This window comes from Streptomyces liliiviolaceus (genome assembly GCF_018070025.1).
GTDB lineage: Bacteria > Actinomycetota > Actinomycetes > Streptomycetales > Streptomycetaceae > Streptomyces > Streptomyces liliiviolaceus.
The window spans coordinates 1,885,674-1,942,484 of sequence record NZ_JAGPYQ010000001.1; the positions used below are offsets into that span (position 1 = coordinate 1,885,674).

52 protein-coding genes (2 of these 52 running past the window's edge) are annotated in these 56,811 nt (G+C 71.2%); 33 read left to right on the forward strand and 19 right to left on the reverse strand.

Going from position 1 to position 56,811, the window contains the following annotated elements; translation table 11 throughout:
• Positions 1-161, forward strand: partial view of a 30S ribosomal protein S18 gene (gene rpsR, locus J8N05_RS08285; RefSeq protein ID WP_210881793.1) — the 3' portion only. It extends 91 nt beyond the left edge of the window; the window shows 161 of its 252 coding nt (coding positions 92-252); its start codon lies beyond the left edge, outside the window; it ends in the stop codon at positions 159-161.
• Positions 162-550: 389 nt separating this feature from the next.
• Positions 551-793 carry a DUF397 domain-containing protein gene (locus J8N05_RS08290; RefSeq protein WP_079103477.1) on the forward strand — a complete coding sequence of 81 codons (243 nt, stop codon included), beginning with the start codon at positions 551-553 and terminating at the stop codon, positions 791-793.
• A gap of 147 nt (positions 794-940) precedes the next feature.
• Here the strand turns inward: J8N05_RS08290 and J8N05_RS08295 are convergent, their stop codons facing one another.
• Positions 941-1,438 (reverse strand): ATP-binding protein, encoded by a 498-nt coding sequence (locus J8N05_RS08295; protein WP_210881794.1) that lies wholly within the window; start codon positions 1,436-1,438, stop codon positions 941-943.
• A 344-nt stretch (positions 1,439-1,782) separates the two neighbouring features.
• Between J8N05_RS08295 and J8N05_RS08300 the strand changes: the two genes are divergently transcribed.
• The 5 genes from J8N05_RS08300 (at position 1,783) to J8N05_RS08320 (ending at position 6,740) form a co-directional block, all read left to right on the forward strand.
• Entirely contained in the window at positions 1,783-2,607 is an 825-nt protein-coding gene (locus tag J8N05_RS08300) for a helix-turn-helix domain-containing protein (protein WP_210890075.1), read from the forward strand.
• 80 nt (positions 2,608-2,687) lie between these two features.
• Entirely contained in the window at positions 2,688-4,151 is a 1,464-nt protein-coding gene (locus J8N05_RS08305; RefSeq protein ID WP_210881795.1) for an aldehyde dehydrogenase family protein, read from the forward strand.
• Between the two features lie 103 nt (positions 4,152-4,254).
• A complete protein-coding gene (locus J8N05_RS08310; RefSeq protein WP_210881796.1) occupies positions 4,255-4,896 on the forward strand; it encodes a PadR family transcriptional regulator in 642 nt (213 codons plus the stop codon).
• Between the two features lie 114 nt (positions 4,897-5,010).
• On the forward strand, positions 5,011-5,982 hold the full coding sequence (locus J8N05_RS08315) for an ATP-binding cassette domain-containing protein (RefSeq protein ID WP_210881797.1): 972 nt from the start codon (positions 5,011-5,013) through the stop codon (positions 5,980-5,982).
• On the forward strand, positions 5,979-6,740 hold the full coding sequence (locus J8N05_RS08320) for an ABC transporter permease (RefSeq protein ID WP_247706200.1): 762 nt from the start codon (positions 5,979-5,981) through the stop codon (positions 6,738-6,740). Before J8N05_RS08315 ends, J8N05_RS08320 begins: the two co-directional genes overlap by 4 nt.
• Before the next feature lie 117 nt (positions 6,741-6,857).
• On the opposite strand, the gene J8N05_RS08325 is transcribed toward J8N05_RS08320, so the two are convergent.
• Positions 6,858-8,264, reverse strand: a complete 1,407-nt coding sequence (locus J8N05_RS08325; RefSeq protein WP_210890077.1) for a glutamate decarboxylase — start codon at positions 8,262-8,264, stop codon at positions 6,858-6,860.
• A gap of 238 nt (positions 8,265-8,502) precedes the next feature.
• On the opposite strand from J8N05_RS08325, the gene J8N05_RS08330 reads away from it, so the two are divergent.
• On the forward strand, positions 8,503-9,261 hold the full coding sequence (locus J8N05_RS08330; RefSeq protein WP_210881798.1) for a MerR family transcriptional regulator: 759 nt from the start codon (positions 8,503-8,505) through the stop codon (positions 9,259-9,261).
• Between the two features lie 56 nt (positions 9,262-9,317).
• On the opposite strand, the gene J8N05_RS08335 is transcribed toward J8N05_RS08330, so the two are convergent.
• Complete coding sequence (locus tag J8N05_RS08335; protein WP_210881799.1) at positions 9,318-9,683, reverse strand: YbjQ family protein; 366 nt, start codon at positions 9,681-9,683, stop codon at positions 9,318-9,320.
• 140 nt (positions 9,684-9,823) lie between these two features.
• Here J8N05_RS08335 and J8N05_RS08340 point away from each other — a divergent pair, with 140 nt between their 5' ends.
• Positions 9,824-10,843 (forward strand): DedA family protein, encoded by a 1,020-nt coding sequence (locus J8N05_RS08340; protein ID WP_210881800.1) that lies wholly within the window; start codon positions 9,824-9,826, stop codon positions 10,841-10,843.
• A 99-nt stretch (positions 10,844-10,942) separates the two neighbouring features.
• On the opposite strand, the gene J8N05_RS08345 is transcribed toward J8N05_RS08340, so the two are convergent.
• Together J8N05_RS08345 and J8N05_RS08350 are read right to left on the reverse strand one after the other, a co-directional pair.
• A complete protein-coding gene (locus tag J8N05_RS08345) occupies positions 10,943-12,601 on the reverse strand; it encodes a threonine/serine exporter family protein (RefSeq protein ID WP_210881801.1) in 1,659 nt (552 codons plus the stop codon).
• A 106-nt stretch (positions 12,602-12,707) separates the two neighbouring features.
• Complete coding sequence (locus J8N05_RS08350) at positions 12,708-13,199, reverse strand: inorganic diphosphatase (RefSeq protein WP_210881802.1); 492 nt, start codon at positions 13,197-13,199, stop codon at positions 12,708-12,710.
• 79 nt (positions 13,200-13,278) lie between these two features.
• Here J8N05_RS08350 and dacB point away from each other — a divergent pair, with 79 nt between their 5' ends.
• The 6 genes from dacB to folE all read left to right on the forward strand — a co-directional run bounded on the left by dacB (position 13,279) and on the right by folE (position 21,244).
• Positions 13,279-14,943: a D-alanyl-D-alanine carboxypeptidase/D-alanyl-D-alanine endopeptidase gene (gene dacB / locus J8N05_RS08355; protein WP_210881803.1), complete on the forward strand. Its 1,665-nt coding sequence runs from the start codon at positions 13,279-13,281 to the stop codon at positions 14,941-14,943.
• Positions 14,944-15,231: 288 nt separating this feature from the next.
• Positions 15,232-16,356, forward strand: a complete 1,125-nt coding sequence (locus tag J8N05_RS08360) for a zinc-dependent metalloprotease (protein ID WP_210881804.1) — start codon at positions 15,232-15,234, stop codon at positions 16,354-16,356.
• A 172-nt stretch (positions 16,357-16,528) separates the two neighbouring features.
• Positions 16,529-17,569 (forward strand): tRNA lysidine(34) synthetase TilS, encoded by a 1,041-nt coding sequence (gene tilS, locus J8N05_RS08365; RefSeq protein ID WP_210881805.1) that lies wholly within the window; start codon positions 16,529-16,531, stop codon positions 17,567-17,569.
• 107 nt (positions 17,570-17,676) lie between these two features.
• The gene (hpt, locus tag J8N05_RS08370) at positions 17,677-18,237 is read left to right on the forward strand and encodes a hypoxanthine phosphoribosyltransferase (protein ID WP_107022326.1); all 561 of its coding nucleotides are present in this window, start codon (positions 17,677-17,679) and stop codon (positions 18,235-18,237) included.
• Positions 18,238-18,449: 212 nt separating this feature from the next.
• Positions 18,450-20,492, forward strand: a complete 2,043-nt coding sequence (gene ftsH, locus J8N05_RS08375; protein WP_210890078.1) for an ATP-dependent zinc metalloprotease FtsH — start codon at positions 18,450-18,452, stop codon at positions 20,490-20,492.
• A 146-nt stretch (positions 20,493-20,638) separates the two neighbouring features.
• Entirely contained in the window at positions 20,639-21,244 is a 606-nt protein-coding gene (gene folE, locus J8N05_RS08380) for a GTP cyclohydrolase I FolE (protein WP_210881806.1), read from the forward strand.
• Between the two features lie 252 nt (positions 21,245-21,496).
• Here the strand turns inward: folE and J8N05_RS08385 are convergent, their stop codons facing one another.
• The 6 genes from J8N05_RS08385 to J8N05_RS08410 all read right to left on the reverse strand — a co-directional run bounded on the left by J8N05_RS08385 (position 21,497) and on the right by J8N05_RS08410 (position 26,659).
• A complete protein-coding gene (locus J8N05_RS08385; RefSeq protein WP_210881807.1) occupies positions 21,497-21,979 on the reverse strand; it encodes a DUF3180 domain-containing protein in 483 nt (160 codons plus the stop codon).
• Between the two features lie 48 nt (positions 21,980-22,027).
• Positions 22,028-22,636 (reverse strand): 2-amino-4-hydroxy-6-hydroxymethyldihydropteridine diphosphokinase, encoded by a 609-nt coding sequence (gene folK / locus J8N05_RS08390; RefSeq protein WP_210881808.1) that lies wholly within the window; start codon positions 22,634-22,636, stop codon positions 22,028-22,030.
• On the reverse strand, positions 22,633-22,992 hold the full coding sequence (gene folB, locus J8N05_RS08395; RefSeq protein ID WP_107022331.1) for a dihydroneopterin aldolase: 360 nt from the start codon (positions 22,990-22,992) through the stop codon (positions 22,633-22,635). The genes folK and folB overlap by 4 nt, the downstream gene beginning before the upstream one ends.
• Positions 22,993-23,239: 247 nt before the next feature.
• The gene (locus J8N05_RS08400) at positions 23,240-23,743 is read right to left on the reverse strand and encodes a nuclear transport factor 2 family protein (protein ID WP_107022332.1); all 504 of its coding nucleotides are present in this window, start codon (positions 23,741-23,743) and stop codon (positions 23,240-23,242) included.
• Positions 23,740-24,636, reverse strand: coding sequence for a dihydropteroate synthase (folP, locus tag J8N05_RS08405; RefSeq protein WP_210881809.1), 897 nt, complete (start codon positions 24,634-24,636; stop codon positions 23,740-23,742). The genes J8N05_RS08400 and folP overlap by 4 nt, the downstream gene beginning before the upstream one ends.
• Before the next feature lie 151 nt (positions 24,637-24,787).
• Positions 24,788-26,659, reverse strand: a complete 1,872-nt coding sequence (locus J8N05_RS08410) for a phosphatidylglycerol lysyltransferase domain-containing protein (protein WP_247706201.1) — start codon at positions 26,657-26,659, stop codon at positions 24,788-24,790.
• A gap of 202 nt (positions 26,660-26,861) precedes the next feature.
• Here J8N05_RS08410 and J8N05_RS08415 point away from each other — a divergent pair, with 202 nt between their 5' ends.
• On the forward strand, positions 26,862-27,986 hold the full coding sequence (locus tag J8N05_RS08415) for an alpha/beta hydrolase (RefSeq protein WP_210881810.1): 1,125 nt from the start codon (positions 26,862-26,864) through the stop codon (positions 27,984-27,986).
• Between the two features lie 535 nt (positions 27,987-28,521).
• Positions 28,522-30,342: a hypothetical protein gene (locus tag J8N05_RS08420; RefSeq protein ID WP_210890080.1), complete on the forward strand. Its 1,821-nt coding sequence runs from the start codon at positions 28,522-28,524 to the stop codon at positions 30,340-30,342.
• A gap of 106 nt (positions 30,343-30,448) precedes the next feature.
• On the opposite strand, the gene J8N05_RS08425 is transcribed toward J8N05_RS08420, so the two are convergent.
• Together J8N05_RS08425 and J8N05_RS08430 are read right to left on the reverse strand one after the other, a co-directional pair.
• Complete coding sequence (locus J8N05_RS08425; RefSeq protein ID WP_210890081.1) at positions 30,449-31,765, reverse strand: PH domain-containing protein; 1,317 nt, start codon at positions 31,763-31,765, stop codon at positions 30,449-30,451.
• 80 nt (positions 31,766-31,845) lie between these two features.
• Positions 31,846-32,385, reverse strand: coding sequence for a PH domain-containing protein (locus J8N05_RS08430; RefSeq protein WP_383948170.1), 540 nt, complete (start codon positions 32,383-32,385; stop codon positions 31,846-31,848).
• Positions 32,386-32,416: 31 nt separating this feature from the next.
• Here J8N05_RS08430 and J8N05_RS08435 point away from each other — a divergent pair, with 31 nt between their 5' ends.
• Positions 32,417-33,568 carry an NADH-quinone oxidoreductase subunit D gene (locus tag J8N05_RS08435; protein ID WP_210881812.1) on the forward strand — a complete coding sequence of 384 codons (1,152 nt, stop codon included), beginning with the start codon at positions 32,417-32,419 and terminating at the stop codon, positions 33,566-33,568.
• A 35-nt stretch (positions 33,569-33,603) separates the two neighbouring features.
• Here J8N05_RS08435 and J8N05_RS08440 read toward each other — a convergent pair whose 3' ends face one another.
• Positions 33,604-34,635, reverse strand: a complete 1,032-nt coding sequence (locus J8N05_RS08440; protein WP_210890082.1) for an SAM-dependent methyltransferase — start codon at positions 34,633-34,635, stop codon at positions 33,604-33,606.
• Between the two features lie 172 nt (positions 34,636-34,807).
• On the opposite strand from J8N05_RS08440, the gene J8N05_RS08445 reads away from it, so the two are divergent.
• Positions 34,808-36,016: a sensor histidine kinase gene (locus J8N05_RS08445; RefSeq protein WP_210881813.1), complete on the forward strand. Its 1,209-nt coding sequence runs from the start codon at positions 34,808-34,810 to the stop codon at positions 36,014-36,016.
• A 57-nt stretch (positions 36,017-36,073) separates the two neighbouring features.
• Positions 36,074-36,745 (forward strand): response regulator transcription factor, encoded by a 672-nt coding sequence (locus J8N05_RS08450; protein WP_189773250.1) that lies wholly within the window; start codon positions 36,074-36,076, stop codon positions 36,743-36,745.
• A 337-nt stretch (positions 36,746-37,082) separates the two neighbouring features.
• Here J8N05_RS08450 and J8N05_RS08455 read toward each other — a convergent pair whose 3' ends face one another.
• Entirely contained in the window at positions 37,083-38,189 is a 1,107-nt protein-coding gene (locus J8N05_RS08455; protein WP_210881814.1) for a DUF5937 family protein, read from the reverse strand.
• Positions 38,190-38,423: 234 nt separating this feature from the next.
• On the opposite strand from J8N05_RS08455, the gene J8N05_RS08460 reads away from it, so the two are divergent.
• Positions 38,424-38,711 (forward strand): hypothetical protein, encoded by a 288-nt coding sequence (locus J8N05_RS08460; RefSeq protein WP_210881815.1) that lies wholly within the window; start codon positions 38,424-38,426, stop codon positions 38,709-38,711.
• On the opposite strand, the gene J8N05_RS08465 is transcribed toward J8N05_RS08460, so the two are convergent.
• On the reverse strand, positions 38,680-39,849 hold the full coding sequence (locus J8N05_RS08465; RefSeq protein WP_210881816.1) for a threonine aldolase family protein: 1,170 nt from the start codon (positions 39,847-39,849) through the stop codon (positions 38,680-38,682). The two genes, J8N05_RS08460 and J8N05_RS08465, sit on opposite strands and share 32 nt — an antisense overlap.
• 193 nt (positions 39,850-40,042) lie before the next feature.
• Between J8N05_RS08465 and J8N05_RS08470 the strand changes: the two genes are divergently transcribed.
• From J8N05_RS08470 to J8N05_RS08515, 10 genes are all read left to right on the forward strand, one after another.
• Positions 40,043-40,981 (forward strand): Rossmann-like and DUF2520 domain-containing protein, encoded by a 939-nt coding sequence (locus J8N05_RS08470; RefSeq protein WP_210881817.1) that lies wholly within the window; start codon positions 40,043-40,045, stop codon positions 40,979-40,981.
• Positions 40,982-41,054: 73 nt separating this feature from the next.
• A complete protein-coding gene (gene panC / locus J8N05_RS08475; RefSeq protein ID WP_210881818.1) occupies positions 41,055-42,047 on the forward strand; it encodes a pantoate--beta-alanine ligase in 993 nt (330 codons plus the stop codon).
• Entirely contained in the window at positions 42,044-43,840 is a 1,797-nt protein-coding gene (locus J8N05_RS08480; protein WP_210881819.1) for an L-aspartate oxidase, read from the forward strand. Before panC ends, J8N05_RS08480 begins: the two co-directional genes overlap by 4 nt.
• Positions 43,841-43,845: 5 nt before the next feature.
• Entirely contained in the window at positions 43,846-44,853 is a 1,008-nt protein-coding gene (nadC, locus tag J8N05_RS08485; protein ID WP_210881820.1) for a carboxylating nicotinate-nucleotide diphosphorylase, read from the forward strand.
• 2 nt (positions 44,854-44,855) lie between these two features.
• Positions 44,856-45,653 carry a type III pantothenate kinase gene (locus J8N05_RS08490; RefSeq protein WP_210881821.1) on the forward strand — a complete coding sequence of 266 codons (798 nt, stop codon included), beginning with the start codon at positions 44,856-44,858 and terminating at the stop codon, positions 45,651-45,653.
• Between the two features lie 596 nt (positions 45,654-46,249).
• Positions 46,250-46,846 (forward strand): hypothetical protein, encoded by a 597-nt coding sequence (locus tag J8N05_RS08495; RefSeq protein ID WP_210890083.1) that lies wholly within the window; start codon positions 46,250-46,252, stop codon positions 46,844-46,846.
• A 219-nt stretch (positions 46,847-47,065) separates the two neighbouring features.
• Entirely contained in the window at positions 47,066-47,248 is a 183-nt protein-coding gene (locus J8N05_RS08500) for a hypothetical protein (protein WP_210881822.1), read from the forward strand.
• A 141-nt stretch (positions 47,249-47,389) separates the two neighbouring features.
• Complete coding sequence (locus J8N05_RS08505) at positions 47,390-47,833, forward strand: BlaI/MecI/CopY family transcriptional regulator (RefSeq protein WP_210881823.1); 444 nt, start codon at positions 47,390-47,392, stop codon at positions 47,831-47,833.
• A 10-nt stretch (positions 47,834-47,843) separates the two neighbouring features.
• The gene (locus tag J8N05_RS08510; protein WP_189773262.1) at positions 47,844-48,383 is read left to right on the forward strand and encodes an amino-acid N-acetyltransferase; all 540 of its coding nucleotides are present in this window, start codon (positions 47,844-47,846) and stop codon (positions 48,381-48,383) included.
• 250 nt (positions 48,384-48,633) lie between these two features.
• Positions 48,634-48,969, forward strand: coding sequence for a histone-like nucleoid-structuring protein Lsr2 (locus J8N05_RS08515; protein ID WP_030573823.1), 336 nt, complete (start codon positions 48,634-48,636; stop codon positions 48,967-48,969).
• Here the strand turns inward: J8N05_RS08515 and J8N05_RS08520 are convergent.
• Complete coding sequence (locus J8N05_RS08520; protein WP_210881824.1) at positions 48,948-49,541, reverse strand: SCO3374 family protein; 594 nt, start codon at positions 49,539-49,541, stop codon at positions 48,948-48,950. The genes J8N05_RS08515 and J8N05_RS08520 overlap by 22 nt on opposite strands.
• Positions 49,542-49,970: 429 nt before the next feature.
• Here J8N05_RS08520 and J8N05_RS08525 point away from each other — a divergent pair, with 429 nt between their 5' ends.
• Positions 49,971-52,499: an ATP-dependent Clp protease ATP-binding subunit gene (locus tag J8N05_RS08525; RefSeq protein WP_107022352.1), complete on the forward strand. Its 2,529-nt coding sequence runs from the start codon at positions 49,971-49,973 to the stop codon at positions 52,497-52,499.
• A 106-nt stretch (positions 52,500-52,605) separates the two neighbouring features.
• Here J8N05_RS08525 and J8N05_RS08530 read toward each other — a convergent pair whose 3' ends face one another.
• Together J8N05_RS08530 and J8N05_RS08535 are read right to left on the reverse strand one after the other, a co-directional pair.
• On the reverse strand, positions 52,606-53,229 hold the full coding sequence (locus J8N05_RS08530) for an HAD family acid phosphatase (protein ID WP_210881825.1): 624 nt from the start codon (positions 53,227-53,229) through the stop codon (positions 52,606-52,608).
• A 144-nt stretch (positions 53,230-53,373) separates the two neighbouring features.
• Positions 53,374-56,496 (reverse strand): NACHT domain-containing protein, encoded by a 3,123-nt coding sequence (locus J8N05_RS08535; protein WP_210881826.1) that lies wholly within the window; start codon positions 56,494-56,496, stop codon positions 53,374-53,376.
• Between the two features lie 173 nt (positions 56,497-56,669).
• On the opposite strand from J8N05_RS08535, the gene J8N05_RS08540 reads away from it, so the two are divergent.
• Positions 56,670-56,811 carry the 5' end (the start) of a carboxylesterase/lipase family protein gene (locus J8N05_RS08540; protein WP_247706203.1) on the forward strand. Its footprint extends 1,442 nt past the window's final position, so 142 of the gene's 1,584 nt are visible here — the first part of the coding sequence; the start codon lies at positions 56,670-56,672; its stop codon lies off the right edge, out of view.

Consider the following 56,811-nt stretch of genomic DNA (forward strand, 5'->3'; position numbering starts at 1 on the left):
TCGACTACAAGGACACGGACCTTCTGCGGAGGTTCCTCTCCGACCGCGGAAAGATTCGCAGTCGCAGGGTCACCCGGGTCTCGGCCCGGCAGCAGCGACGGCTGGCCCGCGCGATCAAGAACGCCCGCGAGATGGCTCTGCTGCCCTACGCGTCGCGCTAGTCCCGGCAGCCCCGGGGGTGTCGGCAGTTTCCGGGAAGCCCTCGCAGCCCCGCTGTTCTCCAGGTTCCTCCAGGTCTCCCCAGGTCCCCGTGGCCTCCAGGGCCCCTACCGCCCCGGCTTTCCCGCCGGCCCCGCCCCGCCCGTTCATTCTTCGGGCGGGGCGGGCCCGTTTCGGAACAGGAACGGCCCGGTGTGCGTCTCCTCCATTGACCGGGCGCGGAGTTGGAACGATTCGGGCTTCGCGACCGTCAAACCTGTAACCAGGAGAACACCCCCCGTGCACGTGCATCTGCCCATGCATCTGCATGTGAAGACAGCTATGATCCGGGGCAGTTGACCATTGCATCTATGGCAACAGAAGAAGCCAATGCACCATCGGGGAGCGACCTGTGGACCACGACGTGTACAACGGCATGGCTGCCACGGAGCTGCACGAGGCGGCCTGGCAGAAGAGCCGGCACAGCAACTCGCAGGGCTCCTGCGTGGAGTTCGCCCGGCTGCCCGGCGGCGAGGTGGCCGTGCGCAACTCGCGCTTCCCCGACGGCCCGGCCCTCGTCTACACCCGTGCGGAGATCGAGGCCATGCTCCTGGGCATCAAGGACGGCGAGTTCGACCACCTGATAGCGGGCTGACGCCGACGGCTGCCAGAGGCGCGTCGGGATGTACAGGGGTGTATACGGCCTTCTTGCCGTGCGCCCCGCGGCGCGCCACGGTCCCCGAAGGCCCCGGGGGCCCGTAACGCGCGTAGAACCGCGGCGCGAAAAAAGCGCCGCGGTTCGTCACGCCGAGGGCCCCAGGCGGAACAGCGCCCACACGACCTTGCCGTTGAGCGTGTTGGCCAGCGGATGCCATCCCCAGCCGTCGGCGAAGGACTCGACCAGGAACAGGCCGCGTCCCGACTCCGCCGAGAAGTCGTCGGAGTCGCCCGCGACCGGGCTGTCGTGGCTGGGGTCGCGCACCGCGCACACCAGTCTCTCGGTCCACCGCATCAGGTGCAGCCGCACGGGCGGGTCCTGGTCGGCGGAGCGGGGGGTGTCCGCGGGCAGCGCGTGCCGCAGCGCGTTGGTGACGAGTTCCGAGACCACCAGACAGATGTCGTCGAAGCGGTTGCCCACGTCCCACTGGTCGAGCGTGCGGCGGGTGAACTGCCGTGCGTCGCGCACCGCTTCGTAACGGGGCGGGAGGGCGCAGGAGGCGGCGTTGGAGACGGCCGCCGGGTCCAGTGGCGGAAGCCCCTGCCTTAAAGGCTCCAGCATGGTCGATCCATTCGTCCCCATGCGAGGCACTCCCGGGGTTCGCGGTCGTTGCGATGCAGCGGTGGCGCGAGACCATCGTTCCGTCTGCGTTCGGCAGATGCAAGGGCAGATGCACGTGCACGCGCCCGAATTGGACCTTCCCGTGCCGCTTCTTGGTGCTTTTTTCCGCCAACTCTGCGCCAGATTTCTCGGTCTGGCTGGTCTTCTCCTTGTCGTTTTCTGTGTAACTCCCCTGAAAGCTTGCCGTTTCTGTAACCGAACGAGTACTGCTTGAAGTGTTTTAGTGGCAGACTGCGGCCCTTGAAGACGGGTTGGGGAGGCTGGCGAACGTGAGCGCGCAGGAGTCGGGATCGGTGGTACGGCGCATGCTGCTCGGCTCACATCTGAGGCGGCTGCGCGAATCGCGTGGGATCACCCGTGAGAAGGCCGGTTACTCGATCCGAGCCTCCGAATCGAAGATCAGCCGTATGGAGTTGGGCCGGGTGAGCTTCAAGACGAGAGACGTCGAGGATCTGCTGACGCTCTACGGGATCGCCGACGAGGCGGAGCGCAAGTCACTGCTGTCGCTCGCCAAGGAGGCCAATGTCGCGGGCTGGTGGCACAGTTACTCTGACGTCCTGCCCAGCTGGTTCCCGACCTATGTCGGTCTGGAGGGGGCCGCGGCCCACATCCGCTCGTACGAGGTGCAGTTCGTGCACGGGCTGCTGCAGACCGAGGCGTACGCCCACGCGGTCGTCACCCGGGGCATGAGAGGCGCGAGCGGGGCCGACATCGAGCGGCGCGTGGCGCTGCGCCTGGAGCGCCAGAAGTACCTCGTGGCGGAGAGCGCGCCCGAGTTCCACGTGGTGCTGGACGAGGCGGCGCTGCGGCGGCCGTACGGCGACCGGAGCGTGATGCGCGGTCAGCTCCAGCACCTCATCGACATCTCCCAGCGCCCGAACGTACGGCTCCAGGTCATGCCGTTCAGCTTCGGCGGGCACGCGGGGGAGAGCGGCGCCTTCACGGTGCTCAGCTTCCCCGAGTCCGATCTGTCCGACGTGGTCTACCTGGAGCAGCTCACCAGCGCGCTGTATCTGGACAAGCGCGAGGACGTCGCCCAGTACGAGAAGGCGATGAAGGAGCTCCAGCAGGACAGTCCCGGCCCCGACGAGAGCCGCGATTTGCTCAGAGGACTGCTCCAACTCAGTTGAAACACCCGTACGATGACTTGTGATCAGACCGTGAAGATGCATGGGCTGTTGCCTCGGGCAGCAAGGGATTGAGGGATCACATGTCGTCGTCCTACTTCACCGACCTGGCTCAGCAGTACATCGACGGCCGATGGCGTCCGGGTACCGGGTCCTGGGACATCATCGACTTCAATCCGTACGACGGCGAGAAGCTGGCCTCGATCACGATAGCCACGGTCGACGAGGTGGACGAGGCCTACCGGGCCGCCTCCCGCGCCCAGAGGGAATGGGCGGCGACGAACCCGTACGCGCGGCGGGCCGTTTTCGAGAAGGCGCTGCGGATCGTCGAGGAGCGCGAGCAGGAGATCGCCGAGGTGATCGTCGCCGAACTGGGCGGCACCCGGCTGAAGGCCGGCTTCGAACTGCACCTCGCCAAGGAGTTCCTGCGCGAGTCGGTCAACCTGGCGCTGCGGCCCGAGGGGAAGATCATCCCCTCGCCCGGCGACACCAAGGAGAACCGCCTCTACCTCGTCCCGGTCGGCGTCGTCGGTGTGATCAGCCCCTTCAACTTCCCCTTCCTGCTGTCCCTGAAGTCCGTGGCGCCCGCCCTGGCCCTCGGCAACGGCGTGGTCCTCAAGCCGCACCAGAACACCCCGATCGTGGGCGGTTCCCTGGTCGCGAAGATCTTCGAGGACGCCGGTCTGCCCGCCGGTCTGCTCAACGTGGTGATCACCGACATCGCGGAGATCGGCGACGCCTTCCTGGAGCACCCGGTCCCGAAGGTCATCTCCTTCACCGGGTCCGACAAGGTCGGCCGCCATGTCGCGACCGTCTGCGCCGCGCAGTTCAAGCGCTCGATCCTCGAACTGGGCGGCAACAGCGCCCTGGTGGTCCTGGACGACGCGGACGTCGACTACGCCGTGGACGCCGCGGTCTTCAGCCGGTTCGTGCACCAGGGCCAGGTCTGCATGGCCGCGAACCGCATCCTCGTGGACCGCTCGGTCGAGACGGAGTTCACCGAGAAGTTCGTGGCCAAGGTGAAGTCCCTCAAGGTCGGCGACCCGAGCGACCCGGAGACCGTCATCGGCCCGGTCATCAACTCCTCCCAGGCGGACGCTCTCTCGTCCGTCGTGAGCCAGGCGCTCGCCGAGGGCGCGACCGCGCTCGTGCGGGGCACCACCACCGACAACCTCGTCGAGCCGACCGTCCTGACCGGTCTGCCCGCCGCCTCCGACATCCTCCGGCAGGAGATCTTCGGCCCCGTCGCGCTCCTCGTGCCGTTCGACGGCGAGGAGGAGGCGGTACGGATCGTCAACGACACCCCGTACGGGCTGAGCGGCGCCGTGCACACCGCCGACGTCGAGCGCGGTGTCTCCTTCGCCCGGCGGATCGACACGGGCATGTTCCATGTGAACGACGGCACCGTGCACGACGAGCCGCTGGTCGCCTTCGGCGGCGAGAAGTCCTCGGGCGTGGGCCGGCTGAACGGCGAGGCCACGGTCGAGGCGTTCACCACCCAGAAGTGGATCTCGGTCCAGCACGGCCGCAGCTTCTTCCCGTTCTGAGCGGTTCCCCTCGGAACCGCTCGGAACCGGGCGGTTCCAGGGTCGACAGGTCCGCGCCGGGTCCGGTGGGCCCGGCGCGCGGGGCGGCCCTAGGCTTGACCGCATGTCAGCGATCCGCCTCCTCGTCCTCGGCGCCGTACGTCAGCACGGCCGGGCCCACGGCTACCAGGTGCGCAACGACCTGGAGTACTGGGGCGCCCACGAGTGGTCCAACGCCAAGCCGGGCTCGATCTACCACGCGCTCAAGCAGATGGCGAAGCAGGGCATGCTGATCGCCCACGAGATCGCGCCCTCCACGGTCGGCGGCCCGCCGCGCACGGAGTACGAGATCACGGAGAAGGGCACGCAGGAGTACCTCACCCTGCTGCGCGAGTCCCTGACCTCGTACGACCAGAAGCCGGACGTCCTGTCCGCGGCGCTCGGCTTCGTGGTGGACCTCGGCCGTGACGAGGCGCTCGAACTCCTGGAGGAGCGGGTGCGGGGCATCGAGGAGTGGCGCACGGCCGTCACCGAGCACTATGTGCCGGACGACGGGCCCGGCCAGCTCGGCCACATCGGCGAGATCATGAACTTCTGGGTCCACTCCGCCGACAGCGGCGCCGAGTGGACCCGCGGTCTGATCCAGCGGATCAAGGGCGGCGCGTACACCTTCGCGGGGGAGGGCGAGCCGTTCGTCGGGGTGCTCCCGGAGGGTGAGGAGAACCCGTACAGCACGGGAGTGACCCATCCGGAAGACGCTGGTTAATCAAGTTTGACCAAAGCCTTGCGCGGGCGTACCCTCCGTCGGTGAATTGGTAGTCAAGTTTGAGTACCCAGGCGGGTTCCTGTAGGGGAATCGTCTGTACACGGAGGGAGCCCGATGACTGACGTGATCGTCGTCGAGGGCGTTCGGAAGCGGTACGGGGACACGTACGCGCTGGACGGGCTCGACCTGCGGGTCGCGCGCGGCACGGTGCACGCGCTGCTCGGCCCCAACGGCGCGGGCAAGACGACCCTGGTCAGGATCCTGTCCACGCTGCTGCGGCCCGGCGGGGGCCGGGTGGAGGTGGCCGGACACGACGTGGTGACCGGGGCACGGGAGGTACGCCGCCGGATCGGCCTGCTCGGCCAGCACGCGGCGCTCGACGAGGAACTGGGCGGACACCAGAACCTGGAGATGTTCGGACGGCTCTACCACCTGGGCGCCCGCCACGCGCGCGTGCGGGCCGACGAGCTCCTGGAGCGCTTCGGCCTCGCGGACACGGGCCGCAAGGCGGTGAAGCGGTACAGCGGCGGTATGCGGCGGCGCCTGGATCTGGCCGCCTCGCTCATCACCGAACCGGAGGTGCTCTTCCTGGACGAGCCGACCACGGGCCTCGACCCGCGGGGCCGGACCGAGGTGTGGGAGGCGGTGCGCTCCCTGGTCGGCGGCGGTACGACGGTGCTGCTCACCACGCAGTACCTGGAGGAGGCGGACCAGCTCGCCGACGGGATCTCGCTCCTCGACCGGGGGCGGATCGCCGCGGGCGGCACGGCGAACGAACTGAAGGCGCTGGCGGGCGGCGACCGTATCGACGTGGTGCTGCGGGACGGCGGCCAGCTGGGGGCCGCGGTCGCCCTGCTGCCGCTCGCCAGGGCGGAGATCTCGGTCGACGTGGACCGGCGGCTGCTGAGCGCCCCGGTGGTGGACCGCATGAAGGCGCTCGCCGGGGTCGTACGGGCCCTGGAGGAGGCCGGGATAGAGGCGGAGGACGTGGCGCTGCGGCGGCCGACGCTGGACGAGGTCTTCCTGCGGCTGACCGCGGACGGCGACCTCGGCCCCGGCCCCGACCCCGTGAAGGAGGCGGTGTGAGCACGTACGCGCTGAGCGATTCCTGGGTCATGACCCGCCGCGAACTCGCCCACTGGGCGCGGCAGCCGGTCCAGGTCCTGTTCGGGCTGGTCTTCCCGGTGATGCTGCTGCTGATGTTCAGCTATCTGATCGGCGGCGGCCGGGGCGTCGAGGGCGACTACGTCGACTTCCTGGTGCCCGGCATGTTCGCGCTGACCATGGCCTTCGGCCTGGAGGGCACGATGCTGGCCGTCACCCAGGACCTCAACAAGGGGGTGATCGACCGCTTCCGCTCGATGCCGATGGCCAACGGGGCTGTCCTGGTGGGCCGTTCCGTCGCCGACATGCTCCAGTCGGCGCTCGGCCTGCTCGTGCTGATGGGCGTCGGGTACGCGCTCGGCTGGCGCGCGCACGGCACGTCCGGCGCTTTCCTCGGCGCCGTGGGCCTGCTTCTGCTGCTGCGGTTCGCGATGCTGTGGATCGGCATCCTGCTGGCGATGGTGGCGGGCAGACCGGAGATGGTGCAGGCCGTGCAGATCCTGGTCTGGCCCGTCGGCTTCCTCTCCAACGCCATCGCGACCCCCGAGTCCATGCCGGACTGGCTGGCCACGTTCGTCGAGTGGAACCCGCTGTCGCAGACGGCCACGGCGGTACGCGACCTGTTCGGCTCGCCGGGCGCGGAGACGGGCCACGTCTGGGCGGCGGTGGCCTGGCCGCTGGTCCTGCTGGCGGTGTTCTTCCCGTTGGCGGTACGGAAGTTCGCGGCGCTCAGCAAGTAACCGGACATGCGGGCCGGACATACGGGCCGGACATGCGGGCCAGGCACGTGGGCCGGGCAGGCGGCCGGCCGGGCAGCGGCGACGGGGTGGCCGGAAGTCGCGGCCACCCCGTGAACCTCAGTGGTGGAAGCCGGTCGCCGCCTCTTTGTCCCTCGTCAGTGGTCGCGACTGGCAGCGCAGTTCGGGCAGGAGACGGCGCAGGTCCTCCAGGAACAACTGGGCGAGATCGGAGGAGAAGCCGTTGCGGCACACCACCCTCAGCACGGACAGGTCCTCACGGTGGGCGGGGAAGGTGTACGCGGGCAGCAGCCAGCCCCGCTCCCGCATGCGCCGGGACACGTCGAAGACGTCGAACGCCGTGACGTCCGGGGCGGTGGTGAACGCGAACACCGGCAGCTGGTCGCCCCGGGTGAGCAGCCGGAACTCGTCCAGGGCCCCGATCCGTTCCGCGAGCCCCATGGCGACGTCCCGGGTCGTCTGCTGGACGGCCCGGTAGCCCTCTCGGCCCAGCCGCAGGAACGTGTAGTACTGCGCCACCACCTGGGCCCCTGGGCGGGAGAAGTTGAGCGCGAAGGTCGGCATGTCACCGCCCAGGTAGTTCACCCGGAAGACCAGCTCCTCCGGCAGCTCGGCGGGCGAGCGCCACAGCGCCCAGCCGACACCCGGGTAGACCAGCCCGTACTTGTGCCCCGAGGTGTTGATGGAGGCGACCCGCGGCAGCCGGAAGTCCCAGACCAGGTCCTCGTCCACGAAGGGCGCCACCATCGCGCCGGACGCGCCGTCCACGTGGACGGGGATGTCCAGACCCGTGCGCTCCTGCAACTCGTCGAGCGCGGCGCAGAGTTCGGCGATCGGCTCGTACGAGCCGTCGAAGGTGGAGCCGAGGACGCCGACGACCCCGATGGTGTTCTCGTCGCACAGCTCGGCGGCGGCCCGCGGGTCGAGGTGGAAGCGGTCGCCCTCCATGGGCACCTGGCGGGCCTCGACCTCCCAGAAGTTGCAGAACTTGTCCCAGCAGACCTGCACGTTGACGCCCATGACGAGGTTCGGGCGGGCTCCCGGGTACCGGTCCGCGTTGCGCTTGGCCCAGCGGCGCTTGAGCGCCATGCCGGCGAGCATGCACGCCTCGCTCGACCCGGTCGTCGAACATCCGACGGCGGTGGCCGGATCCGGCGCGTTCCACAGCTCGGCGAGCATCGCCACGCACCGGCGCTCCAGCTCGGCCGTGCGCGGGTACTCGTCCTTGTCGATCATGTTCTTGTCACGGCACTCGCCGAGCAGTATGTCGGCCTGCGGCTCCATCCAGGTGGTGACGAAGGTCGCGAGGTTGAGCCGGGAGTTGCCGTCCAGCATCAGCTCGTCGCGTACCAGCTGATAGGCCGTGGAAGGCGTCAGCGGTCCGTCGGGCAGCCGGTGCTGGGGCGGTGCCTCGGTCATGCCGCCGACCGGATTCGCCTCCCCGTAGAAGGGGTTGACGGTCGAGGGGTGTTCGTCGGACTTCGCGGGGCCTTTGTGGAGCGCCATGATGCCTCCGGTCGTCTGGGCGGGGCCCAGGGGGTCGAGAAGGTCCAGGGCTCCATGGTGGGCCACCTCCTCGCCAAAATCGGGTAAAGCCGACATCGCGCGGGGTGGTTTTCCGGCTTGCACCTCACGTCACGTGAGGCATCAGCCTGGAGCGCGTACCGAAAAGGCCGAGGAAGCGGCCGAGGAAGTGGCCGAAGAAGCGGCCGCAGATGGGGCCGAGAAGGAGGAGGCGGAGGCCATGAGCCACCCCGTGGGACAGGTCGCCGGTCTCGCCGGAGTGACGGTGCGGACGCTGCACCACTACGACGAGATCGGACTGCTCGAACCGAGCGGGCGCAGCCACGCGGGCCACCGGCGCTACAGCGACGCCGACCTCGACCGGCTGCAGCAGATCCTGTTCTACCGGGAGCTGGGGTTTCCGCTCGACGAGGTCGCGGTCCTGCTCGACGATCCGCGGGCGGACCCGCGCGTACACCTGCGCCGGCAGCACGACCTGCTGACCGCCCGCATCGAGAGGCTGCAGAAGATGGCCGCGGCCGTGGAGCACGCCATGGAGGCACGCACGATGGGCATCAACCTCACACCCGAGGAGAAATTCGAGGTCTTCGGCGGCAAGGACCCCGAGGAGCACGCCGAGGAGGCCGAGGGCCGCTGGGGCGGCACGGAGGCGTACGCCGAGTCGCAGCGCCGCGCCGCCCGCTACGGCAAGGACGACTGGAAGCGCATGCAGGCCGAGGTCGCCTCCTGGGGCGGGCGCTACGACGCCCTCATGGCGTCCGGCGAACCCGCCACGGGGGAGCCCGCCATGGACATGGCCGAGGAGCACCGACAGCACATCACCCGCTGGTTCTACGAGTGCTCGTACGACGTCCATCGTGGGCTCGGTGAGATGTACGTGTCCGACGCACGGTTCAAGGAGTTCTACGACTCCATGCGCCCGGGGCTCGCGGAGCATCTCAGGGACGCGATCACGGCGAACGCCGCACGGCACGGATGACAACAGTCGGGTAAGGGGCGTCCGCAAGGGCGGGCGCCCCTTACCGACAGGTGGCGCTATTCCTTGACCATCACCACGGCCGTGCCGTACGCGCACACCTCCGTGCCCACGTCCTGCGCGTCCGTCACGTCGAAGCGGAACATCAGCACGCCGTTGGCGCCGCGTGCCCGTGCCTGCTCCACGAGCCGTTCCATGGCCTGGTTGCGGGTCTCCACCAAGGTCTTGGTGAGGCCCTTCAGCTCGCCGCCGATCATCGACTTCAGCCCCGCGCCGATCTGGCTGCCCAGATGCCTGGAACGGACGGTCAGCCCGAAGACCTCACCGATGACCTGCTCGACCCGGTAGCCGGGTACGTCGTTCGTCGTCACGACCAGCACATCGGGCGCGGGGCCCTGCCCGCCGCCGTATTCTTCGATACCCATGGCTCACAGCTTTGTCCCAGTCGGGGCACAGTGCATCCTGTACGAGCCGGTGGAACCTGGTCACATCGTGGCGCGTTGATAACTTTGGTCGGCCACACCTTCGCCCGCCGCCGCATCCACCACCTCAGGAGCCCGGAAACGTGACGACGCTCGCCCTTGGCCCAAGCTGGTTGGATCCGGACTATCTGCTGGACTCGTTCGGCATCTGGGGCCTGCTCCTGATCGTCTTCGCCGAGTCGGGCCTGCTCATCGGCTTCTTCCTGCCGGGTGACTCGCTGCTGTTCACGGCGGGCATGCTGATCACCGCCGGCACCCTGGACTTCCCGCTGTGGGCCGCCATCGCGCTGATCTGTGTCGCCGCGATCCTCGGCGACCAGGCGGGCTACATGTTCGGCAAGAAGGTCGGCCCGTCGCTCTTCACCCGGCCGGACTCCCGCCTCTTCAAGCAGGAGAACGTCACCAAGGCGCACGAGTTCTTCGAGAAGTACGGCCCGAAGTCGCTGGTGCTGGCCCGCTTCGTGCCCATCGTGCGCACGTTCACGCCGATCATCGCCGGCGTCAGCGGCATGAAGTACCGCTCGTTCCTGATCTTCAACGTGATCGGCGGCGTCCTGTGGGGCGCGGGTGTCACGGCGCTCGGTTCCTGGCTCGGCAGCATCGAGTTCGTCCACAAGAACATCGAGCCGATCCTGCTCCTGATCGTCTTCATCTCGGTGGTCCCGATCATCATCGAGTTCCTGCGCGCCCGCGGTAAGTCCAAGAAGAACGCGGCGAACGGCGCGCAGGACGAGCCCCAGGCCGCCCACGCCCAGCAGGCGGCCCCCGTCATGGACGACCGCACGGCCCAGCTCCGCCAGATCCCGCAGCCCCACCAGAACGGCTACGACCACCAGCAGTACGGCCCCCAGCACGGCCAGGACCAGGGCTACGGCGACCAGGGCGGCCCGCAGCAGTACGACCAGTACGGCAACCAGAACCAGCAGCAGGACTACTACCAACAGGAGCAGCCGTACGGCCAGGACCAGAACTACGGCGGGCAGCAGTACCAGTACCCGCAGGGCTACGGGCAGAACGCCCAGCAATACCCCGATGACCAGCAGCAGTACCAGCAGGGCCGGCAGCAGCCCTACCCGTACGGCCAGGACTACCCGAGGAACTGACTGAGCCCCAGTGGGGGCGCCCTGAAGGGGCGCGGGGAACTGCGCGACAAGCCCCCACCGGCGGTCAGCCGCACAACGACGGCCGCCACCCCACCCCTCTCAGAACCCCCGGGTCCGCTTCGCCGCCCGCCGCGCACCAGCGGCAGCGCCCGGCAGCCGCAGGAACAGCCGCGAGATCTCGGACCCCAGGTTCATCCCGATCGCGATGGCCATCGCGAGCGCGGCCGCCTTGGAGAGCTGCACAAGGCCCTGGTCGACGTCGTTCTGGGCGATGGCGAGCAGCCCGAAGTACGTCGCGGAACCGGGCAGCAGCGGCCCGATCGCGGCGGTCGTGTACGGCAGCGCGGAGGCGAACCGGTAGCGCGACATGAGCTGCCCGAAGAGCCCCACCAGACCGGCCGCCACCGCCGTCGAGGCGACCGGTGAGATCCCGCCCGCGTAGTGCATCGCGCCGTACACGCTCCACGCGACCCCGCCGTTGAGGGTCACGACCAGCACGGTAGAACGTTCCTGCTGGAGGAGCACCGCGAAGGCGAGCGTGAGCAGCATCGACGCGCCGATCTGCCACAGCGGCCGGTTCGTCGACAGCAGGGCCGCGTCCGGGTTGAGCTGGGCGCCCAGCGTCACGCCGAAGTAGAGGATCACCAGGACGCCGATGACGATGCCGACGTAGAAGTACATGACTTCCAGGAGCCGGGCCGACGCGGTGATGTAGTAGCCGGTCAGCCCGTCCTGCACGCCCGCCACCAGCGCCCGTCCGGGCAGCAGCGCGAACAGCCCACCGGTGATCACCGCGGACGCCCGTACGTCGACGTGCGCGATCGTGAGCGCGGCGCCCAGCGCGGCGGCCGGCATCGCGGCCACCGTGAACTGGTAGAACTCCGGCAGCCCGCGCCCGGCGCACAGCCACGCCAGCCGGTCGCCCAGCATCGCGCCGACGACCGCCGCGACGAACACGATGACGTCACCACCGACGAGCACGGAGGCCGCGCCCGCGAGCAGCCCGGTGGCGAGGGTCAGCACCCAGCCGCTGTACGGGTGCCGGTTGCGGCGGATCTCCGCGAGCCGCCGGTAGGCCTCCTCAAGGGAGACCTCGGTCTGGTCGTCGCTGATGTCGTCGACGAGCTGGTAGACGGCCGCGAGGCGCGTGTAGTCGGTGCCCCGGCGCCGCACGGTCCGCGACGCGGTCACCGGGTCGTCGACCAGCGAGGGCTGGTACGAGATCGACAGCAGGGTGAAGGTGACGTTCGGCTCGCAGCGGTCGAGGCCGTAGGAGCGGCAGACGGCGAACATCGCCGCGTCCACGTCCTCGGCGCCCTCCCCGCCCGCGAGCAGCAGCTCGCCGACACGCAGGGTCAGGTCGAGGACGCGCGGCACGGCCGGGCCCTCGTCCTCCGCCGTCTTCTGCACGGTCTCGGGCACGGGCCGGTCGGCGACCGGCATGCGCAGCATCGTGCGCATCCGGTCCTGCCAGGGGGCGTCCTTGGTGAGGTCGACCCGCGGTATGCCCGCCGGGGGCGTGAAGGCGGGCGCGTCCCTGGAGCTGTACGTCCTCGGCATGCTGAACGCCGACCCCTCGGAGGGATCGGGGGCGGACGTCTGCGGACCGCCGTAGCCCTTCGGCAGCGCGAACTCGGACGTCGTCGAGGACTCCTCCTCGACCGGCGGGGCCTGTGTCACCACACCGCTCGGCGCGGCGAAGGCGCTGCGTGCCTCGTCCGACTGCGGCTTGCGGTCCTCGGCGTCCGATTCCGTCACGCACTACTCCTGGTTCGCATGTCCAGTACGCCCCAGTATGCGCACTGATACGCCAACGGGCCGCGCAACCCGGTCGGGGTCGCGCGGCCCGCAGGACACAGAGGGATCAGTGACCGCCCGCGTCCTTGGCGCGCTTGTACGAACGCTCGATCTCGGCCTCGGCGTCCGTGCGGCCCACCCAGTTGGCACCCTCGACGGACTTGCCCGGCTCCAGGTCCTTGTAGACCTCGAAGAAGTGCTGGATCTCCAGACGGTCGAACTCCGACACGTGGTGGATGTCCCGCAGGTGCTCCACGCGCGGGTCGTGCGCGGGGACGCAGAGCAGCTTGTCGTCGCCGCCGGCCTCGTCCGTCATACGGAACATGCCGATGGCGCGGCACTGGATGAGGCAACCGGGGAAGGTCGGCTCGTCCAGGATGACCAGCGCGTCCAGCGGGTCGCCGTCCTCGCCGAGGGTGTTCTCGACGAAGCCGTAGTCGGCCGGGTAGCTGGTCGAGGTGAAGAGGCGACGGTCCAGACGGATCCGACCGGTCTCGTGGTCCACCTCGTACTTGTTCCGTGAACCCTTCGGAATCTCGATCGTGACGTCGAACTCCACCGGTGACTCCTCCATGATCAACACATAGTTCTGGTGGTTAAGTGTCCCTCACGCAGGTGTGTGATCGCGAAAGGGGCTGGTGGTCGTGCCAGAGCTGAGGCCTTGGCGGGCCGCGAGACCGCATGTGGTGCGGGTCGCGCGATCCGTGGGACCGCACCTCGTACGGGTGGCGGAGGCCGTGAAGCCACCGCTCGTACGGGCGGCGGAAGCTGTGAAACCACCGCTCGCCCGGGCGACAGAAGTCCTGAAACCGCTGGTCAAGCGGCCTTCGACCGTGCAGTTCACGACGGGCGCCGCCGCTCTCGGACTCGTCGTGGCGGCCACCGTGGTCACCGCGGCCGGGCCCTGGGACTCCACCGGCCAGCGTACGGCGGAGCGCGACTGGGCCGCATCGCGGGAGCGCGCAGGTGGCGCAGATCACGGCTCGGTGCCCGGTGCGTCCGGCAAGGAGCCGGCGCCCGCGCCGAGCGCCGTGTCCGTGCTCGCGGGCGTCGGCGGCTCCGTGGGCAGCGTGCCGTCGCCCACGGAGAAGGCCCTGGGAGGCGTCCTGGGGCCGCTGCTCGACAACCCCTCGCTCGGTTCCGACCGCGCGGGAGTCGTCGTCGACATGGCCACCGGCAAGCGGCTGTACGGCAAGGGCGCGGGCACCGCGCTGACTCCGGCGTCCACCACGAAGATCGCCACGGCCGTGGCGGCGCTCACCGCGGCCGGCCCGGACCACCGCATCGCGACCCGGGCGGTCCTGGAGCCCGGCACCGAGGAGGTCGTCCTCGTCGGCGGCGGCGATCCCACGCTGACCGCCCGCAAGGACGCGGACGGCAACGCGAGCCTGCGCGACCTCGCCGACGACACGGCCCGCGCCCTCAAGGCCCGCAAGACCGGAAAGACCGACAAGGGCGGTAAGGGCGGTAAGGGCGGTAAGGGTGCCGAGGTGACGCTCTCGTACGACACCTCGCTGTACGCGGGCACCTCCGTGCACCCCATCGGCGCCGGCAACACCAACCTCGCGCCGGTCACCGCCCTGATGGCCGACGAGGGCCGCCTCGACGACTCCTCCAGCGGCCCCGCGGACCGCAGCGACGACCCGGCCGCGAACGCTGCCGAGAAGTTCGCCGATCTCCTGCACGAACGGGGGATCGAGACCACGGTCCCCGGCACCTCCAAGGCGTCGGCCCGCGCCAAGACCCTCGCCACCGTCAAGTCGCCGCCCCTGTCCGCACTCGTCGAACGCATGCTGACCAGCAGTGACAACGACATCGCCGAGGCCCTCGCCCGCCAGACCGCCCTCGCCGCGGGCGAACCGGCGAGCTTCAAGGGCGGCGGCGCGGCGACCCACGAACAGCTGAAGAAGCTCGGCCTGCCGCTCAAGGGGGCGAAGTTCGCGGACGGCAGCGGTCTGGACCGCGCGGACAAGCTCACCGCGGACCTGCTCACGGCCCTGCTGGCCGAGGCCGCCGACCCGGACCGCCCCGAACTGCGCCCGGTCCTCACCGGCCTGCCCGTCGCGGGCTTCACCGGCACGCTCAGCAAGCGGTACGCGGGTCAGCCCGGCACCGGCCTCGTACGCGCTAAGACCGGCACCCTCACCGGCGTGCACACCCTCGCGGGCACGGTCGTCGACACCGACGGCCGCCTCCTGGCCTTCGCGTTCCTCACCGAGTCCGACCCGCCCACGGACGCGGCGACCACCCAGCAGGGCCTGGACACCCTGGCCTCGACCCTGGCGACGTGCGGCTGCAACTAGCTCCGCACGCCTCGGGGGGTGCCGCGTCGTCTCGCCTGCGGGCCGGTGGGGGCTGAGCGCGCAGTTCCCCGCGCCCCTTGAGGGGCGGGGCTGTAGGGCGGCCTGTCGCTTTTCAGGGGCGCGGGGAACTGCGCGGCCGGCCCCCACCGGCCCGCAGGCGAGCGACCAGGGGTTCGAAGGGGCGCGGCGAACCGAGTGCCAGGCTGCGACGGACCCGCACGGTCCGGCAAGGCGCACCCCACGGCCCACCCCTGCCCCCAGCGGCAGCGCTCACGTACGGTTGGCAGCATGACGAGCATCCGTGGTGCCGAGATGGTCGACTGGAATCTCGCGGTGGCGACCGCGACCCGGCTCGTACGGCCGGGCCCAGAGGTGAGCCGCGACGAGGCCAGGGCCGTCGTCGCCGAGCTGCGCCGGCATGCAAAGGCGTCGGAGGAACACGTCCGCGGCTTCACGCGGATGGGCGGGGACGACCTCCACGACACCCCCGTACTCGTCGTCGACCGCCCCGGCTGGGTCCGGGCGAACGTCGCCGGGTTCCGGGAGATCCTGAAACCGCTGCTCGACAAGATGCAGGAACGTCGCGGCAGCAGCCCGGGCGGAGCCGTCCTCGGCGCCGTCGGCGGCAAGGTCACCGGCGTCGAGCTGGGCATGCTGCTGTCCTTCCTGTCCTCCAGGGTCCTGGGCCAGTACGAGACGTTCGCCCCGGCCACCCGGGAACTGCCCGCCGGGGAGAACGGCGGCGGCAGGCTCCTCCTGGTGGCGCCGAACATCGTGCACGTGGAGCGCGAACTCGACGTCCAGCCCCACGACTTCAGGCTCTGGGTCTGCCTCCACGAGGAGACCCACCGCACGCAGTTCACGGCCGTTCCCTGGCTGCGTGACCACCTTGAGGGCGAAATCCAGTCTTTCTTGGGAGAGACCGAGGTCGACCCCATGACGGTGCTGGAACGCGTCCGTGAAGCCGCCCAGTCCCTCTCCGGCAGCCGCCCCGAGGGCGAGGAGGGCGACGAGGCCCGTTCCATCGTCGAGATCGTGCAGACGCCCGCTCAGCGCGAGATCCTCGGCAGGCTCACCGCGGTGATGTCCCTCCTGGAGGGGCACGCCGACTTCGTGATGGACGGCGTCGGTCCCGCCGTGGTCCCGTCCGTCGCCGAGATCCGCGAGAAGTTCCAGCAGCGGCGCGCCCGCGGCGCCTCCCGCCTCGACCTCGCCCTGCGCAAGCTGCTGGGCCTGGACGCGAAGCTGCGCCAGTACCGGGACGGCGAGCGTTTCGTCCGCGCGGTCGTGGACGAGGTGGGCATGGACGGCTTCAACCGCGTGTGGACCTCGCCGAACACACTTCCCACCAAGTCGGAGATCGCCAAACCCGCGGACTGGGTCGCGCGGGTGCACCGTAAGGCAGAGTCGTGAATTGAATTCGGCCGACGGCAGGTGAACGCCCCTCCAATCACCCGTCCGAGGGACCGTGGGGCATGGGTAGGCGTGCAATGCTCGGGGAACGGCCCGGTTCTGTCACCATCGACACACTCTGAGTGACCGAACCCGGGCTCACCCCCCGACAATTTCATGAAGGGAACCGGACATGGGTCCCCATCCTGCGGTCGCGGCGATACGCCTGGCGGTCCGCCGCGTACTCCACGACGTCCTCACCGATCACGCCCCCGGACGCGCCCCCGGCCAGACCCCCGACGCGCCCTCGCGCGCGCCGCTCGTGCTGGTCGCGTGCTCCGGCGGCGCCGACTCCATGGCGCTCGCCTCCGCCCTCGCCTTCGAGGCGCCCAAGCTCGGCGTCCGCGCCGGCGGCATCACCGTGGACCACGGTCTGCAGTCCGGGTCCGACCTGCGCGCAGACGAGGTCGTCCTGCGGCTCACCGAGCTCGGACTGGCCCCCGCCGAGTCCGTCGCGGTCACCGTCGGACGCGACGGCGGCCCCGAAGCCGCCGCCCGCGACGCGCGGTACGCCGCTCTGGACGCCACCGCCGAGCGGCACGGAGCCACCGCGGTCCTCCTCGGACACACCCGCGACGACCAGGCCGAAACCGTCCTGCTGGGCCTCGCCCGCGGCTCCGGGACGCGCTCCCTGTCCGGTATGGCCGCCGTCTCCGGCGGGCCCGGCGCCGACCGCCGCTACCGCCGTCCCTTCCTGCACCTGGACCGGCAGACCGCCCGCAAGGCCTGCATGGCCCAGTCGCTGCCCGTCTGGGACGACCCGCACAACGCCGATCCGGCGTACACGCGCTCCCGGCTGCGCCACGAGGGGCTGCCCGCCCTGGAGAAGGCGCTCGGCAAGGGTGTCGTCGAGGCACTCGCCCGTACGGCCCAGCTGTCCCGTGACGACGCCGACGCGCTCGACGCGTGGGCCGGCCGGGCCGAGGCCTCCGTACGCGACGCGACGGGCCTCCTGGAGTGCGCCAAGCTCTACGCCCTGCCGCCCGCCGTGCGCCGCCGCATCCTGCGCCGGGCCGCCATCGAGGCCGGGGCGCCCGCCGGTTCGCTGTTCGCCCGGCACATCGAGGAGATCGACCGGCTGATCACCGGCTGGCGCGGCCAGGGAGCCATCAACCTCCCGGGCAAGGTCGTCGCCCAGCGGCAGGGTGGCAGACTGGTGATTCGGCAAGGCTGAAAAAGAGTCGCCCTTCGGGTGGCGGCTCCCCCGGAGGGCAACCCCTTCGGGGAGCGGCCCCTCCTCGCCGAGGGACCGGGAAGCAGCCGGTGGGACGACCGAAAGTGATGCGGGTGGACGCGAAAGACCTGGGCACCGACCTCCAGTCGGTGCTCATCACCAAGGAAGAGATCGACGCGAAGCTGGTCGAGCTGGCCGCGAAGATCGACGCGGAGTACGCGGGCAAGGACCTGCTCATCGTCGGTGTTCTCAAGGGCGCCGTGATGGTGATGGCGGACCTGGCGCGGGCCCTGTCCACCCCCGTCACCATGGACTGGATGGCCGTCTCCTCGTACGGCGCGGGCACCCAGTCCTCCGGAGTGGTGCGGATCCTCAAGGACCTCGACACCGACATCAAGGGCAGGCACGTCCTGATCGTCGAGGACATCATCGACTCGGGGCTGACGCTGTCCTGGCTGATCTCCAACCTCGGCTCCCGCGAGCCCGCGTCCCTCAAGGTGTGCACGCTGCTGCGCAAGCCCGAGGCCGCGAAGGTCGCGATCGACGTGGAGTGGGTCGGCTTCGACATCCCGAACGAATTCGTCATCGGGTACGGCCTCGACTACGCGGAGAAGTACCGGAACCTCCCGTTCGTCGGTACGCTCGCGCCCCATGTCTACGGCGGCTGAGGCACCCTGGACGGGTGACGCCCCCTGACGGGGGCCCGCCCCCCGTGTGACGGCCGGGAACCTCAGCGGGTTTCGCGCCGTTGGAGCATACGTGGACGGGGTTTGTCAGCCGGACCGTGCAGCTTCCGGTGGCAATGCTGGGGTACCGTCCGAATAACAGTCTTATCAAACTCACTATGGCAGGAGGGACGGGGCGGCACCGCTCCGTATGGATGGACGTGAAGCGATACTTCCGTGGGCCGGTCATGTGGATCGTGCTGGCCGTCCTTGCCGTGGTCGTGTTGATGCAGGTCGTCGGCTCGTCCGGCGGCTACAAGACGGTGGACACCGGCCAGGTCGTCCAGGCGATCAGTGACAACAAGGTCAAACAAGCCAAGATCACAACCGGCGACGAGCAGGTCATCAAGGCCGAGCTCAAGGACGGCGAAAAGATCGAGGGCAGCTCGAAGATCCAGGCGAGCTACATCGGCGACCAGGGTGTGAACCTGGCCACGACCCTCCAGGACAAGTTCCAGAACAAGCAGATCCCGGACGGCTACACGGTCTCGCCGACCAAGCAGAACGCGTTCGTCGGCATCCTGCTGTCCCTGCTTCCCTTCGTCCTCATCGTCGTCGTCTTCCTGTTCCTGATGAATCAGATGCAGGGCGGCGGCTCCCGGGTCATGCAGTTCGGGAAGTCCAAGGCGAAGCTCATCACCAAGGACACCCCGAAGACGACGTTCGCCGACGTGGCGGGCTCGGACGAGGCGGTCGAGGAACTCCACGAGATCAAGGAGTTCCTCCAGGAGCCGGCGAAGTTCCAGGCCGTCGGCGCCAAGATCCCCAAGGGCGTCCTGCTGTACGGGCCTCCCGGTACGGGCAAGACGCTGCTCGCGCGTGCCGTCGCGGGCGAGGCGGGCGTCCCCTTCTACTCGATCTCCGGTTCCGACTTCGTCGAGATGTTCGTCGGTGTCGGTGCCTCGCGTGTGCGCGACCTGTTCGAGCAGGCCAAGGCGAACGCCCCGGCGATCGTCTTCGTGGACGAGATCGACGCGGTCGGCCGCCATCGCGGCGCCGGCCTCGGCGGCGGCCACGACGAGCGCGAGCAGACGCTGAACCAGCTGCTCGTCGAGATGGACGGCTTCGACGTCAAGGGCGGCGTGATCCTCATCGCCGCGACGAACCGCCCGGACATCCTCGACCCGGCCCTGCTGCGCCCCGGCCGCTTCGACCGCCAGATCGCGGTCGACCGCCCGGACATGCTGGGCCGTCTGGAGATCCTCAAGGTCCACCAGAAGGGCAAGCCGGTCGCGCCGGACGTCGACCTGTCGGCCGTCGCGCGTCGTACGCCGGGCTTCACGGGTGCGGACCTGTCGAACGTGCTGAACGAAGCCGCGCTGCTCACCGCGCGCAGCAACCAGAAGCTGATCGACAACCACATGCTCGACGAGGCGATCGACCGTGTGGTCGCGGGCCCGCAGAAGCGGACCCGGATCATGTCGGACAAGGAGAAGAAGATCACCGCGTACCACGAGGGCGGACACGCCCTGGTCGCGGCGGCCTCACCGAACTCCGACCCGGTGCACAAGATCACGATCCTCTCCAGAGGCCGTGCTCTCGGCTACACGATGGTCCTGCCGGACGAGGACAAGTACTCCACGACCCGCAACGAGATGCTCGACCAGCTGGCCTACATGCTGGGCGGGCGCGCGGCCGAGGAGCTCGTCTTCCACGACCCGACCACGGGTGCCGCGAACGACATCGAGAAGGCCACGGCAACGGCCCGCGCGATGGTCACGCAGTACGGCATGACCGAGCGCCTCGGCGCCATCAAGTTCGGCGGCGACAACACCGAGCCCTTCCTGGGCCGGGAGATGTCGCACCCGCGCGACTACTCGGAAGAGGTCGCCGCGCTCGTCGACGAAGAGGTCAAGAAGCTCATCGAGAACGCGCACAACGAGGCCTGGGAGATCCTGGTCGAGAACCGCGACGTCCTCGACGCGCTGGTGCTCCAGCTGCTGGAGAAGGAGACGCTGAGCAAGGAGCAGATCGCCGAGGTCTTCACTCCGCTCGTCAAGCGTCCGGCCCGCCCCGCGTGGACCGGCTCCTCCCGCCGCACCCCGTCGACCCGCCCGCCGGTGCTCTCCCCCCGGGAGCTGTCACTGACGAACGGGACGAACGGCTCGGCCCCCGCGATCACCACCTCGAAGGCGAACACGTCCGCCGAGGCCCACCCGGTGACCGAGCCGGCCCCCGAGGACCGCACCGAGAGCTGACAGCACCCTGGCTCCCGGCGCCCTCACCAGGCCCGGAATGCATGCCGCGCCCCCCAGGTTCTAGCCTGGGGGGCGCGGCATCTTCGTATGCCCGATGGCGATACGCGTGGTTCGCGCGTGTGAGAGGCACAGGAACGAGGCACGAGATGACCGACCCCGTGAGGCTGGACAGCGAGGGTGTGATCGGCGAATTCGACGAGAAGCGCGCCGAGAACGCCGTACGAGAACTGCTGATCGCGGTCGGTGAGGATCCGGACCGGGAAGGGCTGCGGGAGACGCCGGGGCGGGTCGCCCGGGCGTACCAGGAGATCTTCGCGGGGCTGCGGCAGCGGGCCGAGGACGTCCTGACGACGACGTTCGACCTGGGCCACGACGAGATGGTCCTCGTGAAGGACATCGAGGTGTTCTCGACCTGTGAGCACCATCTGGTGCCGTTCCGGGGTGTGGCGCACGTGGGCTACATCCCGAGCACGTCCGGGAAGATCACGGGCCTGTCGAAGCTCGCGCGGCTCGTGGACGTGTACGCGCGGCGGCCGCAGGTGCAGGAACGGCTCACCACGCAGATCGCGGACTCGCTGATGGAGATCCTTGAGCCGCGTGGGGTGATCGTGGTGGTGGAGTGCGAGCACATGTGCATGTCGATGCGGGGGATTCGTAAGCCGGGGGCCAAGACGATAACTTCTGCCGTTCGGGGGCAGTTGCGGGATGCGGCCACGCGGAACGAGGCGATGAGTCTGATCATGGCTCGTTGAGTGGCTCGGTGAGCGGTGCGCTCCTGCGGGTGGGGGCGGCTGCGGCTTGGTGGAACGTGCGGGTCCGTCGTGGCTGGTCGCGCAGTTCCCCGCGCCCCTCAAGAGGGGGCTGCGCCCCATCTTCGAGCGCGCCCCTGAAGGCAAGAGATTGCGCCGTTCCCCGCGCCCCTGAAAGCGAAAAGACTGCGCCGTTCCCCGCGCCCCTCAAGACGAAAGACTGCGCGGTTTCCCGCGCCCCTCTGGGAGGGGCTGCTAGGCCGGGGCCGTGTTGCCGTTCGTGTCGTCGTCTTCCGGGAGTTTGCAGACTCGTTCCAGGAAGAAGGCGGCCGCTATGACGGCGAGGCCCGCCAGGACCGAGAAGCCGGCGTAGATGGCCTGGTCGCGGCGGGCGGGGATGTCCAGCGACTCCAGCAGGAACGCGCCGGTGCCCCCGTACATCCCGGCGACGAGGGCCGCGACCAGCGCGCTGGCCTGGCCGAAGACGACCGCGCGGGCGGCCATCAGGGGGTCGACCCCCTTGGCGCCGGCCACGCGCTCGCGCTGGGCCTTCAGCCGGGACCGCAGGGAGATCGCCGTGGCCAGCAGGACCACGGCGATCAGAGCCAGGACGATGGGGGCCGCGAGGGGGACCCGGGGCAGCGTGCCCACCGAGTTCCACAGGCGGGCACCCGCCCAGGACAGCACCCCGGCGACGAGGAACACCGCGGCCAGCGTCCTGATGCGCAGCTCTTTCACTCAGTCCCTCTCACGATGGTGTGTCCTGACGCGTCTTGACCTTAACGACTACTCGGGCAGCTGGAGTTCCAGGTCGGCCCGGGGCGCGACACCGTCACGGGTGACCGCGGCGAGCAGCTGGGCCACCGGTCCGCGGCCGGGCAGCTGGGCCTCGGGCTCCACGTCGTTCCAGGGGGCCAGGACGAAGGCACGCTCGTGGGCGCGCGGATGGGGGAGGGTCAGCGTCGGATCGTCGGAGACCACGTCCGCGTACGCCACGATGTCGACGTCGATCGTGCGGGGGCCCCAGCGCTCGTCCCGTACCCGGTGGAAGGCCTCTTCCACGGCGTGCGCCCGCTCCAGGAGCGAGGACGGGGGGAGGGTCGTCTTCAGCACGATCACCGCGTTGAAGTACGACGGCTGGCTGTCCGTCTCCACGCCCCACGGCTCGGTCTCGTACACCGGGGAGACCGCCTTGACGCGGACTCCGGGGGTGTCCTCCAGGGCGTCGATGGCGCCCTGGATGGTCTCCAGGCGGTTGCCGAGGTTCGAGCCGAGGGAGAGCACGGCCCGCCTGGGGTTGTGCAGGGTCGAGTCGGCGGCGTCGACCTGTTCCACTACGGCGGCGGGGACCGGCTGGACGGTCGGGTCGCTCTGGCCCTCGGTGAACGCTGTCATGCACGGCTCCGGATGATGGTGACGGTCACGTCGTCGAAGGGGACCGTGATCGGGGCGTCCGGCTTGTGGACGCACACCTCGACCTCCTGGACCCCGTCGTGCTTCAGACAGGTGGTGGCGATCCGCTCGGCGAGGGTCTCGATGAGGTTCACCGCGTCGCCCTGGACGACGGCCACGACCTCCTCCGCCACGATGCCGTAGTGCACGGTCTTCGTGAGGTCGTCGTCGGCCGCGGCGGGCCGGGTGTCCAGGCCCAGGACGAGGTCCACGATGAAGGTCTGGCCCTCTTCGCGTTCCTTGGGGAAGACGCCGTGGTGACCACGGGCCCTGAGGCCGCGCAGCGCGACACGATCCACGAATCACTCCTGCAATCGTCGGCGGGGACCGGTCACATTCCCCCTCCGCGGGGGCGGTACACCGGCCTCGAACGAATCTACCCGCGGGCACTGACACGGCCGGTCGGCCGGGCCACGGGCCGGCGCCCCGGGGCCGGCGCCACGATCACCAACGTACTACGACGGTGATCGCCCGCCCGGCCCGCCTCGGCGCTTCAGCGGGCCGCGGTCCGGCCTCGGCGGGGCCCCGATCGGGCCCCGGCGGGCCTCAGGGCGTCGGGTCGTCCGGCTCGTCCTCGTCGGTCTCGGCGAGGACGGGGGAGGCGTGGTGAGACCAGAGCTTCCAGCCGTCCGAGGTGCGGCGGAACACGTTCGTGGCGACGACGAGCTGACCCACGAGCGGTCCGAGTTCGTCGCTGTCCTCGGGCGGGGGGCCGCCGCTGAGGATGTTCTCCGTGCAGGTCACCAGCGCGGTGTCACCGGTGACCGAGACATGCACGTCGGTCAGGAAGAACTGGATGTACTCGGTGTTCGCCATGATCAGCGCGTACGAGCGCAGGACCTCGCCGCGGCCGTTGAGGACCGGCCAGCCGGGGTGGACGCAGGAGATCTCACCGGCCTGCGCGGGGTCGTGGTACTCCTCGTCCTGGCCCAGGTCGGAGGGGGTCAGCCAGAGGGAGGACAGTTCCTCGAAGTCGCCCTGTTCGAGCGTCTCGTAGAAGGCCGTGTTGGCGAGTTCGACCTGTTCGACGTCCGTGTGCGGGGCGCTCACCGGGCTCCCTCACCGGTCGCGGTTCCCTCCGCGGCGCGGGCGCCCTCCACGGCCCTGGCGACCCGGACGGCGTCGGCGGTGGCCCGTACCTCGTGGACGCGGACGGCCCACGCGCCCTGGTGGGCGGCGAGCGCGGAGACCGCGGCGGTGGCCGCGTCGCGCTCCCGGGCGGGCGGCGGGGCACCTTCCGGGCCCGCCAGTACGCGGCCGAGGAACCGCTTGCGGGAGGCCGCCACCAGCAGGGGGTGGCCGATCTCCCGGAGCCGGTCGAGGTGGGCGAGGAGGACGAGGTCGTGCTCGGCCTCCTTGGAGAAGCCGAGGCCCGGGTCCACGACGATGCGGTCGGGGGCGATACCGCCCGCCAGAACGGCCTCCACGCGTGCGTGGAGCTCGTCGACGACTTCGGAGACGACGTCCTCGTACGACCCCCGTACGGTGCTGCCCTGGAGGAAGCCGCGCCAGTGCATGACCACGAAGGGGGCGCCCGCGGCGGCGACGGCGGGGATCATCGCCGGGTCGGCCAGGCCGCCGCTGACGTCGTTGACGAGTGCGGCGCCCGCTGCGAGGGAGCGCTCGGCCACGGAGGCGCGCATGGTGTCCACGGAGACCGTGACGCCTTCGGAGGCGAGGCCGCGGACGACGGGTATGACGCGTTTGAGCTCCTCCGCCTCGTCGACGCGGGCGGCTCCGGGGCGGGTGGACTCGCCGCCCACGTCGACCAGGTCGGCGCCCTCCGCGACCAGGTCGAGGCCGTGCTTGACGGCGGCGGTCGTGTCGAAGAAGCGGCCGCCGTCGGAGAAGGAGTCGGGGGTCACGTTCACGACGCCCATGACCGCGCAGCGGTCCCACGCCGGGAGCCCTGACACTTGCCCTCGCCCACTCATCTTGCTCATACCGTCCAGCCTAGGGCGTGTCCGCAAAGTCCCGCCCTAGGCCCAAGGGGATGGGGCACCCCTCACTGCCGCAGACCCGCCGGGACCGGCAGCCGCGCGGCACGGGGGTGGGCGTCGCGAGGCGGCCGGGGTTCGCTGGGGCGCGGGGCGCTCAGGCCGCCCGTACGCCGTGTTCCGCCCGTGTGTGGGCGCACGGACGGGGTGCCTTCGGGCGGCGGCGCAGGACGCGCGGGAGGGCGAGGCTCACGAAGCCCTCGGCCTGCAGCGCGGCGAGGCCGATGCGGGGGAGGTCGCGGGACGTGCGGTAGACGACGAAGCGGGGCTCCCAGGAGGGGCGGAACTTGGCGTTGAACTTGTAGAGCGACTCGATCTGGAACCAGCGGGACAGGAACACCAGCAGTCCGCGCCAGACCCGCAGGACCGGTCCCGCGCCGATCTTCTCGCCGCGGGCCAGGGCCGCCCGGAACATCGCGAAGTTCAGCGAGACGCGGGCGACGCCCAGCCGGGGCGCGGCCTGGAGGGCCGCCACGATGAGCAGTTCGTTCATGCCGGGGTCCGCCGAGCGGTCCCGGCGCATGAGGTCGAGGGAGACCCCGTCCACGCCCCAGGGGACGAAGTGGAGCACGGCCTTCAGGTCGCCGTACGGGCCGGGTTCGCCGTCCGCCTTGTGGGCCGTCGCGATGAGACAGTCGCCGTCCGCCGGGTCGCCGATGCGGCCGAGCGCCATGGAGAAGCCGCGCTCGGTGTCGGTGCCGCGCCAGTCCTCCGCGGCCCTGCGGATGCGGTCCAGCTCGCCCTCGCCCAGGTCACGGATGCGCCGTACCCGGGTCTCGTAGCCAGCCCGCTCGATGCGCTTCACCATCTGGCGCACGTTCCGCATCGCGCGCCCGGCCAGGGAGAAATCCGCGACCTCCACCACCGCCTCGTCGCCCAGTTCGAGGGCGTCGAGGCCGGTCTCGCGGGTCCAGACCTCGCCGCCGGTCTCGGAGCAGCCCATGACCGCGGGCGTCCAGGAGTGGGCCGTGGCCTCGTCCATGAAGCGCTCGATGGCGCCGGGCCAGGCCTCGACGTCGCCGATCGGGTCGCCGCTGGCGAGCATCACCCCGGAGACGACGCGGTAGGTCACCGCCGCCTTGCCGCTGGGGGAGAAGACGACCGCCTTGTCGCGGCGGAGCGCGAAGTGGCCGAGCGAGTCGCGTCCGCCGTGCTTGTCCAGGAGGGCGCGCAGGCGCGCCTCGTCGTCCTCGGTGAGGCGCGCGGCCGGGTGTTCGGGGCGGAAGGCCAGATAGATCGTGGTCACGGCGGTCAGCAGGCCGAGCGCGCCGAGCGAGAAGGCCACCGTCCAGGACGTGGTGCCCGCGTAGTCGAGGGGCCCCTCCAGGCCGAACAGGCCGTACAGCACGTGCTCGATACGGTCCGCGAGGCTCGGGTCGCCGATCATGCGGTGCGGGTGGGCGCTGACGACGACCAGGCCCAGCACGAGCGAACCGGCGCCCATGAGGACGAAGTTGGCGAGCGCCCGCCAGCGGCTGCGCGGGTCGGGCAGCGCCGTGAACTCGTCCCGGTGACGCAGCAGCGGGACCAGCAGCGCCAGCGAGATGATCACGCCGACGAGCGAGTGACGGTACGTGAACTGGGCGAGGGCGCCCGCCGGGAGCAGCCCCACCGCGGCCCGCCACGCCCGCCGTTTGCGCCGGCGCAGCCCGTGGGCCAGGAGGAGCAGCAGGACACCCGTGCTGAGCGACAGGGCGGCGGCGAACGGGCCGAGCGCGCCCGGCAGTACCTCCGCGAGCGTGTGCATCCGGCTGTGGCGGAAGCGCGGGAAGACACCCGCGGCGATGTCCAGGACGCCCACGAGCGTGCAGGCCCGGGCGACCCAGGCGGGGACGGCCTCGGGGCGCGGGCCGTGCAGGACGCGGCGCGTACCGCGCGGTGCGCCGCCCGGTCGGCCGAGTGCGCCCCGCGGCGGGGCCGTTCGTTCCGGAACCTCGCCCGACTTTTCCCCATCTATCCTGACAGACATCGCATCCCGTGGTTCTGCGAGAGACCTTGAATCCGGTGCCAATCCGGCATCCGGCGACATTGCGCCCTCTAGGACGGTGTCTTGAGGGGCCAGGTTCACTCCCTTCCGGAAAACCGCTCCAAAGGGAAAGGAAAGACCGGGGCAAGGCGCCGTGAAGGAAGCGGTGCGGCCACCGGTCGGAAAGCGCGGGCAGGAACAGCTCATGGGACTCACGAGCAACAAGGTGCTGGCACTGGTGGTCCTCGTCGCCGTGCTGCTGTTCGTCGGCACGGTGTGGTGCTGGCCGCTGCTCGCGCGCCGCGACTGGCGTGCCGTGTCGGGGCGGATCGCCCTGCTGACGGCCACTCAGGTCGCGGTGTTCGCGTCGGTGGGCCTCGGCGCCAACCAGGCCTTCGGCTTCTACGCGAGCTGGGCCGACCTCCTCGGCCGGGAGTCCGGACAGGGCGTCGTGGTCGACCACGACCCCGGGGACACGGCCGGGCCGCTCCAGGTGGTCGGCACCCGGCAGGTCAACGTGTCCGGCGGGGCGCGGCCACAGATCGGCGGCCAGCTCCAGAAGGTCGAACTGGTGGGCCGGCGCACCCACATCGCCAGTCCCGCGTACGTCTATCTGCCGCCGGAGTACTTCCAGCCGCGGTACCGCACCCGTACGTTCCCGGCCGCTGTCGTGCTCACCGGCTATCCGGGCACCGCGGAGGCGCTCGTCAAGGGCCTGCACTATCCGCAGACCGCCCACGCGCTGGCCAAGGACGGCCGCATGCAGCCGATGATCCTCGTCATGATGCGGCCGACCGTCGCACCGCCGCGCGACACCGAGTGCGTGGACGTCCCCGGCGGGCCGCGGACCGAGACGTTCTTCGCCCAGGACCTCCCCGACGCCGTGTCACATCACTACAGGGTGGGGAGGAAACCCGGCAGCTGGGGCGTCGTCGGGGACTCGACGGGCGGCTACTGCGCGCTGAAACTCGCGATCCACCACCCGGGGACGTACGCCGCGGGGGCGGGCCTGTCCCCGTACTACCGGCCGCCGTCCGACCCCACGACGGGCGATCTCTTCCACGGGGACCAGGAGGTGCGCGACAGCGCCGATCTGGTCTGGTACCTCGGGCACCGGCCCGCGCCCGACACCTCGCTGCTCGTCACCAGCAGCAGACAGGGCGAGAGCAACTACCGGGAGACGCTGAGGTTCATCGACCTGGTCGAGGCGAAGAAGCCGACCCGGATCTCGTCGATCATCCTCGACAGCGGCGGCCACAACTTCAACACCTGGCGGCGCGAGATCCCGGCGACCCTCCAGTGGCTCAGCGGACGCCTCAGCGACCGCTGAGCGACCGCGACCACGACCGCTGAGCGACCGTGATCGGTGAGCGGCTCCTGAACGGACGCCGGTGAAGGGCTTCCGACAGGGCTTCCGACGGCGGTCGTACGCGAATACGCGGCGAAGTCCGCCGAATTCACCGGCCCGAAGATTCTTTCGGCTCTCCGGAAGTCCGGTGGCAAGGCCGGTGATCGGGGCCCGGTGGCGAATGCGAGGAGCTTGATCGGGAAGTGGCGTGGTCACGACGGGGGAGTCCGCGTCGAATAGGCGGACCCGGGGCGGACGGCGCGGGACCCGTGCGGCTGCTGGTGGCGAGCCCAAGTCGTGTTCCGCAAGGGGCCGGTGCGGGGATTGTCCGGTGAAGGGGCGGCGAGAAGGTTTCGGTGTGGCTGCGTTTTGCTCTGCGGGGCACCATCATTCGCCTACGCGCGGTAAGTTTCTGGCCATGCCACGAGGACGTCACCGCCATTCCCCACCTTTGCACCGGCTGTTGCCCCCCTCGGCGATCGCAGGCGTATCCGTCGTCTGCGCCGTGGGGCCATGGCTGTTCTCCGAACCGATGGTGCTCCGAGGGCTGGCCGCGGGCGCCGCGCTGACGGCCGTCGTGGGCGCGGTCGTCATGCGCCGCTGGGACGCCTCGGCGGGCAGGCGCGTCGCGGATCTCGCACGCGGGCGCGCGAGCGACGAGTGGCGTCACGAGGAGCGGGTCGCCGAACTGGAGAGCGACCTGGACGAGTCGCGCGAACTCCGTACGAAGCTGGAACAGCGGCTGCGCGCCAAGCGTGCCGAGCTGGCCGGGCTGCGCAACGAACACGCCGCGCTGCTGAGGCGGTACGCCACGGCGGAGACCGAGCGGGCCACCGCGCTGGAGGGCCGCCGGCTCCTTGAGATAGAGGCCGCGCCGGCCCCGGAGACACCCGTCACGGATGCGACCGCCGAGGAGACGGCCCCTGAGGAAGCCGTCGACACGGCTCCCGTCGACACGGCTCCTGAGGCCGAGGTGCCCGAGGCGACGACGGCGACGGTCCAGGCGGCCCTGGCGGCGTCCTCCGCGGCCTCGGTCCTCTACGTGAAGGCCAACTCGGCGCTGGACCGGCTCCTGGGGGCCCGCGACGGCGCCGCGGCCGAGGACGCGGCCCGGGCGGCCGACTCGACCGACTCGGCCGACTCGCAGGCTTCGGACACCGCGGCGGCTTCGGACACCTCGGACGACGATGGTTCCACGGCCGGGTCCTCCTCCGCCAAGCCCTCCACGGCCGAGTCCTCCGCAGCCGGGTCCGAGGGCGACACCGCCGTCGAGGCCGTCTCGGAGGAGTCCGGCCCGGTGCGGGCCGACGCGCCGGCGGACGGATCCATAGCCGCCGGAGACGAGGGCGCCGACACCGCGGCTGCCCCGTCGACCACCGCGGCCGGTACGACCTCCGAAGACCGGGCCCCCGACGGCCGGGCTCCCGAAGACCCCGACACCGACGGTCCCGCACCGACCACGCCCCCCAAGGGCGGCCAGGCCAAGCGGACTCCCGCGAAGGGCGGCGTCCGGAAGGGTTCGCCGTCGCCGGGCGGCCCCGGCAAGGGCGCGCCCCGGCCGGGCGGCTCCCCGAAGGCCGCCGCGGCTTCCGCCGCGGGCGGCGCCATGACGGGTGCGCCGGCGAAGGGCGACACCCGCCAGGAGGGCGAGGCGCTGGGGAAGCCCGGGGCGGTCGGCGGGCACGAGCGCACGGCCGCCGCCACCGCCCCGAGGCCCACCCAGGCCACCGCCACCGAGAACGTACGGACCCACGCGCAGCCCGCCGAGACCGCGCAGTCCGCCGGGACCGCCCGGCCCCGGGAGCGGTCCGGCGCCGTCGGCGTGACGTCCCTGCAGTCCACCGCGACCCGCACGGGGTCCCGGCCCGCGCCGGACACCGCGCCCGCGCCGCAGCCGTCGCCGGGCAGCGACCTCGCGCGTCCCACCCCGTCGGAGGTGGCCCGCGTACAGCAGCCGCCCGCGGCCGAGGCCGGTCCTTCGCCGACGAGCGCGGCCGCGCTGACGCCCGCCGCGCGGCCCGTGCGCCCCGCCGGACACTTCACCGTGCCGACGGCCGTGGCGGTCGCACCGGCCACGCCCGTGCGGCGCCCCTCCGTGGAGGGCGGCTTCGACTTCTTCGGCACGCAGAAGGCCGCGGAAGCGCTGGAGGCCGTGCAGAACGAGGACCTCGCCGACGTGGTCGGGCAGGAGGCGCTCGCGCTCCACAAGGCCGAGGCCGAGTCCGGTTTCAAGCCCGTGAGCGCGCAGTCGCGCGGTGTCGGCCAGGTCATCGACCTGACCGCGCACGACGAGACGGAACAGATCGACCTCACGGGACTGCGGAGCGCGGTCTCGTAGAGCGGGTTCCCACCGCCGGGACCCGGGCCGGCGACATGCGTGAGGGCAGTGGCGAACAGAACAGCCACTGCCCTCACGCATGTCCGGCGGTCAGGTCGTCCGGCGGTCAGGCCATCCAGCGGTCGGGCCGGGCCTCGCGGCGGCCGGTCAGCGCACGGTCCGCCTGCGCGTAGAGCAGCTCCGCCGCCTCCGTGGCGTCCCTCAGACGGGCCGTCACGGTCTTGTTGGCCCCGGTGTCCACCCGGACGTCGGCGAGCCCCTGGTGGCGCTGCCACGGCCCTTGTTCGAGGCGCACGCTCTGCACCTTCGCGTGCGGGACGAGCGAGATGCTGCGGCGGAGCAGCCCGTGCCGGGCCACGAAGACGGTGTCGGTGACGGCGATCCCGTAACCCCGCCACCAGAACGGCAGGCACCGGCCCGCCCGGCGCGGGGGGCGCGCGAGGGTGCCCGGCACGGTCACGCCGGGCAGCACGCGCGCGATGACCGACTCGGCGACCTCGCGCGGGGCGACCGGTACGAGTACGGAGTTGGACGAGCCCGCCACGTCCAGCTCGATCCGGACCCAGCCGCGCCGCCGCCACAGGAGCGGCTCGACGATGTGGATGGTCTGGACGCGCCCGGGCGGCACGGTCTCGTGCGTGCGGTCGAGCAGTCCGTGGTCGATGCGCAGTCCGTCCGGCGACTCGCCCACGGTCCAGTCGTACTCGGCGACGAACCGGCCCACGCTGCTCGCGCCCGCCGCGCCGAGCAGCGGCAGCGCCGTCGCGAGCACCGTCCACACGCTGTGGGTGGCGAACCACAGCAGCGGCGGTACGACGAGTGCGGCGGCCAGCGTCCCCCAGGTGGCCCCGGTCAGGACGAGCGACACGGCGAGGACCTTGGCCGGCACGTGCAGCAGTTGGCGGACCGGCGCCTCGCCCACCTCGTGCACGGTCTCGGGGGCGAAACCGGCGGCCCGGGCGAGCAGTTCGGCCCGTAGCGTCCGGGCCTCCTCCTGGCCCAGATAGGCCAGCTCGTCCTTCTTGTCGGTCCCCACGACGTCGAGTTTGAGCTTGGCGACACCGGCGACGCGGGCCAGCAGCGGCTGGGTGACGTCGACGGCCTGGATCCGTTCGAGCCGGATGTGCGCGGTACGCCGGAACACCAGGCCCGTACGGATGCGCAGCTCGGTGTCGGTCACCGAGAAGTGGGTGAACCACCAGCTCAGGAAGCCGTAGAGGGCGGCCCCCAGGACGGCGGCGGCGAGGGCGGCCAGCAGGACGGTCGTCGTGAGCCGCATCAGCTGCCGCTGCGCCCCGTCGGGGTCGTGCACGGCCCATCCGGCGATCACGGCGACCGGCGCCCACGCGCGCCGCAGCGGGGTCACGGGGTGCAGCCGCCGCTCCCGCGGCGCGGAATCCCCCGTCGGCGCGTTCCCGGACAGGGCCTCGGCCCCGGCCCCGGACACGGCTTCGTTCCCGGTCCGTATGTCCTGTACGTCCCTGGGGGCGTCCGGTGACGTCGTCACAGCCCCGCCGATCGGGCCTCGCCCAGCTCGGTGAGCCGGTCACGCAGTCGTTCCGCCTCCGCCGGTACGAGTCCGGGGATACGGGCGTCCGTCGCCGCGGCGGCCGTGTGCAGCTGCACGCTCGCCAGCCCGAAGTGCCGCTCCACGGGACCGGAGGTCACCTCGACCAGCTGCATGCGCCCGTACGGCACGACGGTCTCCTCGTGCCACAGGACACCGCGGCTGATCAGCAGGTCGTCCGCGCGCTCGGCATAGCGCCAGGAACGCCAGTTGCGCCCCAGCATCGGCCAGCCCCACAGCAGCGCGGCCAGTGGCAGCAGCGCGAAGGCCGCCCAGGCGGGTCCGGCGAACAGACCGAGCAGCAGGCCCGTGGCGAGGGCCAGCAGCCCGAGCCACACCACCAGCAGCAGCCGTCGCATCCTCAGCAGTCCCGGCGGCAGCGCGATCCACACCGGTTCGTCCGCCGGCCGACCCGCTGCCCGCCCGGGCGGCCGTTCCGCTGTCCGCCCCGTGTTCTCCGAGGTCCCCGTCTCCATGCAGCAAGCGTACGTACGACACACTGTCCGCATGACTCCTACGACGGAGACCATGGTCGGTATCGGCGGCGCCGCGGAGAGCACCGACATGGTGCTCAACATCGGGCCCCAGCATCCGTCCACCCACGGCGTACTCCGGCTGAAGCTCGTCCTGGACGGAGAGCGGATCCAGCACGCGGAGCCGGTGATCGGCTATATGCACCGCGGCGCGGAGAAGCTCTTCGAGGCGCGCGACTACCGGCAGATCATCATGCTGGCCAACCGCCACGACTGGCTCTCCGCGTTCTCGAACGAGCTGGGCGTGGTTCTCGGTGTGGAGCGGATGCTCGGCATGGAGGTGCCCCCGCGCGCGGTGTGGACCCGCACGCTCCTCGCGGAGCTGAACCGGGTCCTGAACCACCTGATGTTCCTCGGTTCGTACCCCCTGGAACTGGGCGGGATCACCCCGATCTTCTACGCGTTCACCGAGCGCGAGGAGCTGCAGCACGTCATGGAGGAGGTCTCCGGCGGGCGCATGCACTACATGTTCAACCGGGTGGGCGGCCTCAAGGAGGATCTGCCGGCCGGCTGGGCCACGCGCGCGCGGGAGGCCGTTTCCGGGGTGCGCTCCCGCATGGACCGCTTCGACGGTCTGGTGCTCGGCAATGAGATCTTCCGGGGGCGTACGCGCGGTGTCGGAGTGCTCTCGCCCGAGGCGGTGCACGCCTACGGGGTGAGCGGGCCGATCGCCCGCGCCTCCGGTGTCGACTTCGACCTGCGCCGGGACGAGCCCTACCTCGCGTACGGCGAACTCCAGGACACCCTGAAGGTCGTCACGCGCCAGGAGGGCGACTGCCTGGCCCGTTTCGAGTGCCTCCTGGAGCAGACCCACAACGCGCTGGACCTCGCGGACGCCTGTCTGGACCGGCTCGCGGAGCTGCCGCCCGGACCGATCAACCAGCGGCTCCCCAAGGTCCTGAAGGCCCCCGAGGGCCACACGTACGCCTGGACCGAGAACCCCCTCGGCATCAACGGCTACTACCTCGTCAGCAAGGGCGAGAAGACCCCGTACCGGCTGAAGCTGCGTTCGGCCTCGTACAACAACATCCAGGCGCTCACCGAACTGCTGCCGGGCACGCTGGTCGCGGACATGGTGGCGATCCTGGGGTCGCTGTTCTTCGTGGTGGGGGACATCGACAAGTAGGGCTCGTCCACGGGCGGGGCGCTGCGGGCGGGGCTCTACGGAGAGGGCTGTTTCGTTCTCGGGAGGGGGCCTTGCGGCGGGACCCGGAGCGGGTTCGGGATGCCGACCGGCTGGGTCAGCCAGCCGAAGTCGCCCAGGCCGCCCCGGGCGGTCAGTTCGGCCGCCTCGCCGGCGCCCGCGAGGGCCCGTACGTACGCCGCGGGGTCCGTGGAGGCCAGGGCCAGGGACGGCCGCTCGCCGCTCACGCCCAGCGTCCGCAGCGCGTCCCGCTGGCTCAGCAGCCGGCCGCCCGGCAGGGCGCACGCGTCCAGCGCCACATGCGCGGTGATGTCGCAGGAGCCGTCCGGCACGGGGGCCGTCTCCCGGCCCTCCCTGAAGCCCGTCAGCGTCCCGAACGGCGGCCGTGCGCCCGCGCTGTGCCCGTAGTCGACGGCGACGGCCAGACCGCCGCCCAGAGCGGCCACGGCGGACGCCCAGGCGGTGTCCCTGGGGAGACCGATCTCGGCCCGCAGCCCTTCAGCGGGGAGCGGATCGGCGGGCGTTCCCGTGAGGGGCCACCACGTCTCCAGCCAGCGCGCGTCCGCGCCCCCCACCGGCTCCCCGAGGGACTCCGTCCCGGCCGCGTCCACCAGGACGAGGCGGGGCACTCCGTGCGCGTCCACCTCGGCCACGTCCACCGGCACGTTGTCGAGCCACTCGTTGGCGAACAGCAGGCCCGTGACGCCCGGCGGGGGCTCCGGGAGCCAGTCGATCCGGCGGTCGAGTCCGGCGGGGCGGGCGGCGCGCTCCACCGCGTACCCGCGCGCGCGGGAGGCCGCTTCGGCGGGGAGCGCCCTCAGGACGGCGTCCACCAGTTCGCCGCGGCCCGCGCCCAGGTCGACGAAGGCGAGTTCGGAGGGGTGGGCGAGGGCCTCGTCGACGAGGAGCAGCAGCCGGGCCACGGCCCCCGCGAACAGCGGTGACGCATGCACCGAGGTGCGGAAATGGCCCGCGGGACCCTCCGGCCTGCGATAGAAACCGCGGGGCCCGTACAGCGCTTCCTCGGTCGCCGGGCGCCACCCGCGCATCCCGCCCGCCGCCTCACGCTCCACTGCGCCCACCCCTGTTTCCCTCGCTGTCACCTCGCCAGGCTAAGCGGCAAGTTCAAGGCGGCCTCCACCTTGGGGAGTACAAGCACCGGTTACGGATCGACCCTCCGGTTGACCCCTGCACACAGCACGCTTCCCTACGCTGGGTTACGTGCAGCGCCTCTATGATTTTCTCCGCAGGCACCCGACATGGGTCGACGGCTTCTGGGCCGTCGTCCTGCTCGGGATCTCGGTCGCGAGCGGAACGGCCGGGCAGGAGAACGCCGACTCCGGGACCGACCATCTGGCCGTGACCCTTCCGATCACCCTGCTGCTCTGCCTGGTGATCGCGCTGCGCAGGCGGCTGCCCGAGTCGATGCTGATCCTCGCCGTCTCCATGGGCGGGGCACAGCTGGTGCTGGACATGCCGTTGGCGCCGGCCGACTTCGCGCTGCTGGTGATCACCTACACGGTCGCCTCGAACGGCACCCGCTGGGCTTCCCGGCTCGCCCTCACAGCCGGACTGCTCGCGGCCCCGCTGGCGCAGCTGCGCTGGCCCGAGGAGCACCAGAGCGCCGCCGGGCAGGTGGCGATAGTGATCTTCCAGACGGTTCCCTTCGCCCTCGCCTGGGTCCTCGGCGACTCCCTGCGGACCCGCCGCGCCTACTTCGCGCAGCTGGAGGAGCGGGCCGCGCGGCTGGAGAAGGAGCGCGAGGCGCAGGCCAAGGTCGCGGTCGCCGCCGAGCGCGCCCGGATCGCCCGCGAGCTGCACGACGTCGTCGCGCACAACGTCTCGGTGATGGTGGTCCAGGCCGACGGCGCGGCGTACGTACTGGACTCCGCGCCCGACCAGGCCAAGAAGGCCCTGGAGATCATCTCCGGGACGGGACGGCAGGCCCTCGCCGAGATGCGCCGCCTCCTCGGGGTGCTGCGCACCGGCGAGCACCAGGAGTCCGGCGAGTACGTGCCGCAGCCCGATGTGGAGCAGCTCGACGACCTCATCGAGCAGTGCCGGGGCTCCGGCCTCCCCGTCGACTTCAAGATCGAGGGCACTCCGCGTCCGCTGCCCAGCGGCGTCGAGCTGACCGCGTACCGCATCGTGCAGGAGGCACTCACCAACACCCGTAAGCACGGGGGGCCGAACGCGGGAGCGAGTGTGCGCCTGGTCTACTTCGACGACGGCCTCGGCCTGCTCGTCGAGGACGACGGCAAGGGCGCCCCGCACGAGCTGTACGAGGAGGGCGGGGTGGACGGCCAGGGGCACGGCCTGATCGGTATGCGCGAGCGCATCGGCATGGTCGGCGGCACCCTGGACGCCGGGCCGCGTCCCGGCGGGGGTTTTCGCATCAGCGCCCTGCTTCCGCTCAAGCCCGCTCACTGACACGTGCACGCATCCGAGGACACGTACACGCATTCGAACCGACCGGAGGACCTCCCCATGCCGATCCGCGTGATGCTCGTCGACGACCAGGCGCTGCTGCGCACCGGGTTCCGGATGGTGCTCGACGCCCAGCCGGACATGGAGGTCGTGGCGGAGGCGGGCGACGGTGTGGAGGCCTTGCAGGCGCTGCGCGGCAGGGACGTCGACGTGGTCCTGATGGACGTCCGCATGCCGAAGCTGGACGGGGTGGAGACGACCCGGCGCATCTGCTCGGACCCGAACCCGCCGAAGGTGCTGATCCTGACGACCTTCGACCTCGACGAGTACGCCTTCTCGGGGCTCAAGGCGGGGGCCTCCGGCTTCATGCTCAAGGACGTGCCGCCCGGTGAGCTGCTCGCCGCGATCCGCTCCGTGCACAGCGGGGACGCGGTGGTCGCGCCCTCGACGACTCGGCGGCTGCTGGACCGTTTCGCGCCGCTGCTGCCGAGTGCGGGCAAGGATCCCCAGCACAAGGAGCTGGAGCGGCTGACCGGGCGGGAGCGGGAGGTCATGATCCTGGTCGCCCAGGGGCTGTCCAACGGTGAGATCGCTGCGCGGCTCGTGCTGTCCGAGGCGACGGTCAAGACGCACGTGGGCCGCATCCTCACGAAGCTGGGTCTGCGGGACCGGGTCCAGGTGGTCGTCCTGGCGTACGAGACGGGTCTCGTACGGGCGGGCGGACAGGGCTGAGCGCTCCGCGCTCCGTCTCGGGCCCCGTCCTCGGCTGCGGGCCGGTGGGGGCCGTTCGCGCAGTTCCCCGCGCCCCTGAGGGGCCCGCGGTGGCGGGTGGCCGTTGTCGGCCGACGGCCGGTGGGGGCTCGTCGCGCAGTTCCCCGCGGCCCTGAGGGGGCGGTGGTGGCGGGTGCGTTGTCGGGTGACGGTCGTGTGTGGCTGGTCGCGCAGTTCCCCGCGCCCCTCAAAAGCGGGGCTGCGCCCCGGCTTTTGCCCCTTTAGGGGCGCGGGGAACTGCGCGACCAGCCCCCACCGGACCCGCAGCCGAAGACAATCGGCAGCCCCCGCGGAGCGGTCAGCGGAGGATGCCCTCCAGGAAGTCGCTGCCCAGGCGCGCCACCATCGTGACGTCCAGCTGGTGCAGCACGTACCGCCCGCGCCGCCGCGTCGTCAGCAGCCCCGCCTTCTTCAGCACGCCCAGATGCCGGGATATCTCCGGCGCAGTCATCCCGTGCGTCTGCGCCAGCTCGCTCGTGGTGAACGCGCTGCGCGCCAGGCTCCGGCACAGCCGCATCCGCATCGGATGGGACAGGGCCGTCATCCGCAGCGTCAGCTGCTCGACGGAGGTCGGGACCGTCAGCTCCGGGGAGCCGACCGGATAGTGGATCACCGGCTGCCACCCGTACCGGTGCAGCACCATGAGATGCGGCCAGCCGAGACTCGTCGGCACCAGCAGGAGACTGCCGGCCCGGATCGACGTGTGGCCGTGGCCCAGCTTGTCGACGACGATCCGGCCCGCGCCCTCGTCGAGCGTCACCGCGGCCGACACGGACGCCAGGGCCTCGCCCAGGCCCCGTCGGCCGAGCAGGTCCGTCTTGCGGCGGGCGTCCGCCGCGAGCTGGTGGCGCAGCCGGGACCAGGTGTCGGCGAAGAAGGCCTCGTCGCAGTCCTCCAGGAACTGCCGCAGCCAGGCCCGGATCCGCGGCGGGTCGGCCAGCAGCCGCTCGGTGAAGTCCGCCGGCCGCGGCCCGCGCGCGGTGGCCAGCTCCAGGGCCCGCCGACGGGACACGGGGTCGGCCAGGGCACCGGCGCCCTGCATGTCGTACGGGAGCGCGCAGGTGAACTCCAGAGCCGCGTCCACGAACTGCTCGTCCGTCAGCTTGTCGAGCAGGTCCAGCTCCTCGGCGAGGGTCGCGCCGGGGAGCGTGCTGCCGCCCGTCGCGCCCGCGTACGGCAGGAACAGGTCCGAGAACGTCGTCCGCCACAGGAAGTCCGCCTCGCACATCCGGTCGGCCAGATGCGGGTCGAGGCGGGCGGTCACGCCGGTCGCCCAGCCCTGGAGGCCGGGGTGGTGGCCCGGCTCGGCCAGCGCGTGCAGTGCCATGCACAACTCGGCCAGGGGCGAGGGCACGACGGCCACCCGCTCCCTGCGTAGCCCGGAGATGTCGATGGTCACGCTCATGACCTCATGGTGCACCCCGCCACCGACAACGCGACTCCCGATTGACGAGCGCCGTCAATCGACGGGACGGCGACGGCGGACCCGGCGCACGCTGGGTCCACCGGGGCACCGCGGGGCCCACGGAGAACGCCCGGAACCGGAACCGATGTCGAAGCCGAAAGCGAAGGCGAAGGCGAACCGATGCCGATCCGGTGCCGGCAGACGTCCGTACCCGTCCCGAGAAGGCGATCCGCCATGAGCATCACGCAGCAGTACCTACTGGACACCTATCGCGCCCGGCAGCACGGCGACCCGACCCCGCCCGCCCCCGGCGCCCACGACTGGCAGGTCATGCGGGAACTGCCCGACCACCGGCGGTTCCGCGCGGTCCTGGCGGGCCGCCCCGCCCGGGCCCGGGTACGGGCCGCGTGGACCGGGCTGTTCGCCCGGCCGGGCGGGAAGGCCGACTCCGCAGGGCGGGCCGCCCCGACCAGGCCGGCCGGCCCGGCGATCAGCGGGGAATGCGCGCCACGAACTCCCTGACCGCGGCCCGTACGTCGTCCGCCGTCCACTCCAGGCCCGGCGCGCCCACCGTGACCTCGGTGTACGCGATGCCGGGCCCGCGCGGATCCCAGACCTGCGGGAACAGCGACACGCCCGTCTCCTCCGCCTGCAGCGTCCCCGCGTCGGTCAGCTCGTCGGCCTCGTACGGCAGCCACACCTGGAACTGGTGCGTGTGCGGCTCCTCGGGGTGGACCCGCGCCCAGGGGAGCCCCGCCGCTGCGAACCCCTCCCGCAGCGCCCCGGCGACCACGCGCGCGTGGGCCACGTACTCCGGGAGCCGGGGCAGTTCCCGCTCCAGGCCGATCAGCGCGGACAGGGCGGTGGGGAACTGCTGGAGGATCTGGCCGCCGTACCGGTGGCGCCAGGCCTTCGCCTCGTCGACGAGCGTCCTCGGGCCCGCGAGCGCGGCGCCGCCGAAGCCGCCCAGCGACTTGTAGAAGGACACGTAGACGCTGTCCGCGAGGTCCGCGATCTCGGCCGGGGAGCGGCCGAGACGGCTGGTGCACTCCCACAGGCGGGCCCCGTCGAAGTGCACCACGGCGTCGCGTTCGCGGGCCGCGTCCGTGACGGCGACCAGCTCCTCCCAGGAGGGCAGCAGGAAACCGGCCTCCCGGAGAGGCAGTTCGAGGAACAGCGCCCCGAAGGGCTCGTCCAGGTCGCGCACCTCGTCGGCGGAGGGCATCCGCGGCTCGCGCGTGGGATGCACGGTCCGCAGGCCGCCGAGGGTGCTGAGGGAATGCCTCTCGTGGACCTCCGGGTGGGACAGGGGGTGCATCGCCACCGTCGCGTTGCCCGTACGGCCCGCCCAGCAGCGCAGCGCCACCTGCTGGGCCATGGTCCCCGACGGGAAGAAGGCGGCGGCCTCCTTGCCGAGCAGGGCGGCGACCCGCTCCTCCAGGGTCTCGACGATCCCGTTGCCGTACATGTCCACCGGCAGGTCCAGGTCGTACACGCTGGGCGCGGCCTCCGTCAGCCCGGTCAGCAGCTCACCTACCGTGGCGCGGAAACCGGGCCGCCACAGCGCCCGCCGGGCCCCCCGCCAGGCGACCCTGCGCCGTTCCCGCCGCTGTTCCGGCGTCCGCTCCGCCGCTTCCGACCCCTGTGCCGCATCGCTCATGCTCCGGATGATGCAGGACGCGATGACGAGGAGCACGTGAATTCTGCAGCGGCCTCCCTGCCGCGGCCTGTGGATTTCCCACAGGCTGTGGACAAGAACCTGTGGACGGAAAAACGGCCTCGGACCGATCGCGTTAACATGACGAGAAAGCGTCCGGTACCCCGAGCGGACTGGAACGGAAGGCCGCCGTCGAGTGAGTACATTCCCCCAGGCAGACCCCAAGGACCGCCCCGCGCGCCTCACCGTCGGCGTCGTCGGCGCCGGGCGGGTGGGCCCCGCCCTGGCCGCGTCGCTCCAGCTCGCCGGACACCGCCCGGTGGCCGTCTCCGGGGTCTCCGACGCCTCCAGGCGCCGCGCCGCGCAACTGCTGCCCGACGTGCCGCTGGTGACACCCGAGCAGGTCCTGGAGCGGGCCGACCTGGTCCTGCTGACGGTCCCCGACGACGCCCTGCCGGGCCTGGTCGAAGGGCTCGTCGACACCGGTTCCATCAGGCCGGGCCAGCTCCTCGTGCACACCTCGGGACGGTACGGGACGAGGGTCCTCGACCCCGCCCTGCGCGCCGGGGCACTGCCGCTCGCCCTGCACCCCGCGATGACGTTCAGCGGCACCCCCGTGGACGTGCAGCGGCTCGCCGGATGCTCCTTCGGGGTCACCGCCCCCGAGGAACTGCGGCTGGCCGCCGAGGCCCTGGTCATCGAGATGGGCGGCGAGCCCGAGTGGATCGCCGAGGAGTCCCGGCCGCTCTACCACGCGGCCCTCGCGCTCGGCGCCAACCACCTGGTGACCCTGGTCGCCGAGTCCATGGACCTGCTGCGCACGGCCGGCGTCGACGCCCCGGACCGGATGCTGGGCCCGCTGCTGGGCGCCGCACTGGACAACGCCCTCAGATCGGGCGACGCGGCCCTCACCGGACCGGTCGCGCGCGGCGACGCGGGCACGGTCGCCGCGCACATCACCGAGCTGCGCACGCACGCCCCGCAGACCGTCGCAGGCTACCTCGCGATGGCCCGAGCGACGGCCGACCGGGCCCTCGCCCACGGCCTGCTCAAGCCGGAGCTCGCCGAGGACCTCCTGGGCGTGCTCGCCGACGGCCCCGACGGACCGGACGTCCCCGAAGGAGACGTCCGATGACGCGCGCAGGTGCGGACTCGGACGCCGGGAACTCGCGCGCCCGGAACTCGCCCGCCGGGAACGGAGCAGCCCGATGACCACCGTCCTGCTGAACACCGCCGACGAGCTCCACGCGCGCGTACGCACCGGCCGCCGTGCCGTCGTCATGACGATGGGCGCCCTGCACGAGGGCCACGCCACCCTGATCCGCACCGCCAGGGAACTCGCGGGCGGTGATGGCGAGGTCGTCGTCACCGTCTTCGTGAACCCCCTCCAGTTCGGCGCGGGCGAGGACCTCGACCGCTACCCGCGCACCCTGGACGCCGACATCAAGATCGCCGAGCAGGCGGGCGCGGACGCCGTGTTCGCCCCTTCCGTGGACGAGGTCTACCCGGGCGGCGAACCCCAGGTCCGGATCAGCGCGGGACCGATGGGGGAGCGGCTGGAGGGCTCGACACGGCCCGGGCACTTCGACGGCATGCTCACCGTCGTCGCCAAGATGCTGCACCTCACCGCGCCCGACGCGGCGCTGTTCGGACAGAAGGACGCCCAGCAGCTCGCCCTGATCCGCCGCATGGTGCGCGACCTGAACTTCGGCATGGAGATCGTCGGCGTCCCCACGGTGCGCGAGGCGGACGGTCTCGCCCTGTCCAGCCGCAACCGCTATCTGTCGGCCGGTGAGCGCCGTACCGCGCTCGCCCTCTCCCAGGCGCTGTTCGCGGGCAGCGACCGGCACGCGGCCCAGGAGGCCCTGTGCGCGCGGGCCCGCGAGGTGCCCGCCACGCACGCGCGTGCCGAGGCCCTCAGCGCCATCGGCGAGTCCCGCGCCGCCGCCGACACCCACGCCGTCGCCAAGGCGGCCCCGGGAGGCCCCGCCGCCGTCCGCGCCGCCGCCCGGCTGGTCCTCGACGACGCGGCCCGGCTCAGCCCGCCGCTCGCCCTGGACTACCTGGCGCTGGTCGATCCGTCCGACTTCACCGAGATCCCGGACGGCCACACCGGTGAGGCGGTCCTCGCCGTCGCCGCCCGGGTCGGGACGACCCGGCTGATCGACAACATTCCTCTGACCTTCGGAGCCGCCTCGTGACCAGCACAGGCATACGACTGCACGCGCCCGCGCCCGGCTGGTCCGTCACCGCCGACGTCGTGGTCGTCGGCTCCGGAGTCGCCGGACTCACCGCCGCGCTGCGCTGCGATGCCGCCGGGCTGCGGACGGTCGTCGTCACCAAGGCCCGCCTCGACGACGGCTCCACCCGCTGGGCCCAGGGCGGCATAGCCGCGGCCCTGGGCGAGGGCGACACCCCCGAGCAGCACCTCGACGACACCCTGGTCGCGGGCGCCGGCCTGTGCGACGAGGACGCCGTGCGCATCCTCGTCACCGAGGGCCCCGACGCCGTACGCCGTCTGATCGAGACCGGCGCCCACTTCGACGAGTCCGAAGAGGGCGACCTGGAACTGACCCGCGAGGGCGGCCACCACCGCCGCCGCATCGCCCACGCGGGCGGCGACGCGACCGGCGCGGAGATCTCCCGGGCCCTCGTCGAGGCGGTCCGCGCGCGCGGTCTGCGCACGGTGGAGAACGCGCTCGTCCTGGACCTCCTCACGGACGCCGACGGACGTACGGCGGGCGTGACCCTGCACGTCATGGGAGAGGGCCAGCACGACGGCGTGGGAGCCGTCCACGCGCCCGCGGTGGTCCTCGCCACCGGCGGCATGGGCCAGGTCTTCTCCGCGACCACCAACCCGTCGGTGTCCACCGGCGACGGCGTGGCGCTGGCCCTGCGGGCGGGCGCCGAGGTCTCCGACCTCGAATTCGTGCAGTTCCACCCCACCGTGCTGTTCCTGGGCGCGGACGCGGAGGGCCAGCAGCCGCTCGTCTCCGAGGCGGTCCGCGGCGAGGGCGCCCACCTCGTGGACGGACAGGGCGAGCGCTTCATGCTGGGGCAGCACGAACTGGCCGAACTGGCGCCCCGGGACATCGTCGCCAAGGGCATCACCCGGCGCATGCAGGAGCAGGACGCCGAGCACATGTACCTGGACGCCCGGCACTTCGGGGCGCACATGTGGGAGCACCGCTTCCCGACGATCCTGGCCGCCTGCCGCGCCCACGGCATCGACCCGGTCACCGAGCCGATCCCGGTCGCCCCGGCCGCCCACTACGCCTCCGGGGGCGTGCGTACCGACTCCCGGGGCCGTACGACCGTGCCCGGCCTGTACGCGTGCGGCGAGGTCGCCTGCACCGGCGTCCACGGCGCCAACCGGCTCGCCTCCAACTCCCTCCTGGAGGGACTCGTCTACGCCGAGCGCATCGCGGCGGACATCGCGGCCGGCCACGACGAGAACCCTCCCGGGGAGGGCCTGCTCGACGGGAACCGCCCCCACGCGCGCGTGCCCTCGCCCGGCTCGCCCGCCGCCCGGCCGCAGAGGCCCGACCACCCGCTGCTCGCCGCCGAGGCCCGGTTCGCGATCCAGCGGATCATGACCGACGGCGCCGGCGTCCTGCGCTCGGCCGGCTCCCTGGAGAGTGCCGCCGACCGCCTCCAGCAACTGCACACCGACGCCCGCGACGCCCTCGACGAGAACGGCAAGACCGCCGAGCCGGGCGTCGACACCTGGGAGGCGACCAACCTCCTGTGCGTGGCCCGCGTCCTGGTCGCCGCCGCCCGCCTCCGCGAGGAGACCCGCGGCTGCCACTGGCGCGAGGACCGGGGCGAACGGGACGACGACAACTGGCGGCGCCACATCGTCGTACGTCTCAATCCCGACCGGACGCTCGCGGTACGCACCACCGACACCGCAGACTTCCCCCCGACACTTCCCCGGGCCCGCGACCGCGCGCGCACCGGGGGAACCCCCACGCCCAGCCCCCAGGAGCAGTGACAGAAGTGAGCACCCCGGACCTTCCCCTCCTCGACGGCGGTGGCTGCGGCGACGGCTGCGGCTGCGGCGAGTACAGCGCCGACGACGCGGAGTACGCCGAGTGCGGGCTCGACCCCGCCCTCGCACAGCTCCTCGCCGACGCCGGGCTCGACCCCGTCGAGGTCGAGGACATCGCGCACCTGGCCATCGAGGAGGACCTCGACCACGGCGTGGACGTGACCACGGTCGCGACCATCCCCGAGGAGGCCGTCTCCACCGCCGACTTCACCGCCCGCGAGGCCGGTGTCGTGGCGGGCCTGCGGATCGCCGAGGCGGTCGTCTCCGTCGTCTGCACCGACGAGTTCGAGGTCGAGCGGCACGTCGACGACGGCGACCGCGTCGAGGCCGGGCAGCGGCTCCTCAGCGTCACGACCCGCACCCGGGACCTGCTGACGGCCGAGCGCAGCGCGCTGAACCTCCTGTGCCGCCTCTCCGGCATCGCGACGGCCACGCGCGCGTGGGCGGACGTCCTGGAGGGCACCGGCGCGCGCGTGCGGGACACCCGCAAGACGACGCCCGGGCTGCGCTCCCTGGAGAAGTTCGCGGTCCGCAGCGGCGGCGGTGTCAACCACCGCATGTCCCTCTCGGACGCGGCCCTCGTCAAGGACAACCACGTGGTCGCCGCGGGCGGTGTCGCGCAGGCCTTCAAGGCCGTCCGGGAGACCTTCCCCGAGCTGCCGATCGAGGTCGAGGTCGACACCGTGGACCAGCTGCGCGAGGTCCTGGACGCGGGCGCCGACCTCGTCCTTCTGGACAACTTCACGCCCACCCAGTGCGAGGAGGCCGTGGCCCTGGTGGGCGGGCGCGCGCTCCTGGAGGCCTCCGGCCGCCTCACCCTGGACACGGCCGCGGCGTACGCGCGTACGGGCGTCGACTTCCTCGCGGTGGGCGCCCTCACGCACTCCTCGCCCATCCTGGACATCGGCCTCGACCTGCGCGACGCCCCCGAGTCGCCGCTGAGCGAGGCTGAGTAGGCATGCTGCTCACCATCGACGTCGGCAACACGCACACCGTCCTCGGGCTCTTCGACGGCGAGGACATCGTCGAGCACTGGCGCATCTCCACGGACGCGCGCCGCACCGCGGACGAACTGGCCGTGCTCCTCCAGGGACTGATGGGCATGCACCCGCTCCTCGGCGACGAGCTGGGCGACGGCATCGACGGCATCGCGATCTGCTCGACCGTGCCCTCGGTCCTGCACGAGCTGCGCGAGGTGACCCGCCGCTACTACGGCGACGTACCCGCCGTCCTCGTCGAACCGGGCATCAAGACGGGCGTCCCGATCCTGATGGACAACCCCAAGGAGGTCGGCGCCGACCGCATCATCAACGCGGTCGCGGCGGTCGAGCTGTACGGCGGGCCGGCGATCGTCGTGGACTTCGGTACGGCGACGACCTTCGACGCGGTGTCCGCGCGCGGGGAGTACGCCGGTGGTGTCATCGCGCCCGGCATCGAGATCTCCGTGGAGGCGCTCGGGGTCCGGGGCGCGCAGCTCCGCAAGATCGAGATCGCGCGGCCGCGCACGGTGATCGGCAAGAACACCGTCGAGGCGATGCAGTCCGGCATCGTCTACGGGTTCGCCGGGCAGGTCGACGGGGTCGTCCACCGTATGGCCCGCGAGCTCGCGGAGGACCCGGACGACGTCACGGTCATCGCGACGGGCGGGCTCGCGCCGATGGTGCTCGGTGAGGCGTCGGTGATCGACGAGCACGAGCCGTGGCTGACGCTGATCGGTCTGCGACTGGTGTACGAACGAAACGTCTCCCGCACGTAGTCGCTCCGCTGAGGGCTCGTGGACATCTGCGGGCCCGCTGTGGCTGGTCGCGCAGTTCCTCGCGCCCCTGGGTGGGTGGGGGTGACCGTGTGCGTCGTCTGTGCGGGTCGGTTGTGGCTGGTCGCGCAGTTCCCCGCGCCCCTAGGTGAGTGGGGGGCGGGGGACGTGCGTCGCCCGCAGGCCGCCCTACGACCCCGCAGCCACCCACCGGCCCCAGGTGGCACTTACCTAGGGGCGCGGGGAACGGCGCGGCCAAGCACGGCGGACCTGCAGGCATCCACCCGCCCCAGGTGGCGCCCCCCCAGGGGCGCGGGGAACGGCGCGGCCAAGCGCGACGAACCTGCAGGCACCCACCGGCCCCAGGTGGCACCTACCTAGGGGCGCGGGGAACGGCGCGGCCAAGCACGACGAACCTGCAGGTACCCACCCGCCTCAGGTGGCACTCCCACCCAGGGGCGCGGGGAACTGCGCGACCAGTCACAGTCGGGCCGCAGGCGTCCCGCCGAGCCACGCCACACGTGGGGTGATCTACCGGTTTTGTCTGATTAGCGCGTATCGTCGTGATCATGCCCACGCCTCACGGACCCCGCGGCGCCATGGCGTTCGGTACGGAGGAGCTGCGTGTGCTCCGACGTGCGCTCGCTCTCGCCCTGCACCCCGGCCCCGCCTCGGCCCAGGACCTCCAGGACTGCCTCCGCCTGGCGGAGAGCGTCGACGAGGCGACCCGCGAGGGCGCCCGCCTGCGCACCTTCCTGCTGGCCGACCTCGCCCGCTACCGCGCCGCGCTGCCAGGTACCGCGGCGGGTTATCTGACGCTCATGGAGGAGGCCCTCGGCGCCGGCCACCGTCCGGTCCCCGACGACCTGGCCGCCCTGCGCGCCCTGCGCGGCAACCCCGTGGCGGCCGCCCTCCTCGACCGCTGCGAGGCGCTCGTGGAGCAAGACGTGCGCACCCGCCTGGCCCGCCGCTCGGTGCCGGCCTCGCGCACCGGCTCCCGTACGCGGCTGACGGCGATCCCCGGCGGGAAGCCCACCGAGCGGCCCGACGGGAAGCCCGTCGAGCGGCCCGCCCAGGAACCGTCGCGCCGGGACCGCCCCATCCCGACCCCGGGCGAGGTCTTCCCCCCGAGGCGCAAGCCGGCGACTCCGCCCCCGAGCCCCGACACCCCTCCTCGGCAGCTCGCCGCCGTCTAGGCCCTGTCGTCACATTCCCGCCTGCCGGGCGACGCCTGGCACGCTCCCCCAGCCTCCGGCCGGGGGGCCCCAGAGCACGCGCCAGACGCCGCCCGGCCCGCCCTCCGGGCGGACGCCGGGAATGTGACGACAGGGCCTGGGGCACGTCCGCGGCACGTCCTGGGCGGGTCCGTGACCCCGATCCCCGTCCTGCCCGGGACCCTGGCTACTCTGGACGGCATGGAATACGTCTCCGCGCTCGTGCCCCCGGTAGTGATGGCCGTGTTCTTCATCGGTCTGATCGTGACGATCGTGAAGACCCAGGGCGGTGCCAACAAGGCCAAGGAGGACGCGGTCGTCGACGCGGTCCTCGCCCGCGCCGAGCACACCCGCCAGACCCCCCGCGACACCACCGGGGCCTGAGCGCGGCTCCCGGCACACCCCGCTCACGGCACGGCGTACGACTCACAGGCTTTTCGAGTCGTACGCCCTTTTTGTTGCTGTTTGTCGGTCGACGCCACGTCCACCACGTGATCGGTGACATCTCCCCCTATTGTTCTGGCTGTGCCTCGCCCATTGGGAGAACTCGAAGACTCGGTCATGACGCGGGTGTGGAAGTGGAACCGCCCGGTGACCGTACGAGAAGTCCTGGAAGACCTTCAGCAGGAGCGGTCCATCGCCTACACCACGGTGATGACCGTTTTGGACAATCTCCATCAGAAGGGCTGGGTGCGCCGTGAGGCGGAAGGCCGGGCCTATCGATATGAGGCGGTCTCCACCCGGGCCGCCTACTCGGCCGCACTCATGAACGACGCCTGGACGCAGAGCGACAACCCGGCCGCCGCTCTCGTCGCCTTCTTCGGCATGATGTCCCCGCAACAGCGCGAAGCGCTGCGCGATGCCGTACGTATCGTCCAAGGGCCGGAAACGCCCGCCGCGGAGAACACCGTGGCGGAGAACCCGGCCACCGAGAACCCCGCCGCCGCAGAGGGCGCGACCGGGGGATAGCGTCCGGTTCATGCCAGCAGAGCAGCCCGAAGTCAGCACTAATGCCCTCACTGTCCGCCGGGCCAGGACCAGCGATGTCCCGGCGGTTCGCGGTCTCCTCGACTCGTACGTCCGCGGGCGCATCCTGCTCGACAAAGCGACGGTCACGCTTTACGAGGACATCCAGGAGTTCTGGGTCGCGGAACGCGGTACCGGTCCGAGTTCGGAGGTCGTGGGCTGCGGCGCTCTCCACGTCATGTGGGAAGACCTCGCGGAAGTGCGCACTCTCGCCGTGAACCCCGTGATGAAGGGTGCCGGCGTGGGCCATCAGTTGCTGGGGAAGTTGCTGGAGACGGCCCGCTGGCTCGGTGTTCGCCGCGTATTCTGCCTGACCTTCGAAGTCGACTTCTTCGCGAAGCACGGCTTCGTCGAGATCGGTGAGACGCCTGTTGACACCGATGTCTACGCCGAGCTCTTGCGTTCCTATGACGAGGGCGTGGCCGAGTTCCTGGGGCTCGAACGAGTGAAACCGAACACCTTGGGCAACAGCCGGATGCTTCTGCATCTGTGATCGCCTCCGCGTAATACTCCGGACATACCTCCGCTGCCGGCCCGTCGGCCCATGCCCCGTGCCTCTATGTCCGAAACGCGCATGTTTCCGGTCTTCGCGGGTCTCGTCGGTCTCTCCCAGGGGTTTGTGTTTTTCCATCAAAAGCGGTTTGCTTTCCGACGTACTGCAGTAGTGCATATAACAGGGGACACGAAACTGCGGCGGCTGCCGTGGATCCTCGGCCCTGAAGATATCGATGAAAGGAAATCCGGTGGCACAGAAGGTTCAGGTCCTTCTTGTCGATGACCTCGACGGCGGCGAGGCGGACGAGACCGTGACGTTCGCGTTGGACGGCAAGACGTACGAGATCGATCTCACGACTGCCAATGCGGACAAGCTCCGTGGACTTCTTGAGCCGTACGTCAAGGGCGGCCGTCGTACCGGAGGCCGTGCTTCGGGGGGCCGCGGAAAGGCGCGCGCCGCTTCGGGCGGCAGCCAGGACACCGCGCAGATCCGTGCCTGGGCGAAGGAGAACGGTTACGAGGTCAATGACCGTGGCCGCGTTCCGGCGTCCATTCGCGAGGCCTACGAGAAGGCCAACGGCTGAGCACAGCCATGGCGCAGCCGGATGCGATGGCACTCCGAGGCCATCGTCTCCACGAGTCGTACGAGATCGGGGGCGCCCCCACCGCCCCCGCCAAGTGCCGACAGCGTCGGCAGCGACGACTCCACCTCGCAGCCGGGCTCAGGGGGCCGCAGCCACACGGCGGCCCCCTGCGAGCCGGTGACCCGGCCCCGATCCGCCCCGCGGGCGAGACCCGGCGGCAGTGGCGCTTCCACGCGCCCGCCCGAGCCGGTCGCCCCGAGGTCCAGCGTGAGCGAGCCCCACTCCAGCCAGTCGAGGAGTCCCGGCAGCTCCTCCGCGCTCCCCGCGGCGACGAACACCCGCATCCGGTCCGCCCGTACGGCCACCGGAGAACCCGGCCCCAGATGCCGCAGCGCCGCATACCCCGCCTCCGCGGGCACCTCCAGGACGTCGAAGCGCAGCCCCGTCGGCAGGTAGACCGGGGTGCCGGGCACCGTCGCCCACCCCAGTTCGTTCTCGTACCAGTGCCGGACCGTGTCGTCCGGACGGACCGCGTCGGACGGGCGACGGGGAAAGGGGACCGTGGAGACCATGCAAGGCCAACCGTCACGGGAGCGCCCGGGTTACGCTGGGTGGTCCGGCATGTGCGAAGGGTGCCCGGGAAGCGGGCGCCCGGAGGCGGTCGGCGACGCAAGGGTGTTCGCCCGTAGCGGAGGGAACCGGTGCACTCGGCATGGAGTGTCGGTGCGTACGGGTAAGACATCCCTAGTGGGAGGGGCGACACGCATGGATCGGGCATCTCGCGTTCGCCATCGGCGTACTGATGGTGGGGGTATCTGTCTGGCCTGCGGGAACATCGTCTCGCACCATCGGGTTGGAGCAGATGTCGGCGTTCGGGGTCAGGAGGCCAAGGACGGTGTCGGCAGTTGGAATGAGCGGTCCCCGCTTGCGGGACTAAGCTGCGGAAGGACAGGGAGGGGAGCGTCCCCTTACTGCCTGACCGCTCTGAGGAGCGATTAACGATGTTCGAGAGGTTCACCGACCGCGCGCGGCGGGTTGTCGTCCTGGCTCAGGAAGAAGCCCGGATGCTCAACCACAACTACATCGGCACCGAGCACATCCTCCTGGGCCTGATCCACGAGGGTGAGGGTGTCGCCGCTAAGGCCCTGGAGAGCCTCGGGATTTCACTTGAGGCGGTCCGTCAGCAGGTGGAGGAGATCATCGGGCAGGGCCAGCAGGCTCCGTCCGGTCACATCCCCTTCACCCCTCGTGCCAAGAAGGTCCTGGAGCTCTCGCTCCGCGAGGCCCTTCAGCTGGGTCACAACTACATCGGCACGGAGCACATCCTGCTCGGCCTGATCCGCGAGGGCGAGGGCGTCGCCGCCCAGGTCCTGGTCAAGCTGGGCGCCGATCTCAACCGGGTGCGGCAGCAGGTCATCCAGCTGCTCTCCGGTTACCAGGGCAAGGAGACCGCCGGCGCCAGTGGCGGTCCTGCCGAGGGCACGCCCTCGACGTCCCTGGTCCTCGACCAGTTCGGCCGGAACCTCACCCAGGCCGCTCGTGAGTCCAAGCTCGACCCGGTCATCGGGCGCGAGAAGGAGATCGAGCGGGTCATGCAGGTGCTGTCCCGCCGTACGAAGAACAACCCGGTGCTCATCGGCGAGCCCGGCGTCGGCAAGACCGCCGTCGTCGAAGGCCTCGCCCAGGCCATCGTCAAGGGCGAGGTGCCCGAGACCCTCAAGGACAAGCACCTCTACACCCTGGACCTCGGCGCGCTGGTCGCCGGCTCCCGCTACCGCGGTGACTTCGAGGAGCGCCTGAAGAAGGTCCTCAAGGAGATCCGCACCCGCGGCGACATCATCCTGTTCATCGACGAGCTGCACACGCTGGTCGGTGCGGGTGCCGCCGAGGGCGCCATCGACGCCGCGAGCATCCTGAAGCCGATGCTGGCCCGTGGTGAGCTGCAGACCATCGGTGCCACGACGCTCGACGAGTACCGCAAGCACCTGGAGAAGGACGCCGCGCTGGAGCGCCGCTTCCAGCCCATCCAGGTCGCGGAGCCGTCGCTGCCGCACACCATCGAGATCCTCAAGGGCCTGCGGGACCGCTACGAGGCGCACCACCGCGTGTCCATCACGGACGAGGCCCTGGTGCAGGCGGCGACGCTCGCCGACCGGTACATCTCGGACCGCTTCCTGCCGGACAAGGCGATCGACCTGATCGACGAGGCCGGTTCCCGGATGCGCATCCGCCGGATGACCGCGCCGCCGGACCTGCGCGAGTTCGACGAGAAGATCGCCGGCGTCCGCCGCGACAAGGAGTCCGCGATCGACTCGCAGGACTTCGAGAAGGCCGCCTCGCTGCGCGACAAGGAGAAGCAGCTCCTGGCCGCCAAGGCCAAGCGCGAGAAGGAGTGGAAGGCCGGCGACATGGACGTCGTCGCGGAGGTCGACGGCGAGCTGATCGCCGAGGTCCTCGCGACCGCCACCGGCATCCCGGTCTTCAAGCTGACCGAGGAGGAGTCCTCGCGTCTGCTGCGCATGGAGGACGAGCTCCACAAGCGGGTCATCGGCCAGGTCGACGCCGTCAAGGCGCTGTCGAAGGCGATCCGTCGTACGCGCGCCGGTCTGAAGGACCCCAAGCGCCCCGGTGGTTCGTTCATCTTCGCCGGCCCGTCCGGTGTCGGTAAGACCGAGCTGTCCAAGGCGCTCGCGGAGTTCCTCTTCGGTGACGAGGACGCGCTGATCTCCCTCGACATGTCGGAGTTCAGCGAGAAGCACACGGTCTCGCGCCTCTTCGGCTCGCCCCCCGGCTACGTGGGGTACGAGGAGGGCGGCCAGCTGACCGAGAAGGTCCGCCGCAAGCCGTTCTCCGTGGTCCTCTTCGACGAGGTCGAGAAGGCCCACCCGGACATCTTCAACTCGCTGCTGCAGATCCTGGAGGACGGTCGGCTGACCGACTCCCAGGGCCGGGTCGTGGACTTCAAGAACACGGTCATCATCATGACGACCAACCTCGGCACCCGGGACATCTCCAAGGGCTTCAACCTGGGCTTCGCGGCCTCGGGCGACAAGAAGACCAACTACGAGCGCATGAAGAACAAGGTCTCGGACGAGCTCAAGCAGCACTTCCGGCCCGAGTTCCTCAACCGCGTCGACGACGTGGTCGTCTTCCCGCAGCTCACCCAGGACGACATCCTCACGATCGTCGACCTGATGATCGGCAAGGTCGACGAGCGCCTCAAGGACCGGGACATGGGCATCGAGCTCTCCCAGTCCGCCAAGGAGCTGCTGTCCAAGAAGGGTTACGACCCGGTGCTGGGCGCGCGTCCGCTGCGTCGCACGATCCAGCGCGAGGTCGAGGACACCCTGTCGGAGAAGATCCTCTTCGGCGAGCTGCGCCCCGGTCACATCGTGGTCGTGGACACCGAGGGCGAGGGTGAGAACCAGACCTTCACCTTCCGCGGCGAGGAGAAGTCCGCACTGCCGGACGTTCCGCCGATCGAGCAGGCGGCCGGTGGGGCAGGCCCCAACCTGAGCAAGGAGGCGTGACCTCCGGGTCCGTCTGAGAACGCCCGATGGGGCCGGTGCTTTCGAGCACCGGCCCCATCGGCGTGTCCGGGACGCCGCGCGCCCCGGACACGCTGTGTCCCGTCCGTCAGGACAGCTGACCGTCGTAGTCCGGCAGCTTGTACGTCTTCTCGGCGTGCCCGCCCGACAGGTCGGTGGCGCTGTTGCCGATGTTCGCGATGATCGTGTAGCCCTTGGTCTCGACGGCCTTGCGCTGCGCGGTCTTGTAGGCGGCCACGTCCTTGAAGAGGTCGATGAAGCTGCGTACGTACAGGCCGGAGACCTGGTAGCCGACGTGCTTGAGGTTGTAGTCCGTCACCGACCTGATGATGTCCGGGCGGGCCGTGACGAAGAACAGGGCGACGCCGTGGTCCTGCGCGTACTTCGCCACGTCGAGGACGGGCGCGTTGGCCGGCGAGGGGTAGCTGAAGCCGAAGTCGGTCTCCAGCGTGGTGTTGTCGATGTCGAAGACGATGGCCTGCTTCTCGCCCGGAGCCGCACCGGCGATACGTTCCTTCAGATACGGCAGCGCCTCGGCCATGACGGCCCGGCAGTCGTTCTGCCAGGTGGCGTGGTCGACGTCGGCGGCGCCGGTCGCCGTGGTGGTGGCCGCCGTCGGGGTGGCGGCGGCCGCCGGGCTCATCAGGGCCGCGGTGGCGGCCGTGGCGGCGACGGCCACACCGATCAGGCGCTGCAGGCTGCTTCCGGTCATGGGTGGGGGGTTCCTCTCGCATGGGAGCGCTGCGGGACATGGCTCGTGGTGCATGCTCACGGGCGTGGGGGGCCGGTGGGAGGCGATGAGATTACTGGGCGGTAACTGTAGGGCGCCCAGGTGGGGTTGGGATAGGCCCGGGGCCTACAGGACGGTGTACGTCTTGGTGACGGTGTGGATGCCCGGGAAGAGCCGAAGGGTGTGTTCGGGTACTTCCGTCGCTTCCGGAGCGAGGACGAATGCGACAGAGGTCAGCCCAGGAAACAGAGCCGGAACTGCCGAAAGGTCTTCGAATCCGGTGAATTTCCTGAGATGGAGCCGCTTGATGCCGGGCAGGACAGGGCTTTCACCCCATGGAAGAGTGCCCCACTTGATGCTCAATTCCTCAAGTCGGGGCAGCTGCGCGACCTCTTCGTAGTCCTCGGGAGTGAGAGGTTCGGCGAGGGTCCCGAAAGCCAACGTCTTCAACGAGCGCATACACCGCAGGCCGCGCAGTCCGGTGAATTGGAGGGCGTTCTTGGTGAATCGCAGCGAGGTCAGCGGAAGCCGCGGGAGCGCGACATCGAGGGATTCGCCCTGGAGCGGTACGCCCGTGTCGAGTTCGCGCAGAGTGGCCGAGGCCGAAAGCGGTGCCAGCGCTTCCGGCTTTTCCAGGCCCGGCATGTGGTCCAGCGACAGTTGTTCCAGCGGCAGACCGGCGAGCGGGGTCAGGTCGTAGACCCGGGCGCTGCGGCTGATGTCCAGGCGCCGCAGCCGGCGCAGCGGGGCGAGGGCGGTGAGGTCGGGGAGCCGGCTGTTGCCCCGGATCACGAGCAGCCGGGTGGTGTCCGCTCCGAGGCAGGCCGTCAGCTCCGCCGCCTCGATGTCGCCGATGACCTGGACGCGCGGACGCCCGCCGAAGGAGCGAAGAGCCCGCAGATGCCCCGCCGAGTGCGCCGCGAAGTACAGGTCGTCCGTCGGCAGGTGGGCTATGACCTCGGCCGCGTACCGCTCGGAGTCGAAGCGGTACCAGGTCCAGGTGAGTTGAGCGCGGACCGACAGGGACGGGTGGGTGCGGAAGCGGGCCAGCACCGGGACGGCCGCGTCGGTGCCGATCAGGGACGCGGTGACGACGACCGCCCTGGCCTCCGCCTCGGACAGCCCCTCGGGGCCGGGCAGGAGTTCCAGTACGAGCGGCCCCACCGCGGCCAGCTCGTGGGCCTCCTCCGCCGTACGCGGCGGGATGAGTGTGGCCGCCTGCTCCTCCACCGCGGCCCGGACCGCCGGGTCGAGTTCCGTGGCGTGCTCCAGGCCGGCCAGGGCGAGCAGCCGGACGCGGGTGCCCCCGGTGGGCCCGGCCTGTTCCGCGGCGGCCAGCAACTGGGTCAGGAGGTCGGCGCGTTCCCGGGGCCGGGCGTGGGCGACGGCCATGCGGATCACGTCCGCCCACTGGTAGTCGGCGGCGTTGCGCACGAGGAGCCCGAAGTCGCCGTCCTCCACCGCGGCCTTCGCGCCGAGGTAGTCCTGGAAGGTGCGGTGGACGAACTCGACGGTACCCAGCGAGGGTTCGCGGAGCAGCCCGCTGCGCAGCAGGAGGTGGCGGTAGATCGTGGGCGCGTCCCCCTGGCTCGCGACGGCGGGCAGGGCCGGCAGCGCGTCCGCGATGAGGCGCTCGGCCCGTTCGCGGTCCATCTCCAGCCGGCCGTTGCGGATCAGCCAGTACGCCAGGCGCTGGAGGAGCTGGATCTGGGGCAGCTCGGTGAGCCGGACGGTGTCGTGCGGGAGCATGTCCCGCTCCTGGTCGCGGCGCGCGAGAAGCATCGACAGGGCGGCGTCGTACAACTCCTGGCGTCCGTGCGGCAGATAGCCGCGCCGGTCCCGGTGCAGGGCGCAGATCAGGGCGCACATCAGCGGGTTGGTGGCGAGCCGGCCGAGATCGGGCTTGGTGCGGACGGCGTCGAGGAGCGAGGTCTCGTACGTGGCGAGGCGTTCGGTGTCGTGTCCGGAGTCCGGGGCGTCGACGCGGGCCGCGGTGTGCCAGCGCTCGACGAACGCCGTGACGTCGTCGCGGCTCATCGGGGCGAGCGCGAGTTCCGTGAAGCCGTCCCCGGCGAGCCAGTTCTCGCGTACGGCCGAGGGGCGTGAGGTGACCAGCCACTGGTTGCCCGGGTAGGCGTCGAGCAGGTCCCGCAGCCAGCGGCGGGTGCGCTCGCGGTCGGGTTCCGGGATCTCGTCGATGCCGTCGACGAGCAGCAGTCCGCGGCCCGCCGCCAGCACCCGGTCGGGCCAGCCGTCCGGCGCCGCGCCCTGGAAGGGCACGCGGGCGGCGGCGAGGAAGTCGGCGGGCGCGGGCAGCCCGTCGGGGCGGCGGACGAGCGTGCGCAGCGGCAGGACGAAGGGGACCCGGTCGCCGCGCTCACCCCGTGCGGCCGTCACCGCGAGCCACTGCACCAGCGTCGTCTTGCCCGACCCGGCCACGCCCCGCAGCAGCACCAGGTCCTGCTCGGCCAGCGCCTCCTCGGCGGACAGCGGAAGGCCGGGCGCGCCCGGCACCCCGCCGTCCTCGTCGCCCGGGGCGGGGCGCAGGGCCTGGAGGGTGAGGTAGGCCGCGTCCAGGGGCCACCGGTCGGGCGAGTTCACCAGGTCGATCCCGTAGATGGTGAGCTGGCTGTGCTTCGTCGCCGTGTACGCGAGGAAGCGCCGCTCGAACGCCGCGTCGCCCCCGCCGGGCAGCGGCGTACGGGCGATCAACTCGTCCACCTTCGCGATCAGTTCGGCCTGCCTGCGCGTCTGCTCGACGAGTGTCCTCGCCACGAACGTCGAGCGCTGTGTGAAGAAGTGCAGGATGTGCAGACAGGCCGTGTCGAGCAGCCGCTCGTAGAACAGCGTCGCGTCGAAGTCGAGGTCCCGGTCGGGGCTTCCCGCGGTGTGGCGCAGGTGCAGGGCGAGACCCGTGTGCCCCAGCGCCACGGCCTGTACGTCCGTCATGGTGAGGTCGCCGAGGGCGTGCAGGGTGTCGGCGAGAGCGTGGACGACGGGCTGTTCCTCGTCGGCGGGAACCGGCCGTTCGGGGGCGTCCTTGAGCGCTTGCGCGACCAGTTCGGCGGCGAGCCGGGTCACGTCCCGCTCGCTCAGCGTGCGCCGCTCACCCCTGAAGGAGACGCGGGAGGAGATGCGTACGGGCTTGTCGACCAGACCCGCACCCGGCCCCTCCGTCACGAAGAGTTTCCTGATGAGCGGTGTGGCCACGCTGGACGCCAGCCGCACGCCTACGGTTGCCGGTTCCATGGCGCTCCCCCGAGGACATGGTGGTGGTGGGCGGCTGTCAGCGTAACCGCCGGGCGCCGCCCTGTCCGTGGGGTCCTGGACCGTCGATCCCGGCGGGACAAAAGCGGTGGCCGTGCGGGGCGGCGGGGCGGGAGGATGCGCGATGTCCCGAACCGTCCGAGGAGGGAACCGCCGTGGATGTCGACCGACCCGAAGTCCGTACGCAGGCAGGGGTGTTGAGGGGCGGGGCCGGGAGGGCGGGCACCGCGGTGTTCCGGGGGATCCCGTTCGCCGAACCGCCCGTCGGCGCGCTGCGGTTCGGGGCGCCCCGGCCCG

Excerpts from the sequence above, each read along its gene's own strand:
- J8N05_RS08295 (WP_210881794.1), bottom strand. The coding sequence starts at position 1,438 with ATGGGGACGAATGGATCGACCATGCTGGAGCCTTTAAGGCAGGGGCTT.
- J8N05_RS08300 (WP_210890075.1), top strand. The coding sequence starts at position 1,783 with ATGCTGCTCGGCTCACATCTGAGGCGGCTGCGCGAATCGCGTGGGATC.
- J8N05_RS08305 (WP_210881795.1), top strand. The coding sequence starts at position 2,688 with ATGTCGTCGTCCTACTTCACCGACCTGGCTCAGCAGTACATCGACGGC.
- J8N05_RS08310 (WP_210881796.1), top strand. The coding sequence starts at position 4,255 with ATGTCAGCGATCCGCCTCCTCGTCCTCGGCGCCGTACGTCAGCACGGC.
- J8N05_RS08315 (WP_210881797.1), top strand. The coding sequence starts at position 5,011 with ATGACTGACGTGATCGTCGTCGAGGGCGTTCGGAAGCGGTACGGGGAC.
- J8N05_RS08325 (WP_210890077.1), bottom strand. The coding sequence starts at position 8,264 with ATGGCGCTCCACAAAGGCCCCGCGAAGTCCGACGAACACCCCTCGACC.
- J8N05_RS08330 (WP_210881798.1), top strand. The coding sequence starts at position 8,503 with ATGAGCCACCCCGTGGGACAGGTCGCCGGTCTCGCCGGAGTGACGGTG.
- J8N05_RS08335 (WP_210881799.1), bottom strand. The coding sequence starts at position 9,683 with ATGGGTATCGAAGAATACGGCGGCGGGCAGGGCCCCGCGCCCGATGTG.
- J8N05_RS08360 (WP_210881804.1), top strand. The coding sequence starts at position 15,232 with ATGACGAGCATCCGTGGTGCCGAGATGGTCGACTGGAATCTCGCGGTG.
- tilS (WP_210881805.1), top strand. The coding sequence starts at position 16,529 with ATGGGTCCCCATCCTGCGGTCGCGGCGATACGCCTGGCGGTCCGCCGC.
- hpt (WP_107022326.1), top strand. The coding sequence starts at position 17,677 with ATGCGGGTGGACGCGAAAGACCTGGGCACCGACCTCCAGTCGGTGCTC.
- ftsH (WP_210890078.1), top strand. The coding sequence starts at position 18,450 with ATGGACGTGAAGCGATACTTCCGTGGGCCGGTCATGTGGATCGTGCTG.
- folE (WP_210881806.1), top strand. The coding sequence starts at position 20,639 with ATGACCGACCCCGTGAGGCTGGACAGCGAGGGTGTGATCGGCGAATTC.
- folK (WP_210881808.1), bottom strand. The coding sequence starts at position 22,636 with ATGACAGCGTTCACCGAGGGCCAGAGCGACCCGACCGTCCAGCCGGTC.
- folP (WP_210881809.1), bottom strand. The coding sequence starts at position 24,636 with ATGAGCAAGATGAGTGGGCGAGGGCAAGTGTCAGGGCTCCCGGCGTGG.
- J8N05_RS08410 (WP_247706201.1), bottom strand. The coding sequence starts at position 26,659 with ATGTCTGTCAGGATAGATGGGGAAAAGTCGGGCGAGGTTCCGGAACGA.
- J8N05_RS08415 (WP_210881810.1), top strand. The coding sequence starts at position 26,862 with ATGGGACTCACGAGCAACAAGGTGCTGGCACTGGTGGTCCTCGTCGCC.
- J8N05_RS08430 (WP_383948170.1), bottom strand. The coding sequence starts at position 32,385 with ATGGAGACGGGGACCTCGGAGAACACGGGGCGGACAGCGGAACGGCCG.
- J8N05_RS08435 (WP_210881812.1), top strand. The coding sequence starts at position 32,417 with ATGACTCCTACGACGGAGACCATGGTCGGTATCGGCGGCGCCGCGGAG.
- J8N05_RS08440 (WP_210890082.1), bottom strand. The coding sequence starts at position 34,635 with ATGCGCGGGTGGCGCCCGGCGACCGAGGAAGCGCTGTACGGGCCCCGC.
- J8N05_RS08450 (WP_189773250.1), top strand. The coding sequence starts at position 36,074 with ATGCCGATCCGCGTGATGCTCGTCGACGACCAGGCGCTGCTGCGCACC.
- J8N05_RS08455 (WP_210881814.1), bottom strand. The coding sequence starts at position 38,189 with ATGAGCGTGACCATCGACATCTCCGGGCTACGCAGGGAGCGGGTGGCC.
- J8N05_RS08460 (WP_210881815.1), top strand. The coding sequence starts at position 38,424 with ATGAGCATCACGCAGCAGTACCTACTGGACACCTATCGCGCCCGGCAG.
- J8N05_RS08465 (WP_210881816.1), bottom strand. The coding sequence starts at position 39,849 with ATGAGCGATGCGGCACAGGGGTCGGAAGCGGCGGAGCGGACGCCGGAA.
- panC (WP_210881818.1), top strand. The coding sequence starts at position 41,055 with ATGACCACCGTCCTGCTGAACACCGCCGACGAGCTCCACGCGCGCGTA.
- J8N05_RS08490 (WP_210881821.1), top strand. The coding sequence starts at position 44,856 with ATGCTGCTCACCATCGACGTCGGCAACACGCACACCGTCCTCGGGCTC.
- J8N05_RS08495 (WP_210890083.1), top strand. The coding sequence starts at position 46,250 with ATGGCGTTCGGTACGGAGGAGCTGCGTGTGCTCCGACGTGCGCTCGCT.
- J8N05_RS08500 (WP_210881822.1), top strand. The coding sequence starts at position 47,066 with ATGGAATACGTCTCCGCGCTCGTGCCCCCGGTAGTGATGGCCGTGTTC.
- J8N05_RS08510 (WP_189773262.1), top strand. The coding sequence starts at position 47,844 with ATGCCAGCAGAGCAGCCCGAAGTCAGCACTAATGCCCTCACTGTCCGC.
- J8N05_RS08520 (WP_210881824.1), bottom strand. The coding sequence starts at position 49,541 with ATGGTCTCCACGGTCCCCTTTCCCCGTCGCCCGTCCGACGCGGTCCGT.
- J8N05_RS08525 (WP_107022352.1), top strand. The coding sequence starts at position 49,971 with ATGTTCGAGAGGTTCACCGACCGCGCGCGGCGGGTTGTCGTCCTGGCT.
- J8N05_RS08530 (WP_210881825.1), bottom strand. The coding sequence starts at position 53,229 with ATGACCGGAAGCAGCCTGCAGCGCCTGATCGGTGTGGCCGTCGCCGCC.
- J8N05_RS08535 (WP_210881826.1), bottom strand. The coding sequence starts at position 56,496 with ATGGAACCGGCAACCGTAGGCGTGCGGCTGGCGTCCAGCGTGGCCACA.